The 57,061-nt window shown below is 45.4% G+C and carries 50 protein-coding genes, 21 tRNA genes, 3 rRNA genes and 2 riboswitches (1 of these 76 cut by a window edge); of the genes, 17 read left to right on the plus strand and 57 right to left on the minus strand.

Annotated elements, in window-relative coordinates:
• Positions 1-18 carry the 5' portion of a Dps family protein gene (locus QF06_RS13510; protein ID WP_003229083.1) on the minus strand. It extends 420 nt beyond the left edge of the window, so only the first 18 of its 438 coding nucleotides appear in the window; the start codon lies at positions 16-18; the stop codon falls past the left edge of the window.
• Positions 19-146: 128 nt separating this feature from the next.
• Here QF06_RS13510 and ytzI point away from each other — a divergent pair, with 128 nt between their 5' ends.
• A complete protein-coding gene (gene ytzI / locus QF06_RS21425; RefSeq protein ID WP_003229081.1) occupies positions 147-287 on the plus strand; it encodes a YtzI protein in 141 nt (46 codons plus the stop codon).
• Here ytzI and QF06_RS13520 read toward each other — a convergent pair.
• Positions 281-718 carry a FixH family protein gene (locus tag QF06_RS13520; protein WP_014477743.1) on the minus strand — a complete coding sequence of 146 codons (438 nt, stop codon included), beginning with the start codon at positions 716-718 and terminating at the stop codon, positions 281-283. The genes ytzI and QF06_RS13520 overlap by 7 nt on opposite strands.
• A gap of 119 nt (positions 719-837) precedes the next feature.
• Entirely contained in the window at positions 838-1,311 is a 474-nt protein-coding gene (locus QF06_RS13525) for an S-ribosylhomocysteine lyase (RefSeq protein ID WP_003219361.1), read from the minus strand.
• Between the two features lie 128 nt (positions 1,312-1,439).
• Between QF06_RS13525 and yidD the strand changes: the two genes are divergently transcribed.
• Positions 1,440-1,667: a membrane protein insertion efficiency factor YidD gene (gene yidD / locus QF06_RS13530; RefSeq protein WP_003229076.1), complete on the plus strand. Its 228-nt coding sequence runs from the start codon at positions 1,440-1,442 to the stop codon at positions 1,665-1,667.
• Here the strand turns inward: yidD and QF06_RS13535 are convergent.
• Together QF06_RS13535 and QF06_RS13540 are read right to left on the minus strand one after the other, a co-directional pair.
• A complete protein-coding gene (locus QF06_RS13535) occupies positions 1,664-2,227 on the minus strand; it encodes a beta-class carbonic anhydrase (protein ID WP_003229074.1) in 564 nt (187 codons plus the stop codon). The two genes, yidD and QF06_RS13535, sit on opposite strands and share 4 nt — an antisense overlap.
• 93 nt (positions 2,228-2,320) lie before the next feature.
• Entirely contained in the window at positions 2,321-2,569 is a 249-nt protein-coding gene (locus tag QF06_RS13540; protein ID WP_003219346.1) for a type B 50S ribosomal protein L31, read from the minus strand.
• Between the two features lie 205 nt (positions 2,570-2,774).
• Here QF06_RS13540 and QF06_RS13545 point away from each other — a divergent pair, with 205 nt between their 5' ends.
• Genes QF06_RS13545 through QF06_RS21430 form a run of 3 tightly spaced genes read left to right on the plus strand, consistent with a single transcriptional unit; the run spans position 2,775 to position 5,401 of the window.
• Complete coding sequence (locus QF06_RS13545) at positions 2,775-4,106, plus strand: cytochrome ubiquinol oxidase subunit I (protein WP_032726463.1); 1,332 nt, start codon at positions 2,775-2,777, stop codon at positions 4,104-4,106.
• 42 nt (positions 4,107-4,148) lie between these two features.
• Positions 4,149-5,189, plus strand: coding sequence for a cytochrome d ubiquinol oxidase subunit II (locus QF06_RS13550; protein WP_014477746.1), 1,041 nt, complete (start codon positions 4,149-4,151; stop codon positions 5,187-5,189).
• Positions 5,190-5,242: 53 nt separating this feature from the next.
• The gene (locus QF06_RS21430; protein WP_003229069.1) at positions 5,243-5,401 is read left to right on the plus strand and encodes a DUF1540 domain-containing protein; all 159 of its coding nucleotides are present in this window, start codon (positions 5,243-5,245) and stop codon (positions 5,399-5,401) included.
• 18 nt (positions 5,402-5,419) lie between these two features.
• Here the strand turns inward: QF06_RS21430 and mntD are convergent, their stop codons facing one another.
• From mntD to QF06_RS13600, 10 genes are all read right to left on the minus strand, one after another.
• Positions 5,420-6,307 (minus strand): manganese ABC transporter permease MntD, encoded by an 888-nt coding sequence (mntD, locus tag QF06_RS13555; RefSeq protein WP_041851129.1) that lies wholly within the window; start codon positions 6,305-6,307, stop codon positions 5,420-5,422.
• Positions 6,297-7,604, minus strand: a complete 1,308-nt coding sequence (gene mntC, locus QF06_RS13560) for a manganese ABC transporter permease MntC (protein WP_041851130.1) — start codon at positions 7,602-7,604, stop codon at positions 6,297-6,299. Before mntC ends, mntD begins: the two co-directional genes overlap by 11 nt.
• 5 nt (positions 7,605-7,609) lie before the next feature.
• Positions 7,610-8,362, minus strand: coding sequence for a manganese ABC transporter ATP-binding protein MntB (mntB, locus tag QF06_RS13565; protein ID WP_041851131.1), 753 nt, complete (start codon positions 8,360-8,362; stop codon positions 7,610-7,612).
• An 18-nt stretch (positions 8,363-8,380) separates the two neighbouring features.
• Complete coding sequence (gene mntA, locus QF06_RS13570; protein ID WP_041851132.1) at positions 8,381-9,301, minus strand: manganese ABC transporter substrate-binding protein/adhesin MntA; 921 nt, start codon at positions 9,299-9,301, stop codon at positions 8,381-8,383.
• A gap of 279 nt (positions 9,302-9,580) precedes the next feature.
• Positions 9,581-10,696, minus strand: coding sequence for an o-succinylbenzoate synthase (gene menC, locus QF06_RS13575; RefSeq protein ID WP_041851133.1), 1,116 nt, complete (start codon positions 10,694-10,696; stop codon positions 9,581-9,583).
• Positions 10,693-12,153: an o-succinylbenzoate--CoA ligase gene (locus QF06_RS13580; RefSeq protein WP_041851134.1), complete on the minus strand. Its 1,461-nt coding sequence runs from the start codon at positions 12,151-12,153 to the stop codon at positions 10,693-10,695. Before QF06_RS13580 ends, menC begins: the two co-directional genes overlap by 4 nt.
• 90 nt (positions 12,154-12,243) lie before the next feature.
• Positions 12,244-13,059, minus strand: coding sequence for a 1,4-dihydroxy-2-naphthoyl-CoA synthase (gene menB, locus QF06_RS13585; protein ID WP_003229054.1), 816 nt, complete (start codon positions 13,057-13,059; stop codon positions 12,244-12,246).
• A gap of 34 nt (positions 13,060-13,093) precedes the next feature.
• Positions 13,094-13,918 (minus strand): 2-succinyl-6-hydroxy-2,4-cyclohexadiene-1-carboxylate synthase, encoded by an 825-nt coding sequence (gene menH, locus QF06_RS13590; RefSeq protein ID WP_041851135.1) that lies wholly within the window; start codon positions 13,916-13,918, stop codon positions 13,094-13,096.
• On the minus strand, positions 13,906-15,648 hold the full coding sequence (menD, locus tag QF06_RS13595; RefSeq protein WP_041851136.1) for a 2-succinyl-5-enolpyruvyl-6-hydroxy-3-cyclohexene-1-carboxylic-acid synthase: 1,743 nt from the start codon (positions 15,646-15,648) through the stop codon (positions 13,906-13,908). The genes menH and menD overlap by 13 nt, the downstream gene beginning before the upstream one ends.
• Complete coding sequence (locus tag QF06_RS13600; RefSeq protein WP_015714577.1) at positions 15,645-17,060, minus strand: isochorismate synthase; 1,416 nt, start codon at positions 17,058-17,060, stop codon at positions 15,645-15,647. Before QF06_RS13600 ends, menD begins: the two co-directional genes overlap by 4 nt.
• Positions 17,061-17,349: 289 nt before the next feature.
• Here QF06_RS13600 and QF06_RS13605 point away from each other — a divergent pair, with 289 nt between their 5' ends.
• Positions 17,350-18,069, plus strand: coding sequence for a yteA family sporulation protein (locus QF06_RS13605; RefSeq protein WP_003229046.1), 720 nt, complete (start codon positions 17,350-17,352; stop codon positions 18,067-18,069).
• Between the two features lie 8 nt (positions 18,070-18,077).
• On the opposite strand, the gene QF06_RS13610 is transcribed toward QF06_RS13605, so the two are convergent.
• Positions 18,078-18,896, minus strand: a complete 819-nt coding sequence (locus QF06_RS13610) for a UTP--glucose-1-phosphate uridylyltransferase (RefSeq protein WP_021480369.1) — start codon at positions 18,894-18,896, stop codon at positions 18,078-18,080.
• Between the two features lie 171 nt (positions 18,897-19,067).
• Here QF06_RS13610 and QF06_RS13615 point away from each other — a divergent pair, with 171 nt between their 5' ends.
• The 3 genes from QF06_RS13615 to QF06_RS13625 are packed head-to-tail and all read left to right on the plus strand — an operon-like array spanning position 19,068 to position 22,527.
• Positions 19,068-20,354 carry a UDP-glucose dehydrogenase family protein gene (locus QF06_RS13615; RefSeq protein ID WP_038829930.1) on the plus strand — a complete coding sequence of 429 codons (1,287 nt, stop codon included), beginning with the start codon at positions 19,068-19,070 and terminating at the stop codon, positions 20,352-20,354.
• Positions 20,351-21,301 (plus strand): NAD-dependent epimerase/dehydratase family protein, encoded by a 951-nt coding sequence (locus tag QF06_RS13620; RefSeq protein WP_032726473.1) that lies wholly within the window; start codon positions 20,351-20,353, stop codon positions 21,299-21,301. The genes QF06_RS13615 and QF06_RS13620 overlap by 4 nt, the downstream gene beginning before the upstream one ends.
• A gap of 2 nt (positions 21,302-21,303) precedes the next feature.
• Positions 21,304-22,527, plus strand: a complete 1,224-nt coding sequence (locus tag QF06_RS13625) for a glycosyltransferase family 4 protein (protein WP_041851137.1) — start codon at positions 21,304-21,306, stop codon at positions 22,525-22,527.
• A gap of 73 nt (positions 22,528-22,600) precedes the next feature.
• Here QF06_RS13625 and QF06_RS13630 read toward each other — a convergent pair whose 3' ends face one another.
• Genes QF06_RS13630 through cotSA form a run of 3 tightly spaced genes read right to left on the minus strand, consistent with a single transcriptional unit; the run spans position 22,601 to position 25,240 of the window.
• Positions 22,601-23,035: a hypothetical protein gene (locus QF06_RS13630; RefSeq protein WP_043940180.1), complete on the minus strand. Its 435-nt coding sequence runs from the start codon at positions 23,033-23,035 to the stop codon at positions 22,601-22,603.
• A gap of 1 nt (position 23,036) precedes the next feature.
• Entirely contained in the window at positions 23,037-24,092 is a 1,056-nt protein-coding gene (gene cotS / locus QF06_RS13635) for a spore coat putative kinase CotS (RefSeq protein ID WP_003229031.1), read from the minus strand.
• 14 nt (positions 24,093-24,106) lie between these two features.
• Entirely contained in the window at positions 24,107-25,240 is a 1,134-nt protein-coding gene (cotSA, locus tag QF06_RS13640; protein ID WP_043940181.1) for a spore coat protein CotSA, read from the minus strand.
• A 189-nt stretch (positions 25,241-25,429) separates the two neighbouring features.
• Here cotSA and cotI point away from each other — a divergent pair, with 189 nt between their 5' ends.
• Complete coding sequence (cotI, locus tag QF06_RS13645) at positions 25,430-26,503, plus strand: spore coat kinase CotI (RefSeq protein WP_072175886.1); 1,074 nt, start codon at positions 25,430-25,432, stop codon at positions 26,501-26,503.
• A gap of 92 nt (positions 26,504-26,595) precedes the next feature.
• Positions 26,596-27,063, plus strand: a complete 468-nt coding sequence (locus tag QF06_RS13650) for a TspO/MBR family protein (RefSeq protein ID WP_041851138.1) — start codon at positions 26,596-26,598, stop codon at positions 27,061-27,063.
• A 30-nt stretch (positions 27,064-27,093) separates the two neighbouring features.
• On the opposite strand, the gene glgP is transcribed toward QF06_RS13650, so the two are convergent.
• The 29 genes from glgP to QF06_RS13795 all read right to left on the minus strand — a co-directional run bounded on the left by glgP (position 27,094) and on the right by QF06_RS13795 (position 41,997).
• Positions 27,094-29,490: a glycogen phosphorylase GlgP gene (gene glgP / locus QF06_RS13655; RefSeq protein ID WP_032722378.1), complete on the minus strand. Its 2,397-nt coding sequence runs from the start codon at positions 29,488-29,490 to the stop codon at positions 27,094-27,096.
• On the minus strand, positions 29,477-30,931 hold the full coding sequence (gene glgA / locus QF06_RS13660; RefSeq protein ID WP_041851139.1) for a glycogen synthase GlgA: 1,455 nt from the start codon (positions 30,929-30,931) through the stop codon (positions 29,477-29,479). Before glgA ends, glgP begins: the two co-directional genes overlap by 14 nt.
• On the minus strand, positions 30,928-31,959 hold the full coding sequence (gene glgD, locus QF06_RS13665; protein WP_077671471.1) for a glucose-1-phosphate adenylyltransferase subunit GlgD: 1,032 nt from the start codon (positions 31,957-31,959) through the stop codon (positions 30,928-30,930). Before glgD ends, glgA begins: the two co-directional genes overlap by 4 nt.
• Before the next feature lie 23 nt (positions 31,960-31,982).
• A complete protein-coding gene (locus QF06_RS13670; RefSeq protein WP_003229018.1) occupies positions 31,983-33,125 on the minus strand; it encodes a glucose-1-phosphate adenylyltransferase in 1,143 nt (380 codons plus the stop codon).
• Positions 33,122-35,005 carry a 1,4-alpha-glucan branching enzyme gene (glgB, locus tag QF06_RS13675; RefSeq protein ID WP_041851140.1) on the minus strand — a complete coding sequence of 628 codons (1,884 nt, stop codon included), beginning with the start codon at positions 35,003-35,005 and terminating at the stop codon, positions 33,122-33,124. The genes QF06_RS13670 and glgB overlap by 4 nt, the downstream gene beginning before the upstream one ends.
• A 231-nt stretch (positions 35,006-35,236) precedes the next feature.
• Positions 35,237-35,308 (minus strand) — tRNA-Glu (locus QF06_RS13680).
• Between the two features lie 25 nt (positions 35,309-35,333).
• Positions 35,334-35,424, minus strand: a tRNA-Ser gene (locus QF06_RS13685).
• A gap of 3 nt (positions 35,425-35,427) precedes the next feature.
• Positions 35,428-35,502: transfer RNA gene (locus QF06_RS13690), tRNA-Asn, on the minus strand.
• A gap of 10 nt (positions 35,503-35,512) precedes the next feature.
• Positions 35,513-35,589 (minus strand) — tRNA-Ile (locus QF06_RS13695).
• Positions 35,590-35,604: 15 nt separating this feature from the next.
• Positions 35,605-35,678 (minus strand) — tRNA-Gly (locus QF06_RS13700).
• 10 nt (positions 35,679-35,688) lie between these two features.
• A tRNA-His gene (locus QF06_RS13705) sits at positions 35,689-35,764 on the minus strand.
• A gap of 17 nt (positions 35,765-35,781) precedes the next feature.
• Positions 35,782-35,857 (minus strand) — tRNA-Phe (locus tag QF06_RS13710).
• 12 nt (positions 35,858-35,869) lie between these two features.
• Positions 35,870-35,946, minus strand: a tRNA-Asp gene (locus QF06_RS13715).
• 11 nt (positions 35,947-35,957) lie between these two features.
• Positions 35,958-36,034, minus strand: a tRNA-Met gene (locus tag QF06_RS13720).
• A 17-nt stretch (positions 36,035-36,051) separates the two neighbouring features.
• Positions 36,052-36,144, minus strand: a tRNA-Ser gene (locus QF06_RS13725).
• A 6-nt stretch (positions 36,145-36,150) separates the two neighbouring features.
• Positions 36,151-36,227, minus strand: a tRNA-Ile gene (locus QF06_RS13730).
• Positions 36,228-36,229: 2 nt separating this feature from the next.
• Positions 36,230-36,306 (minus strand) — tRNA-Met (locus QF06_RS13735).
• Between the two features lie 20 nt (positions 36,307-36,326).
• A tRNA-Ala gene (locus tag QF06_RS13740) sits at positions 36,327-36,399 on the minus strand.
• A 5-nt stretch (positions 36,400-36,404) separates the two neighbouring features.
• Positions 36,405-36,481, minus strand: a tRNA-Pro gene (locus QF06_RS13745).
• Between the two features lie 15 nt (positions 36,482-36,496).
• A tRNA-Arg gene (locus QF06_RS13750) sits at positions 36,497-36,573 on the minus strand.
• A gap of 9 nt (positions 36,574-36,582) precedes the next feature.
• A tRNA-Leu gene (locus QF06_RS13755) sits at positions 36,583-36,668 on the minus strand.
• Positions 36,669-36,682: 14 nt separating this feature from the next.
• Positions 36,683-36,757: transfer RNA gene (locus QF06_RS13760), tRNA-Gly, on the minus strand.
• A 5-nt stretch (positions 36,758-36,762) separates the two neighbouring features.
• A tRNA-Leu gene (locus QF06_RS13765) sits at positions 36,763-36,849 on the minus strand.
• Positions 36,850-36,859: 10 nt separating this feature from the next.
• A tRNA-Lys gene (locus tag QF06_RS13770) sits at positions 36,860-36,935 on the minus strand.
• Between the two features lie 37 nt (positions 36,936-36,972).
• Positions 36,973-37,048: transfer RNA gene (locus QF06_RS13775), tRNA-Thr, on the minus strand.
• A 32-nt stretch (positions 37,049-37,080) separates the two neighbouring features.
• A tRNA-Val gene (locus QF06_RS13780) sits at positions 37,081-37,156 on the minus strand.
• 22 nt (positions 37,157-37,178) lie between these two features.
• Positions 37,179-37,294 (minus strand): 5S ribosomal RNA (gene rrf, locus QF06_RS13785).
• Between the two features lie 55 nt (positions 37,295-37,349).
• Positions 37,350-40,277 (minus strand): 23S ribosomal RNA (locus tag QF06_RS13790).
• A 170-nt stretch (positions 40,278-40,447) separates the two neighbouring features.
• Positions 40,448-41,997: ribosomal RNA gene (locus tag QF06_RS13795) — 16S ribosomal RNA — on the minus strand.
• Together the 16S, 23S and 5S rRNA genes with 21 tRNA genes alongside form the textbook arrangement of a ribosomal RNA operon.
• A 464-nt stretch (positions 41,998-42,461) precedes the next feature.
• Positions 42,462-42,563: riboswitch (TPP riboswitch) on the plus strand.
• 99 nt (positions 42,564-42,662) lie between these two features.
• Here QF06_RS13795 and thiT point away from each other — a divergent pair.
• On the plus strand, positions 42,663-43,241 hold the full coding sequence (gene thiT / locus QF06_RS13800) for an energy-coupled thiamine transporter ThiT (RefSeq protein ID WP_003228966.1): 579 nt from the start codon (positions 42,663-42,665) through the stop codon (positions 43,239-43,241).
• A gap of 41 nt (positions 43,242-43,282) precedes the next feature.
• Here the strand turns inward: thiT and QF06_RS13805 are convergent, their stop codons facing one another.
• From QF06_RS13805 to QF06_RS13815, 3 genes are read right to left on the minus strand one after another with little or no spacing between them, the layout of a single operon-like run.
• Positions 43,283-43,804 carry a GNAT family N-acetyltransferase gene (locus QF06_RS13805; protein ID WP_041850603.1) on the minus strand — a complete coding sequence of 174 codons (522 nt, stop codon included), beginning with the start codon at positions 43,802-43,804 and terminating at the stop codon, positions 43,283-43,285.
• Between the two features lie 17 nt (positions 43,805-43,821).
• Entirely contained in the window at positions 43,822-45,351 is a 1,530-nt protein-coding gene (floT, locus tag QF06_RS13810; protein WP_015384468.1) for a flotillin lipid rafts scaffold protein FloT, read from the minus strand.
• Positions 45,352-45,371: 20 nt separating this feature from the next.
• Complete coding sequence (locus QF06_RS13815) at positions 45,372-45,896, minus strand: NfeD family membrane protein (RefSeq protein WP_026113746.1); 525 nt, start codon at positions 45,894-45,896, stop codon at positions 45,372-45,374.
• Positions 45,897-46,063: 167 nt separating this feature from the next.
• Between QF06_RS13815 and QF06_RS13820 the strand changes: the two genes are divergently transcribed.
• On the plus strand, positions 46,064-46,552 hold the full coding sequence (locus QF06_RS13820) for a DinB family protein (RefSeq protein WP_003242867.1): 489 nt from the start codon (positions 46,064-46,066) through the stop codon (positions 46,550-46,552).
• Between the two features lie 5 nt (positions 46,553-46,557).
• Here the strand turns inward: QF06_RS13820 and QF06_RS13825 are convergent, their stop codons facing one another.
• The 3 genes from QF06_RS13825 to betB form a co-directional block, all read right to left on the minus strand.
• On the minus strand, positions 46,558-47,136 hold the full coding sequence (locus tag QF06_RS13825; RefSeq protein WP_003228953.1) for an MOSC domain-containing protein: 579 nt from the start codon (positions 47,134-47,136) through the stop codon (positions 46,558-46,560).
• Between the two features lie 87 nt (positions 47,137-47,223).
• A complete protein-coding gene (gbsB, locus tag QF06_RS13830) occupies positions 47,224-48,432 on the minus strand; it encodes a choline dehydrogenase (RefSeq protein WP_003243227.1) in 1,209 nt (402 codons plus the stop codon).
• 16 nt (positions 48,433-48,448) lie between these two features.
• On the minus strand, positions 48,449-49,921 hold the full coding sequence (gene betB / locus QF06_RS13835; RefSeq protein ID WP_029318514.1) for a betaine-aldehyde dehydrogenase: 1,473 nt from the start codon (positions 49,919-49,921) through the stop codon (positions 48,449-48,451).
• Between the two features lie 198 nt (positions 49,922-50,119).
• Here betB and gbsR point away from each other — a divergent pair, with 198 nt between their 5' ends.
• The 4 genes from gbsR (at position 50,120) to ktrB (ending at position 53,783) form a co-directional block, all read left to right on the plus strand.
• Complete coding sequence (gene gbsR, locus QF06_RS13840) at positions 50,120-50,662, plus strand: transcriptional regulator GbsR (RefSeq protein ID WP_014480661.1); 543 nt, start codon at positions 50,120-50,122, stop codon at positions 50,660-50,662.
• A gap of 197 nt (positions 50,663-50,859) precedes the next feature.
• Positions 50,860-51,405 carry a biofilm surface layer hydrophobin BslA gene (bslA, locus tag QF06_RS13845; RefSeq protein WP_003243556.1) on the plus strand — a complete coding sequence of 182 codons (546 nt, stop codon included), beginning with the start codon at positions 50,860-50,862 and terminating at the stop codon, positions 51,403-51,405.
• A 144-nt stretch (positions 51,406-51,549) separates the two neighbouring features.
• Positions 51,550-51,698: riboswitch (cyclic di-AMP (ydaO/yuaA leader) on the plus strand.
• 72 nt (positions 51,699-51,770) lie between these two features.
• Positions 51,771-52,439, plus strand: coding sequence for a potassium uptake protein KtrA (ktrA, locus tag QF06_RS13850; protein ID WP_003228942.1), 669 nt, complete (start codon positions 51,771-51,773; stop codon positions 52,437-52,439).
• Positions 52,440-52,445: 6 nt separating this feature from the next.
• The gene (gene ktrB, locus QF06_RS13855; protein WP_041850602.1) at positions 52,446-53,783 is read left to right on the plus strand and encodes a Ktr system potassium transporter KtrB; all 1,338 of its coding nucleotides are present in this window, start codon (positions 52,446-52,448) and stop codon (positions 53,781-53,783) included.
• A gap of 35 nt (positions 53,784-53,818) precedes the next feature.
• Here the strand turns inward: ktrB and QF06_RS13860 are convergent, their stop codons facing one another.
• The 3 genes from QF06_RS13860 to QF06_RS13870 all read right to left on the minus strand — a co-directional run bounded on the left by QF06_RS13860 (position 53,819) and on the right by QF06_RS13870 (position 56,735).
• Positions 53,819-54,082 carry a YiaA/YiaB family inner membrane protein gene (locus QF06_RS13860; protein ID WP_003222348.1) on the minus strand — a complete coding sequence of 88 codons (264 nt, stop codon included), beginning with the start codon at positions 54,080-54,082 and terminating at the stop codon, positions 53,819-53,821.
• Between the two features lie 108 nt (positions 54,083-54,190).
• Positions 54,191-55,039 (minus strand): exo-glucosaminidase LytG, encoded by an 849-nt coding sequence (gene lytG, locus QF06_RS13865; RefSeq protein WP_031315317.1) that lies wholly within the window; start codon positions 55,037-55,039, stop codon positions 54,191-54,193.
• A gap of 160 nt (positions 55,040-55,199) precedes the next feature.
• Positions 55,200-56,735, minus strand: a complete 1,536-nt coding sequence (locus QF06_RS13870; protein ID WP_041850601.1) for an MFS transporter — start codon at positions 56,733-56,735, stop codon at positions 55,200-55,202.
• Positions 56,736-57,061 lie beyond the last annotated feature (326 nt).

Consider the following 57,061-nt stretch of genomic DNA (forward strand, 5'->3'; position numbering starts at 1 on the left):
AATCAATTGTTCTGACATGGTATCTCCTCCTTGTTATATGACTATGTATACCCTTAATATCGTACGCTAAAACCTCTTTTTTACCCTTATCTGTCACGATTTCTTCTATTATGCTACAATTGTTAAAAAACGGGAGGTGGAATGTCATGACGCTTCTCATTACGATAAGTATTTTGATTGTGCTGGCTGTTTTGCTTGTAACCATTTGGACGACTGTAAAAGCCTATAATGTAAAGCATACCATTGATCCACCACAAGAAAATCACTCTGATTCACACAATCAATGATGATGTGAATGCTCCTCTTCTGACTGATTGCTGGCAGCATCGGCGTCTCCGACTTGGACTTTTAAGGTCGGCATGCTATGCTGTTTTTTTGCTGTGACATGGGATTGGACAGTGTATACACCATCTTCCTTAAACGTCGTTTCCAATCGGTATACGCCTTTTTCTTGTTTCGCCTTAAACATTTGGCTTGCGTCTTTTTCCCCTTCTTTCCATACTTCAAACTCTACTTCATCGGCATCCGTCACAGCTTCATCACCATATGATACGGCTGCTTCATAAGCAGCGCTTTCTCCGGGATTTACTTTTTCAGGCCCGGTCAGCTTGACATCCAAAACCTCCGGCGTCTCAGCTGTATTTGCTTTGCTTTCACCAGATCCGCATCCATTAAGCAATAAAGCAGAAAAAAGCAGAACAACCAACATCTTTTTCATGCCATCACCCTTTCATCGTTTACCTAAATAGTAGCAAACGCTTACAGCAAATGGTACATAAAATATGAGACGTCACAAAAAAGACCTTTTTGCTTATGCGCAAAAAGGTCCTTTCTATTTTAGCCAAATACTTTTAGCAATTCTTCTTTATCCTGTGAAAGCCAGAAACGCATTAAACGTTTAGCGCCTTCCAGATCATGAAGCTTCGCTTGGCCGCACTGCTTTTCATTCGCAGCTGGTATTTCTGTAATCTCTACCGCTTCCTTCATTGTGTCTTCAAGCAGATCAACGATTTCCGCTGATGTCGGCTCTCCGCTCACAACTAGATAATAGCCTGTCTGGCAGCCCATTGGAGAAATATCAATGATATCAAAATGATCGTATTTCTCAGCATGAGAACGAATCGTAAACGCGAGCAAATGCTCGAGTGTGTGAATGGTGTCAGGCTTCATCGCCTGTTTATTTGGCTGGCAAAAACGAATGTCAAATTTATTTACAACGCCGTCTGTTCCTACTTTATGCACGCCGCAATGTCTTACATATGGAGCAACAACCGCATTATGATCAAGCTCAAAACTTTCTACTGAAGGCATAATGGCACTCTCCCCTTTTTTAAAAATGTAATTTCATTATAACATACTTTTCCGATAAGAATTATTGATTAACTTTTCAATCTGTGTTTTTTTTCTTATACTTGCATCAGAAAGGTTGCTGAAGAAACATGAAAACCCTATTCATCGCTCTGATCAGAGGATATCAAAAATTCATCTCGCCCCTGACACCGCCAACGTGCCGCTTTTATCCGACCTGTTCCCAATATGGAATCGAAGCGATTAAAACACATGGCGCTTTAAAAGGCGGATGGCTGACAATCAAACGGATTTTGAAATGCCACCCGTTCCATCCGGGAGGAGTCGATCCCGTTCCTGAAAAGAAACAAAAACATTAATTGTTATAACCGTTTACGATAAGATCCAGTTTTCCGGTTTTAGGATCAATGACTAAGCCATGGACCGGAACGTTTTCAGGGAACAGCGGGTGATGTTTAATAACATCTACGCTGTCTTTCACACTCGCTTCCACTGAATCAAAGCTTTTAAACCATTGATCAAAGTCTACACCGGAGTACTTTATTGTTTCGATGCGTTCTTCCGGAATCCCTCTTGCTTTGATTTTTTCAAGCATGCTTTTGCTGCTGATTTTGCTCATGCCGCAATCGTGATGCCCGATCACACACACCTCATCTGCATTCAGCTCGTACACTGCGACGAGTATACTTCTCATGATGCTTCCGAATGGGTGTGTCACAAGCGCACCGGCACTTTTAATGATTTTCACATCACCGTTTCGCAAATTCATCGCATGCGGCAGCAGTTCAACCAGACGAGTATCCATGCAAGAAAGAATCGCCATTTTTTTATCTGGAAATTTTGATGTTTGATACTTTTCATACTCTCTTTGTTCAGTAAATGTCTTGTTAAATTCGAGAATATCATTTAGAAGACTCATGTTCGTTGTCCCTTTCTATTCTTTTTACTCTTCAATATATCACAACCCTTGTTTATTCGTCATAATAAAAAAAGACAAACCCTCTGGTCTGCCTTATTTCCCCATGTTATAGCGTTTTTTGAACTGCTCAACTCGTCCGCCTTTTTCATTGAATTTCTGGCGGCCAGTATAAAACGGATGCGTGTCAGAGCTTACTTCTACTTTAATGACAGGATATGTGTTTCCGTCTTCCCACTCTGCTGTTTCATTAGATGTTTTCGTAGAGGTGCTGAGAAAACGGTAGCCGCTGTTGACATCCTGAAATATCACTTTGTGGTTCTTCGGATGAATTCCTTCTTTCATGTGAATCTCCTTTCAATAAATCGTAATAATTACGTTTTATTTTATAACCTTACAAACGTTTTGTCAATCTTCTTATATCCTTCCCTCTGTTTTCACATCGTAAACCTCATGGCATTTAAGAATAGGAAGAATAATCTAACCGAGGAAGCAAATAATAAACCTAAAATACATACAGAACGTCTTTTTAGAAAGGTGGTTTACGATTGTGGATGATTTAGTTTTGGCCAGAAGCCTCTTTGGCACGACAATGGGCTTTCATATCATTTTCGCAACGCTTGGAGTCGGTCTCCCGCTCATGATTTTAGTGGCGGAATTGATCTATCAAAAAACGAAAGATGACCATTATGCGATCATGGCGAAAAGATGGACGAAAGCACAAGCCGTTTTGCTGGGGGTCGCCATACCGACCGGAACGATCGCGGGCACTCAGCTCGCGCTTTTATGGCCGGGATTTATGGAAGTCATCGGCCGGGTGATGTCCCTGCCATTTCAAATTGAAATCTATGCTTTTTTTGTTGAAGCCCTATTCATGTCGATTTATGTATACGCTGCAGACCGTTTGTCACCTGCAATGAGGATTGTTGCTGTTTTCTTTGTGTTAGTCGGGGCAGCAGCATCAGCTGTTCTGATTACGAATGTTCACGCTTTTGAAGGTACACCCGCCGGTTTTAAAATTTTAAACGGAAAAATTACAGATGTTGACCCGTGGGCTGCGTTTTTTAATCCTAGCTTTTTTATCACTGCCGGCCATGTCGTGCTGTCCGCGTTTATGACCGGTGCGTTTATCGTGGCTTCTGTTGCGGCGTATAAAATGATCCGGACGAGGAAAAAGGAAAAGGTCTATCGCTTTCACCGGAAAGCCCTTTTGCTCGCACTGACGATCGGCGGTATTTTTTCATTGCTGACCGCTTTGAACGGACACGAATCTGCACAGATGCTGTACGAATACCAGCCCGAAAAATTAGCCGGTGCGGAAGGCCTGTTTGAAACAAGATCCCACGCCCCGCTCGCTATCGGCGGTTTTACCGACCCGAATGAAGAAAAAGTAAAATGGGCAATCGAGATTCCATGGGCTTTAAGCTTTTTGGCAGCGAACCGTTTTGACACTGTTGTAAAGGGATTAAATGCATTTCCGAGAGATGAATGGCCGCCGCTTTTCATTCACACGCTGTTTAATGCGATGGTCGGTGTAGGCATGCTGCTTATTCTTTATTCCATTATCGGAGTGATCTGGAGAAAGGTGCTCAAGAAAGACCGTTTCCCAACGTGGCTTTTGGTCATTTTCATGACAGCAGGCCCTTTTAGTCTCATCGGCATTGAATTCGGCTGGATTTTCGCATGTACGGGGAGGCAGCCTTGGGTCATCTATCATCTGCTGAAAACGTCAGATGTCGTAACAACGACTGGCTCGATCGGGGTGCTGTTCTTATTTTTCACATTTGTTTATGCCGTGTTAGGCGCAGCTGTTGTCTACGTGCTGCTGTATTATTTCCGCAAGCACCCGGTTGACGAAGATTTAAATACAGCGGAGTCGTAATGGCTTCGCAAACAGGAAACCAAATGGAAGGAAGATCGACAAATGGAGATTTCAACTGACGCTCTGATCGCCATCTCAATTATCTGGGGCTTTGTGTTTATTTACGCCGTCATGGCGACAATGGATTTTGGAGCGGGATTTTGGTCTATGATCTATTTAAATAAGGAGCATATGAAGGCCACCGATATTGCGAATCGCTTTTTGTCCCCGACTTGGGAGGTCACAAACGTCTTTATTGTGGCCATCGTCGTGGCGCTTTTCAGTTTTTTCCCCGGCGCGACATTTGTGCTCGGAACCGTTTTATTAATTCCCGGAAGCATGATTTTGCTGCTTTTAGCGATTCGAAGCGGATTTCTCGTTTTTTCAAATACAGCAAAGGAGCGGAAAACGCTAAGATATATTTCCGGCATCTCCGGCTTTATCATTCCTGCTATTTTAATTTTGGTGCTTCCTGTGACACACGGAGGGTTTATAGAAAAAACGGATGGAATCTATAACTTAAATATGTCTAAAATCTTTTCAAGCCCCAACGCCTATTCATTTATCGGGTTTGCGATTTTAAGCACCTTATTTTTGTCCTCGCTGCTGCTTGCAGATGTTTCAAATGTGGCAGAGGAACAGGATGCGTACCGAGCCTACAGAAAAAGCGCCCTGATTACCGGCCCGATTTCACTGTTGTTTGCTGTATGCATCATGGTAACAATGCGGAATGAAGCAAACTGGCTGTACAGCGGAATGCTGAATGATTTTACTTGGATTATTGCATCGTTCATTACATTTGTCATTGCTGGAATCGCCCTTTTTCTGCCTAATAAGAGCTTTGGGCAAAACATCGGAAAACCGCGGCTTGCACTTGTCGCGATTGGGATACAGTATTTTCTCGCAAGCTACGCGTACGGGCGGGCGCATCTTCCGTATATGATTTATCCTGATGTGACAGTCATGTCAGGCTTCACAGAGCCAGCAACGTTCAGGGCGCTGTTTGCGACTTATATCGTTGCATTTATCATTCTATTTCCGGGCTTTTATTTCTTCTGGAAAATGTTTATGCGAGATAAACGCTATATCCGCCAGGAGGAATAGAGGGCAAGCCAGCCGGCTATACTAATCCAGAACCTTTATAAGGAGGGGATGGCATGGAGCAGAAAATTCTATGTGAGGTCAACAACTGTTCTTATTGGGGCAAAGGTAACAAATGCACCGCTGATGCCATTTATGTTGTCAGCCATACTGGTGAAACGGCTGAAAACAGCCGGGAAACAGACTGCAAAACGTTTAAGCCGCATGATTTGTAATTAAAAGAAAGAGCTGCATCAGCCAGCTCTTTCTTTTTGCATGTTGAGTGTTCTCAGCTTTTTAGTTATGACCCCGTTTGCAGGTGAAAACAAAAAGGCGCTTGCATAACATACACCTGTCATGGCTGCCATCGCTCCTGAAATCGAAACATTAAGCCACGTTGCGAAGAAATAGCCCATGACCGCCGACAGCCCGCCAATCAACGCGCTGAGAATCAGCATATAAAGAAGCCGGTCTGTCAACAAATGTGCCGCAGCCGGCGGAACAATCAGCATGGCCACAACCAATACGGCACCAACCGAATCAAAGGAAGCAACAGTCGTCAGGGACAGCATGCCCATTTGCACGTAATGAATGAGCAAAACTGGTATTCCCAAGGCTAAAGCCATTTGAGGATCAAACGAAGCGATTTTAAACTCCTTATAGCACACACTGATCAACACTACGTTTAAAACCAGAACAGATGTCAGCATCCAAAACGCTTTCGGCCCAATATCAACCCCGAATACCGTCACCGTATTCCACGGCACAAAAGCGATTTCTCCCATTAACGAGTGCTCAATATCGAGATGGACATTCGCTCCATACACAGAAAGCAAAATAACCCCGATTGCAAATAAGGATGTAAACACAACTCCTATGGCAGCATCTGATTGAACCCCCTTGCTATGAAGAAGCTGAACCAAGAAAGCCGTTAACAGACCGGTTGCGGCTGCGCCAATAAACATAGAAATCCCATCGAGACTTCCCGTCACTAGAAAAGCGCCGACAATGCCAAGCAACACTGTATGACTGATTGCGTCGGCCAGCATCGCCATGCTTCTCAGCACAAGAAATGTGCCGATCAATCCGCAGCTTACACCGACTAATACACCGGTAGCTATAATCCATGCTTCAAAACTCATTTGCGATCTGTCCCTTCTCGGCATCATGAGACGCTTTTCGACGCTCTGGCATCCGTCCATACAGCTTTAAGAGTGAATAAAGCCGCTCTCTCGTTTCTCTCGGTAAACGGTCCGGATCAAAGCAGTCCTGATCGGATTCTATATTGGCAAGTTCCATTTCATGCATGAGATACACTTCATACATCCGCTGCTTCAAAGCTGTGTGATAGCCTTTTTCTATCCCTTTGCTTGTGATTTGCCAAATTCCATTTTCGATACGCTCAATGCACCTCTCTTGTTCCAAGTCATTTAATGCCTTAAGGCATAATGAAGGGGATAGGCGTCTTTTCTTTCTTACACTTTCAACAGTTACACAAAGATTATTCTTTTCATACTGTTCATAAATCTCCAAAAGCACTTGCTCCCTGCTTGTTCTGCGCCGCAGCCTCATCAGCCTTATGGCTTTAGCAGCCAATCCCCGCTTAGGCGCGCAAATCATTGAAAAAAGAAAGAGCAGCGTTGCAGATAAGATCATTAATGGCCCTGTCGCCATTCCCTTCATCGTGGTGCTAAGCAGGGTTCCGGCCACGCCGCTGACCCCGCCTGTCATCCCGGCAATGACGATCATCCCGGTTAATCGTTCGGTCCAATATCTCGCAGCTATGGCAGGTGTAATCAGCATAGCCGCCATTAATATCACACCAACAGTCTGAAGCCCAATGACGACAGCACAGACAATCAGACAAGCCAAAAGCCCATTTAAAAAACGCACCGGGATTCCTAATCCCTTTGCAAACGCGAGATCAAAAGTAATCAATGTAAATTCCTTAAAGAAAACAATACATAGGAGCAGTAGAGCAGCGGATATTCCTGCAATAAGGATGATATCCTGCCTGACCAATGAAGCAGCCTGGCCGAATAAAAAAGAATCAAGCCCGCTTTGGCTTCCCGCCCCCTGTTGCTGAATATATGTCAGCAGAATGATCCCGACGCCAAAAAACACAGAAAGAACAATCCCGATCGCCGAGTCCTCCTTTGTTTTTGAAAGCCGCGGAATCAGCTGAATACAAAACGTTCCGAGCAGCCCGACGAGCGCCGCACCCAGCAAAAAGAAAGGCAGTGATTTTTGCCCAGTGAACAGAAAAGCGAGACACACTCCCGGCAGAGCTGAATGGGCCATCGCATCGCCGATTAAACTTTGCTTTCTCAGCAGCACAAAGCTGCCCAAAACACCGCTTGCCATCCCGAGCAAAAGCGTACCGGCCAGCACCCACTGTGTATTCGGATGCTGGAGCTGCAGCCACAAACTTTCAAACATCGCGCTCACTCCTTATGTCCTTCTGCCAGCACTTTATCTTTTAAAAACGTAAGCCTTCCTCCATATGTTTTTTGCAGGTTTTCGATCGTAAAAACGTTTTCCGCCGGTCCGAAAGCGATTTTTCTTAAATGAAGCAGTAAGATCCAATCGAAATAATCCTCGGCGGTCTGCAGGTCATGATGGACGACAAGCACGGTTTTTCCTTTTTCTTTGAGTTCTGCCAACAGCGTCATAATCGCCCGCTCCGTCGCTGCATCGACACCTGCAAACGGTTCATCCATAAAATAAATGTCAGCGTTCTGGCAGAGTGCCCGGGCAAGAAACACCCGCTGCTGCTGGCCGCCTGACAGCTGGCTGATCTGCCTCTTCGCATAATCAAGCATCCCGACTTTTGCTAATGCGGCCTTCGCCATCTCCACATCCGCTTTCTTTGGCCTCTTTAATAAACCGATTCTCCCGTATCTTCCCATTAGGACGACATCGAGCGCGCTTGTGGGGAAATCCCAGTCAACCGTGCCGCGCTGCGGAACATATCCGATTCTGGTCCGCTGATCCTTATAGTCTTTGCCGTAAATAGAGATGTCTCCGGAAGCACGGGGCACAAGACCGAGAATCGTTTTGATCAAGGTTGATTTTCCCGCGCCGTTTGGGCCGATAATGCCAATAAGTTTTCCTTCCGGCACCTGCAGCGAAATGTCCTGCAGTACAGGCTTTTTATGATAAGCAACCGTCACATTATCAAGCTCAACAGGGAACATATCCTTCACCTCTTTTCTTTATTTAAGCGCTTTACTAATCGTGTTGATATTGTGGCGGAACATTCCTTCGTATGTGCCTTCTTTTGTGCCCTTTTCACCCATGGCATCCGAATAAAGCTGACCGCCGATTGTGACTGTATGGCCTTTTTCTTTAGCGCCTTCCACTACTGCATTGATTGATTTTTCAGATACACTGCTTTCTACGAACACAGCTTTTATTTGTTTTTCTGTCAGAAGATCAACCAGCTCCTGAACATCCCTTAATCCATAGTCCGAATCTGTGCTGAGTCCCTGCAGGCCTTTTACCTTAAATCCATACTCATTCCCAAAGTACGCAAACGCATCATGAGCAGTCACAAGCACACGGCTTTTCTCCGGAATATGTGCGATCTCTTTACGCGACCACTTGTCTAAATATTGCAAATCTTCTTTGTACTCTTTGGCATTTTTCCGAAAGGCATCTGCGTGCTGAGGCATTGCTTTGCTGAATTGCGCTTCAATTTCATCCACCGCATAGATCCATAACGGAATGCTGAACCAGACGTGGGGATCAAACGTCTTGCCTTCCCCCGCGGGAATAAGCTTATTTTTCGGAATGGCCTCAGCTACTGCCGCCGATTGTTTTTGTTCGCCGATTTTTTGGAGGACATCCTCCATTTTCCCTTCCAAATGCAACCCGCTGTACAGAACAACATCGGCAGACATTAATTTTTTCGTGTCACCTTGGGAAGCTTTGTAGAGGTGCGGATCAACCCCCGGTCCCATTAAAGAGGTGACTTTTACATGTTCACCTCCGATGTTTTCTGCTGCATCGGCAATTTGAGATGTTGTCGCTGTCACTTGTAATTGCTGATCAGCGCTTTTTCCGGCTGAATCCGTTCCGCATCCCGTTAAAACAAAGGTCGCAAAAAGCACTGCTGCCATCAGCCCTCGTCTCATATTTCTCCTCCTCTTTGCCATCAATGTCCGATTGTTTTATCTTATGTTGTCAGTTCTTAGACATGTGACATTAAATTAGCCAAAAGCATGTTTTATTTACACAGGACAAAAAGTTTCCTTTGTGCAAAATTATCGCGTTTGGCCATTTTTGTCAAGCTAATTTACATAAAAAAACCGGCTGGGTCAGCAGCCGGTCCAAACGAGAAGGGATGTATTCAACGAACACTTTTACTGTAACAGCACAGTGTCATTTATTCAAAATAGCAAAATGCTTTTTTCTTAACCATGCTGTGTGAAAACATCCATTTTGGTCACATATTTTCGCATAATGTCTTGGTTTACCTCAACCCCTAAACCAGGCTGTTTTGACACAGAAATAAATCCATTATCAATACGAATATCAGGAGTTACAATATCTTTATCCCAATAGCGTGAGGATGAAGATATATCGCCAGGTATTGTGAATTGAGGCAGTGAAGCAAGCGCCACGTTCTGCGCTCTTGATATGCCTGTTTCCAGCATTCCGCCGCACCAAACCTGCATATGATGCTCTTTGCATAAATCATGAATTTTTAAGGCTTCTGTTAAGCCGCCGACACGAGAAGGTTTTATATTAATAATTTTGCAGCTTCCTAGCTCAATTGCCCGTCTCGCATCATCAACTGAACAAATGCTCTCATCAAGGCAAATGGCCGTTTTCAAATGTTTCTGCAGGTGGCGGTGGTCAACGATATCGTCGGATTGAAGGGGCTGCTCAATCATCATTAAATGGTAGTCATCAAGCTCCTTTAAGCGGCTGATATCCTTCAGTTCGTAAGAGGAATTGGCATCGGCCATAAGCGGGATGTTTGGGAATCGGCTACGGATGGCCTTGACCAATTCCACATCCTGCCCAGGCTGAATTTTAATTTTTATTCTTTGATAACCTTCTTTTTGATAGCTCTCTATTTCCTTCAGCATATCGTCAAGAGGCGCCAGGCCGACTACCACCCCGGCAGGGACTTTATCTCTTGTTCCGCCCAATGCCTCAGCAAGGGATACGCCCTTCTTTTTGGCATAAATATCCCATACAGCCGATTCAAGTCCCGCTTTTGCCATCCGGTTTCCTTTATACCGCGCCAGGCTGTCCGGCACTTCTGAAGGATGATTGAATTCACGGCCGACGACATTTGGGATAAAAAAATCTTTTAGCATATGCAAACATGTTCCAATGGTTTCCTCGGTGTACCAAGGCGAAGAGAAAGCGGAAACTTCTCCCCAGCCTGTGACACCTGTTGTATCAATGGCTTCCACGATCAGAAATTTACGCTCTTGAAGCGTTTCGATACTGTTTTTAAACGGTTTCTTTAAGTTCATGCTCAAATGGTAAAGCGTGATTTTTTCTATTTCGATCATAGCAGTTCTCCTTTACGCGCATCCTTCAGCTGATTTCGCAAGAGCTTATTAGACGCATTGCGCGGCAGGCGGTCAAGCACATAGAATTTTGCCGGAATTTTATACTTCGCCAAGCGTTCTTTACAGTAGTCAGTCAATTCTTCTGCGCTCACAGGCGTGTGAAGGACAAGATAGGCGTGAGGCACTTTCCCCCATTTTTTGTCCTCAGCCCCTGAAACCCCGGCTTCGGCCACAGCGGGGTGTGAAAGCAGCACTGACTCCACTTCGGCCGGATAAATGTTTTCTCCGCCAGAAATGATCAGATCTGAACGTCTGTCTAATACATATAAAAAGCCTTCATTGTCCAAATAACCAAGATCACCTGTTTTCAGCCAGCCATTTTGAAAAGAGGCTTCGTTTGCGCTCTCCCGGTTAAAATAGCTTTTCATGACATTCGGGCCTTTGACCATAATTTCACCGTGTTCAAACGGTTCACATACCTGTCCGTCCCGCTCTATTTTGATTTCACACGAAAACAGCGGTTTCCCCGCAGATCCGAGCTTTTCCATACTGAATTCCGGCGACAGGGTAACAATTTGCGAGCATGTTTCTGTCATTCCATATGACTGAAAGACAGGGAATCCTTTCTCACGGCATTCCTCAAGCAATGGCAGCGGTGCAGGACCGCCGCCGAGAAGAATGCATCTGATGGATTCAGGGCAGCGGTTTGTTTCTTCCAAAAGACTGGCCAGCATAGTCTGCACCGCAGATATCATTGTCACTTCATGCCTGTTGATAGAATCCAGCACATCGCTTACGGAAAAACGCTGGTGAAGCACGACAGTCATTCCATAGATCACAGATTTAAATAATGCGGACAAGCCGCTGATGTGAAAGAGCGGCAATGCGATAAGCCAGCGGTCTTGTTCTGTTATACCCAAATTAAGAGCGGACGACACCGCACTGAAATAATGGTTTCCGAACGTTTGCTGAACTCCCTTGGGCTTTCCTGTCGTACCCGACGTATACATCAGCGTTGCCGTTGCATCCATTTGCATATAAGCCTGGATCTCAATTTCCTCTGCTGCTTCTTTCATCAGTTCATCCACATCAATCGTTTGAACGATGTGTTCATATTCTTTCTTCTCAAAGCTTGAATCTGTCAATAAAAAGCCGGATCCCGAATCCTCCAGCTGAAACAGCCTTTCATGTGTTGACAGCTTCGTATTCAAAAGCACCGCCTTAACACCAAGCAAAAAACAAGCGTGAACGGCGTATACCATTTCCGCACGGTTTTGGAGCAAAATAGCCGCAGTATCCCCTTTCCGAACCGAATGAGCGGCAAGCTGTGCCGCCATTCGTTTAGACGCAGCAAATAATTCTGCAAATGTCACGGTTTGGTCTCTATAAATGAGAGCGATTCTCTCAGGTGTCAGCTGTGCCCGCTGCATGAGCCAGTTGGGCTGTTCTGTCAGCATGTCATCATCTCCGAGGTAAAATGTCTGTATTGAAAAGAAAACAGCTTGGACCGCAAAGTCTCAAGCTGTTGGTTTACTAAGTATTGCTGATCACGGGAAACGAGGGAACTGTCCGAAATCTGGTTTGCGTTTTTCCTTAAAGGAATCACGGCCTTCTTTTGCTTCATCTGTTGTGTAGTAAAGAAGGGTAGCATCCCCTGCAAACTGCTGAATTCCAGCAAGTCCGTCTGTGTCCGCGTTAAACGCAGCTTTAAGAAAGCGCAGTGCGGTCGGGCTTTTTTCAAGCATTTCTTCACACCATTTAATCGTTTCTTCTTCAAGCTGTTCCAAAGGAACGACTGTGTTGACAAGACCCATGTCCAGTGCTTCCTGTGCGTTGTACTGACGGCATAGGTACCAGATTTCACGTGCTTTTTTATGTCCTACAATTCGAGCCAGGTAGCCAGAACCGTAACCTGCATCGAAGCTTCCCACTTTAGGGCCTGTTTGTCCGAAAATTGCGTTGTCCGCAGCAATTGTCAAGTCACATACGATGTGAAGCACATGGCCTCCGCCGATCGCATATCCGGACACCATCGCAACAACCGGTTTCGGGATGACGCGGATTAAACGCTGAAGATCCAATACGTTAAGACGCGGGATCTGGTCGTCTCCTACATATCCACCGTGGCCGCGCACTTTTTGGTCTCCGCCAGAACAAAATGCCTTGTCCCCTGCACCGGCAAGCACGATAACCCCAACGTTTTGGTCGTCTCTTGCGTCAGCAAACGCATCAATCATTTCAGCAACCGTTTTAGGGGTAAACGCATTATGTACCTCAGGTCGGTTGATTGTTATTTTTGCAATGCCATTATACGTTTCATACAATATCTCATCGTATGTCCGTTTTGTTTTCCATTCAGCCATATGATGACCTCCTTTTATTCTCTATGTGAATGAGTCAGATGCTTGTCAAAAACTCACTCACTATTTTACCAAACAATCGCGGCTGTTCCACATGGACCGTATGTCCTGCTTTTGGAACAATCTCTATTCTACTAGAAGGAAGCATCTTATGCACCTCTTGATTGATGGCGCAAAATTTTTCGTCCCACTCCCCGCAGATAAGAAGCACAGGAACATCTATTTCCTCTACACGGCTCCACAAGGAAGGCTGTGAACCGGTGCCCATGCCGGTTAAACTGTTCGCAAGCCCAATCTTATTGTTCCGCAGACGGCCCGATCGTATCCTGTGCCGAATATCTTCAGCCAGCCTCTGCTGAGATGAAAACAAAGGGATATTCTCCCAATACGCAACAAACGCTTTGAGCCCGTCTCGTAAAATAAAATCAGCAAGCTTCCGGTCCCGCATGATTCGTTCCCGCCGTTCCCCAAGTGTTTTGAGCCCCGGCGTCGTGCTTTCAAGCACAAGTGCCGATACCCGCTCGGGATATGTCATCGCAAAAGAGTAAGCAAGCCTTCCTCCCATAGAATACCCAATCAATTTCACTTTGTGAAGTTTTAATTGATCAAAAATCTCGGCAAGGTCAGAAACTTGCCGGCTTGTGCTGTATCTTTTCCCATTCAGCGGGGCATCGGTTTCCCCATGCCCTAAACAATCAATTTTGATCAAACGGGAATCAGGCAGCATTTCATCAAGAAAAGTCCATGATTGTTTGCTGCCGGTAAACCCGTGCAGACAGACGATGGCTTCGGAAGCATTCGGTCCCTCGTCTGCCACTGCATATCGGACACCATCTGATACCGTTATGTTTACAGTTCCCATTGTTTTTTCACTTCCCGCACAGCCTCATTCAGCATATCGCGATGAAGCTGGACTCTTGATTGGCGATCCGTTTTGATTTCAATCAAATGGAGTCCGGGCTTGTCTGCCTGCGGCGCGTAAGCTGTTTTGAATTCATCCCAAGAAGCCGGGCATGAATACGTTCCGCCGTAAAGTGCAGCCGCATGCTTGAAATCGAGCCCTGTCGGTGTGCCGAACAAATCTTCAAAGTGTGTCTTCTCAGAAGCCTGCGGCAAAAAGGAGAAAATCCCTCCTCCGTCATTATTGACAAGAATCACAGTAAGAGGAATACCCAGCTTTTTGGCCGCCAGCAGGCCGTTTAAATCGTGATAAAAAGATAAATCTCCAATCACAAGGGTAACAGGCGCTTTTGTTCCTTCACATACCCCCATGGCAGAGGAGACGACACCGTCTATCCCGTTTGCTCCCCGGTTTGAATAAATCCGGAAAGGGCGGTCCTGCTTTTCAAAAAACGTATCAACATCCCTGATCGGCATGCTGTTTCCCACAAACAGCGAGCTGTTTTCAGGCACAAGATGCTGAAGGATTCGATAGAGATTACCTTCAAACGAAACATCTTCACTGCTGATTGTTTGCAGATGCTCGCGGAACCGCCCATTGACAAACTGCCACTTTTCCAGCCACTCTGAGGATCTGGTGGCAGCAGTAAGGCCTGCCATGATCTCCTCAGCAAAAACAGACGCATTACAATGAATCATATGCGCGCTTGCCTGTGTCGGGTCTCTCCACCCTCCATCCCCGTCAATCACGATTTGCTGAATCGCCGGATCATCCTTAAGCCATAAGAAAACCGGTTTTGAAACAGGCATCGGCCCAAACCGAATGACAACATCAGGACGAAGTTTCCGCTTCAGCTCATCATCTTTTAAAAACGAATCATACGCATCAATAACAGTGCTTTTATCATGAACACCATTCCGCAGATTAGACAGCGGATCCGCTAAAATTGGATACTGAAGCGCTTTTGAAAGCGCAATAATGTTTTCCTTGTCCGCATCACTATGGAGCTCTCCGCAGACGATCATTCCTTTTTCAGCCTCTGCGAGCATCTCAGCCACATCAGACAGGGACTCGCGGTCAACAGACTGCGTACCCGTTTTCACAGACACATGACGCCCTGTTCTCATTCTTCCAAACGGCTCATCTGAAAGATCCGGCATCAGCGGTTCGCGCAGCGGCACATTCACATGGACAGGCCCCATTGGGCGCTTTTGTGCTTCTCCGGCAGCGCGGCTTGCCAGCGTTCGGATGTATCTCAACATTTGCGGAGACTCTTCAGGAAGAGCAGAGTCTGTGAAAAACTTAACAAAGTTACCGAATAAGAAGTGCTGATTAATAGCCTGCGGTGCGCCTACTTCGCGCAGCTCATGAGGCCGATCAGCAGTTAACACAATAATAGGCACCCTTGAATAATGGGCTTCAACCACAGCCGGATAAAAGTTGGCCGCGGCTGTTCCAGATGTACAGATCAATAGTACGGGACGCTGCTTCGCTTTTGCCAAACCTAAGGCAAAAAATCCGGCAGACCTTTCATCAATTTGGACATGGACGCTGATATCGGGATGCGCAGCACAAAGAACAGCCAGCGGTGTAGATCTTGAGCCCGGACAAACGACGGCGTCCGTAATTCCGGAAAGGGCGAATTCATCAATAAAACTTCCGATGTAATGAGTAATCGGGTTGACTGTCAACGCCTCTCACCTCCTAATGCAGAGATCATCGGCTTTAATTTAATCTGTGTTTCTTCATATTCCGAGATTGGTTCCGAGTCTTCCACAATACCGCACCCGGCAAACAGCCTTGCTGTGCTTCCTTCGATGAGCCCTGAACGAATGGCTACCGCGAATTCCCCGTTATCCTGGCTGTCAATCCAGCCGATAGGGGCCGCATACCAGCCGCGAGACATCGGTTCAATCTCTCTGATCACGTCAACAGCTTTTTCCTGAGGTGATCCCCCAAGTGCCGGAGTGGGGTGCAGCTTCTCAATTAAGTCAAAAATCGAAGCAGACTCGCGCAGCTGTCCAACAATCGGCGTAAACAGGTGCTGAACGCTTTTTGTTTTGTACAAAACAGGTCCATCAGGCTTTTCAACCTCTGAACAGCTTGATACAAAAGCATTATGAATCATACCTACCACAATATCATGCTCAAGCAGGTTTTTCTCATCGTTTAATAATTCAAGGCCTATCCGGCAGTCGTCTTCTTCATTCACGCCTCGTTTAATGGAGCCTGCCAGACAGGAAGACATGACAGTGCCGCCGTCTCTTTTGATCAGTCTTTCCGGAGACGCGCCGACAAAAGTTTTGCCTTCTTGTTCAATTGCAAAAACATAGCTTGTCTGCTGATCGTCCAGAAGGGTTTTAAGCACCGGTTCTATTTGGATTGGACCGTCAAACGTGAGCAGCAGCTCTCGGGCAAGAACAACCTTATCATATTGTTTCCCTTTAATTTGGCTTGTGGCTGTTTCGATTGCTTTCAGCCAATCATCCTTATCCAGCTCTTCGGCTGCTGCAATCACAGCCTGATCTTCTTGCTTGAAATCGGGAACCATAAATTCCGCCGCAAAAGCTTTTAAGCCTTCTAAAACAGCTTCTGCGTCTTCTCCTCCGCTTACCCATCTGTTAACTGTTAAGAACGGGCCTTCAGCAGTCATCGTCAGCATAAGCGCAGGCACAAAGAAATCCCCTTCCGAGAAATGGTCCCATTGTGAACCTCTTTCTTCGCAAGGGTCAAAAGAAAATCCTCCGAATAACACAGGTCCCACTGCAGAATGCTGCAGCTTTTCTTCTTCATAAATATGAAAAGCCGTCTTTTTAAAGCGCTCCCATTGTTCAAAAACCTCACGATACCGCTCGCTGTTTTTTTGATTTGTCTGGAAAACCGCTTCTTTGCCAAGACCGACTATTGTCAATTCACTTTCAGGATCTGACCAAAAAAATCGATTGCCTGTATATTTTTTTGCTCCGTAATTGAAAAATGATAGAGGGTCAAGAGACTCGATTTGTCTCGAATAGCTTATTAAGACAGCATGGTTGACTTCTTTGGCTTTATGTAATGCATGTAGAACTTCCTTTCGGAACGTACGCTGCACCGTTGTCACCATGAGACATTCCTCCATAATCCTTAAAATGCTTTTAATACCATACACCTGTGTCTCCTTTGTGTCAAACACAGATCATGCAGTCCAAATGGCCTGCCTTACCTATTATAAACCTAATTTCAGAAATGAAAAAGAAACAAAGCTTAAATTTCTTTCTCCACTGATAGCAAAGGTTGTATCCGCTTACCATAAAAGGAAAACCTCCTATATTCCTCCACCCGCCATTTATGAAAGTTCTCAGGCGATCTGTTCATACTAAAGGTATGCATCACAGAGAAACGAGGCGATCACATTGCTTACGAAAGAACAGCTTCAGCATTTAAAAAATGAACTGGAACAAACGAAAAAAGATATCTTAAACCGTTTCAAAGACAATGACCATTTTCAGCTTAACTCAGCCTTTCCTTATGATTCGTGGGGTGAGCTTTCGGCATACGACAACCATCCCGGCGATCAGGCGACAGAACTTTACGAGCGTGAGAAAGACATCGCTCTAGACTTGCATGAGCGAGAGCACCTTCGGGACATTGAGCATTCATTGAAGGCGATAGAAAACGGTACGTATGGCATTTGTGAAGTCAGCGGAAAGGAAATCCCTTTCGAACGACTTGAAGCGCTTCCGACTGCCACAACCCTCGCGGAGTATTCTTCACAGGACGTGGTTTCCAAAGACCGTCCGATTGAAGAAGAAACACCATTCGGGCAATTTGAATTTGATGATGATGAAGAAATCAGAGCGCCATATGACAGTGAGGATTCCTATCAGGATGTCGAAAAATATGGTAACTCACAAACGCCGCAGGATATGGAAAACCCTCCGCTCAGCTATGATGATATGACGATGAATGCCGAAGAGAATATCGGCAATACGGAGTCTTACGAAAATTTCATCGCTACAGATATCACTGGAAAAGAAATTACCGTTTATCAAAGCAGAGCCCATGAGCGCTATGAAGAAGAACTTGACGAAGAGGGAATCATGACCACATTCGGCGATCTCCACGCTGATTGAACCCCCGATTATTGGGGGTTCTTTTCCGTTTTCAGCATATCGTAAATCAGCTTCAGATAATCCTTTTGCAGGCCGATGTCATACCGCTCGCCCTCTAGCAATTTCCCGTATACGGTACATGCCCCGAGCGAAGCTTTTATCGCATCCGTTACCTGCACTTCTCCTCCGCTATCAGCTTCTAATGCCTCCAGCTCATTAAAAATATCCGGTGTGAAAATATAACGCCCTGCTGCGGCAAAATGAGACGGAGGGTTTTGTTTAGGTTTTTCCACAATATCCTGTATGCGATAAAGCCCTTTTTCAACAGACTCCCCTTTTATCACCCCGTAATGATGTAAATCCTCCGTTTTTGTTTCTTTTAAGCCGATCACACTGGACTGATATTTCGTATACACTTCAATCAGCTGCCCCAAAGCCGGCTGATTGGCGGAAAAAATCAGATCATCAGGCAAAACGACGGCAAAAGGCTCTCCGCCTGCAAATTGCTTTCCGAAAGAAATGGCGTCGCCAAGACCCTTTGCATAAGGCTGCCGCACATAGTGAATCCGTATATCCGGAATGGGATGTTCACTAAGCAAATGCAGTTTATTCTTAGAGGCCAAAAAAGCCTCAAGTGCCAAAGAGGAATCAAAATAGTCGACAATCAGATTTTTATGGCTCGATACAACCATCAAAATGTCCTCAATGCCTGACTCCTTTAATTCTTCAACAAGATAATGAATCACAGGCTTAGATCCTACCGGAAACATTTCTTTCGGAATCACCTTCGTCACCGGCAGATTTCTCGTGCCGAATCCGCCTGCAGGAATGATCGCTTTTTTTATCATGTTATATTCCCCTCAGCTCATGTTTATTACATGATATTCCAAGAGCGCATCCCGATGTTTGTACATCTGAAATTAGGCGGAAGCAACTGGGCAGAAAGCGGAATCACGAACCAGCCCTTTTTTAATAGGATATTGATATATGACCAGTAATCTTGTAAAGGAGCTCAGGTGATGAAAATTTGTGTGGTTGGCGCCGGGTATGTCGGTTTAACCCTATCAGCGGCACTGGCATCCATCGGACATGACATGATATGCACAGACAAAGACGTCAAAAAAATCGGGCAGCTGAAAAAAGGAGTCATTCCCTTTTACGAGCCTGGGCTTTCAGATGCAATACTTCGTTGCGGCAATCTCTCGTTTTCTTCTGAAGTGAAATCGAGCATGGAGGAATGTCCCGTTATTTTTATCGCAGTCGGAACCCCGCCGCGTTCGGACGGATCAGCTGATACGAAAGCCCTGCAGTCCGTCATCGGTGATTTAAGAGAGGCAATCCGATCGTATAAAACCATCATTACGAAAAGCACTGTTCCGCCCGGGACAAATGAAAACATAGCAAAACAGCTGATTGCCTCCGGAGTGTCTAAAAACCTCTTTAATATCGTATCCAATCCTGAGTTTCTGCGGGAAGGCAATGCCTTATATGACATGCTGCATCCTGACAAAACAGTCATCGGTGTTCAGGAAGAAGATCACGTATCGGCAGCCATCGTCAAATCCATTTACAAACACATTGATACCCCTTTTATCGTTACAAGCTTAGCGGGAGCGGAGCTGATCAAATATGCCAACAATTTCTTTTTAGCAGCCAAAATTTCGTTCATTAACGAAATGGCCCGCATATGTGAAGCCTATCAATCAGATATCTCAGATATTTCCCGCGCTATCGGTCTAGACCCAAGGATCGGGGAGCACTTTTTGCAGGCAGGCATCGGATACGGAGGCTCTTGTTTTCCAAAGGATCTGCAGGCGCTGCAATTTGCTGCCCAGAAAAAAAACACGGAGACCTTCCTGCTCCGGGCCGTGCAGCACATTAATGACACCCAGCTCGGCCTGTATATCAAAAAAATACAGTCATTCTTCGAAACACTTCAAGGCAAGAAAGCGGCTGTACTCGGCATTTCCTTCAAACCGAATACCGATGACATCAGGAATTCTCAGGCTGTCAGACTGATGGAAAGGCTGGCGGAGCTGGGATGTGATGTTCATGCATATGATCCTGAAGCTGTACTTCCAGAACATTTGCGGCAGCATGTAACTCAGCATTCTCAAGCTTTTGATGCGATCGAAGAAAGCGACTTTTTATTTTTGGCGACAGAATGGCCCGAGTTTTTAGCGTTTGATTGGAAAAAGGCTGCAGGCATCATGAAAGGGCGTCTTGTGATTGACGGACGCAACGTATTAAAAAAAGAACTGATCGAGGCTTGCGGCCTGATCTGTACGGGAGTTGGCCGTCCATGAAAATACTAGTCACAGGAGCAGCGGGCTTTATCGGCTCCCACCTCTGCGAAGAATTACTAAAAGATAAGAAACATAACGTTATCGGAATCGATGACTTTATCGGTCCTACTCCATTTTCCTTGAAATTAAAAAACCTTAAAAACCTGCTGCCGGAAAAGCGATTTACGTTCATAAAGGAAAATCTGCTGACAGCGGATCTTGCTCCCTTACTGGAAGGAGTGGACGTCATCTTTCATTTGGCGGCCATACCGGGTGTCCGCTCAAGCTGGGGCAGTCATTTTCACCCATATGCCGCACATAATATCCAAGCGCTCCAAAGGCTCCTCGAGGCGTGCCGGGAACATTCTATTCAAACGTTCGTCTTTGCATCCACCTCTTCCGTCTATGGTGAAAAACAAGGAAAAGTCAGCGAAAACACGTCGCTTTCTCCTTTATCTCCGTACGGGGTAACAAAGCTTACGGGAGAAAAGCTTTGCCATGTGTATCAACAAAGCTTTGACATTCCAATTGTGATTCTCCGTTTTTTTACCGTATACGGGCCAAGACAGCGGCCGGATATGGCTTTTCACCGGCTCATTAAGCAGCACCTTCAGCAAAAGCCGCTTACCATCTTCGGTGATGGGCAGCAGTCAAGAGATTTCACTTATATCAGCGACTGTGTCAAAGGCATCACCGCTGTTCTTGAGAAACCCCACCTTATTGGTGAAACAGTAAATATCGGCGGTGCTGAGCGTGCCTCAGTCTTAAAGGTTGTCTCCCTCATTGAGGATATTTCCGGTAGAAAAGCAACACTGCACTTTTCGGACAAAATAGCAGGGGAACCGCGCAACACGTGGGCGGATATTTCAAAAGCAAAGCAGCTCTTGCATTATGATCCCGCCACATCCTTAAAGGATGGCTTGACCAACGAAATCGCCTATTTATCGTCGCTGTATCAGGGGGAATAAAAATGAAGCTTGCCTTTATCTGTACAGAAAAGCTGCCGGCGCCCGCAGTACGCGGCGGCGCTATTCAAATGATGATTGACGGTGTCACGCCCTATTTCAGCAGCAGGTACGACCTGACTATTTTTTCAATAGAAGATCCAGGGCTTCCAAAAAGAGAAACAAAAGACGGCGTACATTATATCCATCTGCCAAAAGAACATTACCGCGAGGCGGTAGCCGAAGAGCTGCGAGCCTCTTCCTTTGACCTCATTCATGTGTTCAACAGGCCTTTAAATGTCTCTTTATATAAAAAAGCCTCACCAAACAGCAAGATCGTTCTGAGCCTGCATAACGAAATGTTTTCTGAAAAAAAAATGACCTTCGCGCAAGGAAAAGAAGTACTCGACAATGTCTCCATAATCACAACTGTGAGCGAATTTATTAAACAAACCGTCATTGAACGTTTCCCTGAAGCCGAGGACATCACAAAAGTTGTGTATTCCGGCGTTGATTTAAACTCTTATCCGCCCGTCTGGACGATGAAAGGCTCGGCTGTCAGAAAAACATACCGGAAAAAATACGGTATTGAAGATAAAAAAGTTATTTTATTCGCCGGCCGTTTAAGCCCGACAAAAGGACCTCACCTTCTCATTCACAGCATGAGACGGATTTTGCAGCAGCACCCTGATGCTGTACTGGTCATAGCAGGCGGGAAGTGGTTCAGCGATGACAGCGAAAACCAATATGTAACCTATCTGCGCACGCTGGCGCTGCCATACAGAGACCACATAATCTTTACAAAATTCATTCCCGCTGACGACATCCCAAACCTTTTTCTGATGGCAGATGTATTTGTGTGCAGCTCTCAGTGGAACGAACCCCTCGCCCGTGTGAATTATGAAGCAATGGCGGCCGGCACGCCCTTAATTACCACAAACCGGGGCGGAAACGGAGAAGTCGTAAAAGACGAAGTCACCGGCCTTGTCATCGACAGATACAACAAACCTTCTTCATTTGCAAAAGCAATTGACAGAGCCTTTACAGATCAAGAATTAATGAGCAAAATGACAAAAAACGCCCGACAGCATGTAGAAGCTTTATTTACCTTTACCCATGCGGCCAAAAGGCTCAATACTGTTTACCAATCCGTTCTCACTCCGAAAAACAAACAATTTCCGCCGCCTTTTCTGACGCAAAATTTTGATTTATCATCTATCAATCAGCTTTTTGTGAAAGCAAAAACATAAAACCTACAGCTCGTGTTGCAAAACGGGCTGTTTTTTTGCTGCAGAGAACATGAAAAAAGGCATAAATATGACTTTATGCCTTGCGCTTTACGGTTTGAGAAAACCATGGAGCTGGTTTAGATTCACTTGGAAGAATGATGATTTCCACTCTAGCTTCCTCCGCTAAGTCTGGTTCTTCATCTTCCTCCTCTTCTTCTACATATGGGGGCGCTGAGCGTTTCGAATCACGCTCCTCCTCAGGCTCCAGAGTGGTTTCGAATTTTGTTTCTTCTTCATCATCGACGATTTTGCGATCTGTTTCCTTTTCCTTCGTTTCTTTTTGATATTCTTTCGGTGCATTGATGTGAGGGAGCTCTCGAATGCTGCCCACATCTAAATGCTTCTCCTCTTCTTCCTTCTCAGCTGAGATTGAGTCATGAGCCTGCCATCCCATCGGTCCAGGCGGTGTAAATACGAATTGGTCGAGATCCAGTTTAGAAATAGAGGCTTTTTGTCTCGATGACCTCATGTCAATTCGCCTCCCGATACGCTTTTATCTTTTTATACAGTTCCGGCAGTTTATCCAAAAACGAATCTTTAGATTCTTCAACAGAAATCATGTTTTGCAGCGCCCAGTTATACTTCTCATCTGACCACGTTTTCTTTTGCTTCAAATAATATTTGTGCCCGATTGCACAGAACAAATGCGGAAACGCGAGATCAATCCAAAGTACCTCGTACTGTTTTTCTGTGAGCGGATACACTGCGTCGTAGGCCGCAAGCAGTGCAACCATGAAATCAGTATCCCATACAGAAAGCTTAACCATCACTTTATTCAGCAGAATACGAAGGTCTCTTGACGGCAAATCGTAGGTAATCGAGTGAAGCTCCTTTAAAAAAGGCTCCCCTTCGATCTCAGTCAAACGTGCCAATGTAAAATCCTGAAAACAGAATCCGCCATGCTCGAGTGTCTCTTTTGTCCAGGTTTCGTATTCTGAGTCATCAAGCGCTCTGAGAGCTTCTTTTCCTCTTGCCAGCATTTTATCAGCATGTTTTAAGAAAGTTTGCGAAAATACGTCATCAGGATAGGATGCTGCGATCTGCATATTCCCTTCAAGTTCCTGCAGCTTCCAACGGTACAATTTGTGCCATTTTCCCAGCCTGCTTCTCTTCTTGCTTTCATCTGTGCAAACATATCCTTTTGAGGCATGATGAAAATGGCCGGCAAATGACATGACTTTTTTCATTTGCTCTGCATCATAGTAAATCATTTCTTTTCCTGTCACTTTGTCATATAAACTGTAAGAAACCTGATCCGTGCCCAAGCAGCTACCGCCATTTTTTGTTTGATGAATCGGCGCTATCGGCAGCCCTTTCTCTTGTAAATGGGCGTGTGCCTGAGTGATAAAAAGCATCCGCTCCGGTTTCATTTGCGCTTCTTTTAGCAGCTTTGGGCCATGATCAGTTTCGACTTCCCAGATTTTGCGCCCGCTTTTGTTCGATTTCAGCGCCACATGGTCGATATGAAACGGATAATAACTGAGAATTTCGGACACAATCTGTTCTTCATGCTCTTTTTGGTACACTCTGTTCACCCCTTCTATCTGTTCTTTTCATAGACGCTGAGCAGATTTTCAGCCACCCTCTGCCAGCCAAAATTGCTTTCTGCCTCACGGCGGCTGTATTTCCCAAGCCGTTCCCGCTTTTCCGAGCTGCTCAGCAAATCATTGATACGTTCGGCATATTGTTTAGGATTTTCAAAGTCATGAATGATGTAGCCGTTTTTCCCTTCCTCTATGACCTCTGGATTGCCTCCCCGATTGCTTGTAATAATAGGAAGTCCCGCAGCCATCGCTTCATAATGCACCCTTGCTAAAGGCTCCTGCCATTGCGAAGAGCATACAAATACATCTGACATGGTATAAAGGCGCGGAATGTCCTTTGGCTTCACAAATTGAATAAATGTGACATGATCCTTTTGCATCGCACCAAGGGTATGAAGATGTTTGACATAGTTATTTAATTCATTATCTCCGAACCATTTTGACCCGATAAACACCATCATGACATCGGGGTGCTCCTCAATGATGTCCGGCAAAGCCTGCAATAATATGTGCGGGCCTTTGACTTTGCTAAGCCGGCCGACAAACAAGACGATTTTTTTGCCGTGAAGCCCCAGCTCGCTTCGCATCTCTTCGCGAGCTCGCTGCCCTTCATTCGTCCAGTGAGGGTGGTACGTTTTTAAATCCACACCGGAATACACCGTTTTTGTTTTTGATCGTGCTGACGGAAAACGGCTTGTGATCGTCTGTCCGATATAATCGCTGACCGTAACAATCTGCGCTACGGAGTCGATGCAAATCTCGCCTTCCGCCTGGCTGATTTTATCGTAAGCGAACATTTCATTGTGAACGCTTAAAATAAAAACAGCATCCGGCGCCTGTTTCTTCAATTTCGGAACCCAGCTTGGGCGATTACAAACATGCACAAGATCAAAACGGCTCTTTTTCAGCTCTGCTCCAACGGCTTCTTCATAACGGTCTTCATCCAAATGCACATAATGGACACCGTCTACCTTCTCTCTATCAGCGAGATTCGGATCTTTAATAGAAAACACAGTCACCTCATGTTTTTTTGCAATTAAAGGGGCAACCGCTTCGAGGTAGATTTGAATGGCGCCTCCTCGAACCGATGGGACAGGAAGCTTCTCTGTGGCGATCAGTGCTATTTTCATACATAGCCTCCATTCCTGCATGATTTTTAACTAGTTAGAATCATGATACGGCTGAACAAGCAACTTGTGCGGAATGGGACTGCCCTAAAAACAAAACGGGTAAACAACCAGATTCATCTATTAAATATAGTCAAATAACTCAATCATTTTTTCCTTTTGATTCATAAGGTAGGAGTAAAACAGGTAAGGATGTGTCCTTTAATGGCAGAAAACCATGAAGTCATTGAGGAGGGGAATTCATCAGAGCTTCCTTTATCAGCAGAAGATGCAAAAAAATTAACGGAGCTGGCTGAAAATGTGCTTCAAGGATGGGATGTGCAGGCTGAAAAAATAGACGTCATTCAGGGAAACCAGATGGCGCTTGTCTGGAAGGTCCACACAGACTCCGGCGCGGTTTGTCTAAAACGAATACACAGGCCAGAAAAGAAAGCGTTGTTTTCCATTTTCGCGCAGGACTATTTAGCAAAAAAAGGCATGAATGTTCCTGGCATACTCCCAAACAAAAAAGGTAGCCTATATTCTAAGCACGGCTCATTTCTATTTGTCGTATATGACTGGATCGAAGGAAGACCGTTTGAGCTGACTGTAAAGCAGGACTTGGAGTTTATCATGAAAGGCCTTGCTGATTTTCATACAGCTTCCGTCGGATATCAGCCGCCAAATGGCGTTCCCATATTTACCAAATTAGGTCGCTGGCCGAATCACTACACGAAACGATGCAAACAGATGGAAACGTGGAAGCTGATGGCGGAGGCGGAAAAAGAAGATCCTTTCTCACAGCTTTATCTTCAGGAGATAGATGGCTTTATTGAAGACGGGCTGCGCATCAAAGACCGGCTTTTGCAATCGACCTATGTTCCATGGACTGAACAGCTGAAAAAAAGCCCTAACCTTTGCCACCAGGATTACGGAACCGGGAATACACTCTTAGGAGAAAATGAACAGATTTGGGTCATCGACTTAGATACCGTATCATTTGATCTGCCTATTCGCGATTTGCGCAAAATGATTATTCCGCTTTTGGATACGACGGGTGTTTGGGATGACGAGACATTTCATGTCATGCTGAACGCATACGAATCCAGAGCCCCATTAACTGAAGAACAAAAACAAGTCATGTTTATAGATATGCTGTTTCCTTATGAGCTTTACGATGTCATTCGCGAAAAATACGTCCGCAAGTCTGCTTTACCGAAGGAAGAATTAGAATCAGCTTTTGAATATGAACGCATTAAATCAAACGCATTGCAGCAGCTGATTTAACCCCATCATTTCCCCCGCATATCGGGGGTTTGATCTTTATAAGCTAAAGGGTAAGTGTAAATGTAAAATAAATACATACGGAGGGTACAAACATGAAAAAGATTTTCGGCGCCATAGCGGTTTTTGTGATTACATATGCGCTGTTTTCAGCCGCGGGCTACCTGTTTCCTGTGGACCAAGAATGGTACAATTCATTGAAAAAACCGGACTGGACGCCAAGCGGAACTGCGATCGGCATCATTTGGGCCATCCTGTTTGCCCTGATTTCCCTTTCAGCAGCCATTGTATATGCTGCGTTTTCATTTAAAGGTGCGAAAAGCTTTTGGTTTACACTTTTGATAAATTACGTGCTCAATCAAGCCTTCAGCTATTTCCAGTTTACGCAAAAAAATCTGCTGGCTGCATCGCTTGACTGCCTGCTTGTCGCCATCACAGCAATCGTATTACTGATCATTGCCAAAAAATACAGCAGAACCGCAAGCTATCTTCTTTTGCCTTATTTTTTATGGAGTGCATTTGCGACGTTCTTATCCTTTACAATCAATTCAATGAATCTGTGAACAAAAAAAGCCGCTTATACAGCGGCTTTTTCACATCATCGGCTTGATGCCCCAAATGTCCTTCGCATATTCCCGGATCGTGCGGTCGCTGGAGAAATATCCTGAATGAGCAATGTTTACAATCGAACGCTCAGACCATTTCCTTCGCTCTCGATAATCAGCTTGAATTCGCTCCTGCGCATCTGCATATGAGCTGAAATCCTTCAGCACAAAATACTCATCATTATGCGGAAGCAGCGAGTCAAAGATCGATTCAAATTCATCTGCTTCTCCTTCAAAAAAACCATTGATCAGCTGATCCGCTACCTGCCTGATTCTTCTGTCATGCTGATAATATTCCCTCGATCTATAGCCGCCGTTTTCCTGATACGATAGAACCTCATCCGCCTTTAAGCCGAACGTGTAAATACAGTCAGGGCCCACCCGCTCAAGGATCTCGATATTTGCGCCGTCATGCGTGCCGATCGTCAAAGCCCCGTTCATCATAAACTTCATATTCCCTGTACCAGACGCTTCCTTGCTTGCGGTTGAAATTTGCTCACTTACGTCTGATGCCGGAAAAATTCGCTCAGCCATAGAAACTCTATAATTTTCTAAAAAAACAACTTTGATCAGCTGTTTGACCGCCGGATCATAATTGACTTTTTCTGCGACAGAATGGATCAGCTTAATGATTTTCTTGGCATAATAATAGCTTGGTGAAGCCTTTGCCCCGAAAATAAAGGTTTGCGGGTAGATTGAAAACCCCGAATCCTCCTTGAGGCGGTTATACAAATACATAATGTGAAGAACATTCAGCAGCTGCCGTTTATATGCATGAAGCCGTTTCACCTGTACGTCGAATATGCTCTCAGGGTTCACAACCACCCCGGCCGTGCAAAAAATCAAATCGGCAAGCTCTTGTTTTTTCTTGCTTTTGTTGTTTTGAAACTGTTCAATAAATGCAGGATCAGTGGCGTACGGTTCTAAACGGATCAGTGATTCCGGCTGTTTGACCCATTCATCGCCGATCGCCTCTGTAATGATGGCAGACAAGCCTGGATTCGCTTTTAACAGCCAGCGCCTGTGGGCAATTCCATTCGTCTTATTGTTAAAACGATTCGGAAACAGCAAGTGAAAGTCGCGCATCTCCCTTTCCTTTAATATATCGGAATGTATTTTTGCAACGCCATTTACACTGTAGCTGCCTACTATGGCCAGATGAGCCATTTTGACAACACCATGCGCTGTAATCGCCATGTTCTCTATCCTTTTCCAGTCTCCCGGATACTTTTCCCAAACTGCGCGGCAAAACCTCTCATTGATCTCTTCAATAATCATGTACATTCGCGGGAGCAGCGGCTTAAACAAATGAATCGGCCATTTCTCGAGCGCTTCTGACAATGTTGTATGATTTGTATAAGAAATCGTATGTACAGTGATATGCCAAGCTTCTTCCCAGCCCATGTTCTCTTCATCGAGCAAAATCCGCATCAGCTCAGGCACCGCAAGCGCAGGGTGAGTGTCATTAATATGAATGCTCACTTTTTTATGCAGGCCGGATAAAGATTTATGTGTTTTACGGTAATTGTTCACAATGCTTTTTAAGCTTGCGCATACTAAAAAATACTGCTGCTTCAGCCGTAAAATTTTCCCCTCATCATGGGTGTCATCGGGATATAAGAATTCAGAAACCGCTTCTGTTTCTCGCTTATAAGACAAAATATTACCGCCGTGATAATGCGCATAGGGCTCGGCGTTCCAAAGCCTTAACGTGTTGACAGTGCCCGTTTCATAGCCGATGATCGGTATATCATAAGGAACAGCGGTAACAATTGTCGCTTGTTCGTGGCGAAAATGCAGGCGCCCGCTTTTTTCTGTCATATGGACTTCGCCCCAAAACGGCACGTCCACTGCTTGATCCGCATTCCTTACTTCCCATACGTTCCCGTTTTTCAGCCATTGCTCAGGCAGCTCCACCTGATGCCCGTCTACAATTTTTTGCTCAAACAAACCATGCTTATAACGTATGCCCATGCCGTGCCCAGGCAGGTTCAACGAAGCAAGCGAATCTAAAAAGCAAGCGGCCAAGCGGCCAAGTCCGCCATTGCCGAGACCTGCATCGTTCTCTATCTGAAGGATCTCCTCTAAATTGATGCCGATTTCCTTTAAACCAGCTTCTACAACATCACGAACACCAAGATTCATTAAGTTTTGCTCAAGGAGCTGACCGAGCAGAAATTCGATTGATAAATAATATGTCTGCTTCCCGGAATTTGATCTGCTTTTTTCATTCGTTTCGATCCAATCAGCGCTGATATACTCTCTGACCATATTGCCCAACGTTTTATATTGATCCAGCTTGGCAGAATCTTTAAAGCTTTTTCCGCACGTCATTTCCAGACGCTTTAAAAATAAGTCTGCAAAGCGTTCTTTACTCGAGAACATCCCGTCCACTCCTTGTCACCTGCTCGAAAATACGCTGATACTCTTTAGCCGACTTCCCCCAGCTGTAATCTGCATTCATAGCGGTCTTCACGATGCTCTTCCATACATCCTGTTGGCGATAAAACGACAGCGCCCTTTCTATCGTAAATTTCAGATCATGCGCATTAAAGGCGGAAAACGTAAAGCCATTGCCCGTTCCCTCTTCCTCCTGATAGGCACGGACAGTGTCGTAAAGACCGCCCGTTTCCCTGACAATCGGAATGGCGCCATATTGAAGAGCAATGAGCTGCCCCAAACCGCACGGCTCAAATTTCGACGGCATCAAAAACATATCAGAGCCCGCATAAATTTGATGGGCTAGCGGCTCATCAAACCCGATATAAGCCCGGCACTTCTCATAAAAAGCAAATTCTGCATACCGGAAATAATCTTCAAATTCACGTTCTCCTGTGCCCAGCACAACCAGCTGTATGTCTTGCTCCTCAAGAAGTTCGTGCATAATTCTGCGGACAAGATCAAGCCCCTTTTGTTTAGTGAGCCTTGTCACCATACTGATCAGCGGAATATCGTTTTTCTCTGGAAGCCCCATCCGCTGCTGAAGCTTCGTTTTGTTTTCCAGCTTGCATGCAAGATCCCCTGAATCGTATTGCGCCTCTATATAAGGGTCGCTTTTCGGCTGATAGAACGTATCATCAATGCCATTTAATATGCCGGTTACATCATCTTCCCTATATTGCAAAACCTGTTCCAACTGCTCACCATAATACGGCGTCATGATTTCATTTCTGTAAGTGGGGCTCACAGTTGTCACATGATCAGCCGCAATGATGCCCGCCTTCATAAAATTAACAAATCCGTTGCATTCTAACCTTTCATAATGAAAATGATCCATCTCAAGACCCAGCAAGTCATGTGTGACATCAGGAGGGAATATGCCTTGAAACTGCAGGTTGTGGATCGTGAGCACGCTTTTCATACGTTCATAAAAAGGATGTTTTCTGTACTCCTCTTTCAGCAAATAATTGACCATCGCTGTATGCCAATCGTGAGTATGAACAATATCGGCTGGAACATTCACAACTTTGGCAGCCTCCAGCACAGCTCTTGAAAAAAAGGCAAACCGCTCACCGTCATCATAATGCCCGTACAACGAATCCCTGTTGAAATAGTACTCATTGTCGATGAAGTAATAATTCACATCATCTTCGTCCATATGTTCAATTCCGCAATATTGCTGCCGCCAGCCGACAGCTACGGTGCACTCAGCCTTTTTCTTCATACGCTTTTTCCACGGCTCAGGTATTTGGCTGTACTTCGGCAGCATCACATATACTTCATTGCCTAATCGCGCAAGCGCCTTCGGAAGAGCGCCTGCTACATCGGCAAGACCTCCTGATTTAACAAATGGGGTGCATTCAGACACAGCAAATAATATCTTCAAGAATTCATCAGCTCTCCTTGCACCAAACCTTTTCTTAATACAAGCGGCTGGTCAGCTGTTCCAGCAGCTTCCGTCGCCTTGCCGATTTTAACGTCCTTATCAGAAATGACCTGCTCAAGAAGGCAATCCTCGCCAATCTGCGTTTTTTGCATAATAATGCAGTTTTTCAGCTTCGTTCCCTTTCCGACATGGACCGCCCTGAACAAAATGCAGTTTTCAACCTCTCCTTCAAGCACACAGCCGTTTGCCACCAAAGAATTTTTGACAGTGCTGTGTTTTCCGTATTTCGTCGGCGGTTCATCCTTCACTTTTGTGTAGATAGGCTGCTGCGGCAAAAACACCTGCTGCCAAAAACGGGGCTGAATGAGTTCCATACTGTGGGTATAATATTTTTCCACCGAATCAATAACTGCGGCATAACCTGAATATTCATAAGGGCAAATGGTCAAGGCGGAAGATTCCTTTTCAACAGCCTCCTGAATGGTTTTATAGCCTTTTTCGCTATGTCCGTGGATCAGATCCTTTAAAAGCGTTGTTGACATGATATAGATTTGCAGCGACTGGCCGTCCTGAAATACCTCGGTGACGTCGCAGCCAACCTCCTGGTGGCGTTTCAGCACATATTGAAATTGAATGTTGCATACGGTATGGCTGTTGGAGATAACAGCATATTGCTGAGTGCTTCTGTGGAAGTAATCTAGATGGTCCGAAAACTGGCGAAAGGAACCGAATTCATCGTATTCGTGATGAAGATGGGGAGACGGGAAAAAAAAGAGGCCGTCCTTTTTCCGGTGCAAATCCCATTCCTTACCCGCCCCAAGGTGATCCATGAGCGAACGGTAACGATACTTCGGAAAAATTGCAACACTCCTAATATCCGCATTCACCATGTTGGAAAGCATAAAATCAATCAGTCGGTACCTGCCGGCAAAAGGGATCGCCCCGAGCGACCGCTGTGCTGTTAAATCCTGAAGAGAATGCTTATATGTGGTTTCATCTATAACACCTAACATTTGATTATTGAACACTGACTCTGCCCCCTCTTCAGTAATTAAATCAATTCTTTTTCTACAAATTCCTCTGAAACGAGCAGCACCTCTTCAATGTCTTTTTCGGAGCGAATCACTGCGCCATCCGGCAGCACCATCCCATTAGGAACAATGGCATTTTCAATGACTACATGCTCCCCAATCGTCACATCCGGCATTATGACGGATGATGTAACAGTCGTATGCTTACCGACAGTCACACCTTGAAAAAGAACGGAGTGAGACACATTTCCATATACAACACAACCTTCGTTCACAAGCGAATCTTGAACCTGCGCATCAGATGAAATAAATTGCGGAGGCTGATTTGGATTGACGGAGTAAATTTTCCATTTGCGTTCAAACAGCTTCAGCTCCGAGTCCTCTTTTAACAAATCCATATTGGCTTCCCACAAGCTCTGCACCGTTCCGACATCCTTCCAATATCCCTTGAACGGATAAGCAGAAAGCTTCTTTTTCTCCTCCAAAAGCAGAGGAATAATGTCTTTGCCGAAGTCGTGGCTAGAATAAGGGTTTTGATCGTCCATCTCAAGATACTGTTTCAAAAGCGGCCAATTGAATATATAAATTCCCATTGAGGCAAGATTGCTCTTAGGGAATTTGGGCTTTTCATCAAAATGTGTGATCGTCCCATCTGGATTGGCCTTCATGATGCCGAATCGGCTTGCTTCCTCCCAGCCCACTTCGATGACAGAGATGGTCACATCTGCTTTCTTTTCAATGTGATAATCAAGCATTTTGCCGTAGTCCATTTTGTATATGTGATCTCCTGATAAAATCAGTACATACTCAGGATCATACTGATTCAAATAATTGAGATTTTCATAAATGGCGCTTGCCGTCCCTTTATACCATTTGACTTCTGATGACTCGGCATAAGGGGGTAAAACCGTCACGCCGCCATTATATCTATCCAGGTCCCATGCACTGCCGATCCCAATATAGGAATTCAGCTCAAGCGGCTGATATTGCGTTAAAATCCCGACTGTGTCTATGCCTGAATTAGAACAGTTGCTTAGGGTAAAATCAATAATCCTGTATTTTCCCCCGAAAGATACAGCCGGTTTGGCCATATTTTTTGTTAATCCGCTGAGACGGCTGCCCTTCCCGCCGGCAAGGAGCATGGCTACACATTGTTTTTTCATCTTTTTATCTCTCCTCTTTTTTTAACCGCCCGTAAAATCGAGATGCCGTAAGGGGGGATGGTCATCGTGATATAACACGGTTTATGATGAAGTGCTCCCTTTTTGGCCGATAACGGCTTTTTGTTGATTTGCCCTGAGCCTCCATATGTTTCACTGTCACTGTTAAGCACTTCAATGTATTGAGTAAAAAAAGGAACTCCAACATCATATTGATGATAGACCACGGGTGTAAAATTACAAATGATGACAAGCGCCTCACCGTGCTTTTTGCCATAACGAATAAAAGAAAAGATTGATTGTTCGTCATTATGGACATCAATCCATTCAAACGATTGTGCACGATGGTCATGCTCATAAAGGATTTTGCTTTTTTGGTAAAAGCGGAGAAGATCTTGCGTAAAAACGCTGGCTTTCTGATGCATGGGGAAGGAGTCCAAAAACCAATCAAGCTGTTCTGTATCTTTCCATTCATCAAATTGGGCAAACTCTGATCCCATAAAGATCAATTTCTTTCCGGGATGCACTGTCATATAGCCCAGCAAAAGCCGATACTGGGCAAATTTCTGCCAGTAGTCGCCAGGCATTTTATTAAGAAGTGATTTTTTTCCGTATACGACTTCATCATGAGAAAACGGCAATACAAAATGTTCACTAAACGCATATAGTAATGAAAAAGAGATAAGCTGATGACAATGCCGCCTTTCTTCGGGCGGCGTCTCCATGTATTTCAGTACGTCATTCATCCATCCCATATTCCATTTATAATGAAAACCAAGCCCCCCTTCCTCAACGGCACCTGTCACTTGAGGCCATTCTGTAGAATCTTCCGCAATCATTATCACATGTGGATATGCCTCTCTCATGGTTTGATTGAGTTTTTTTAAAAAATCAACAGCATATGGATTCGTGTGGCGTTCATCCTGATTTGGCCAATACAGGATATTAGCCACTGCATCAACCCTAAATCCATCTATATGATAGAATTCCGCCCAGTACAACGCATTCGAAATTAAAAAACTATGAACTTCCGGTTTTCCCAGGTCAAAGTTTGCCGTGCCCCATAACCAGTTCTCCCGATCACGTTCTTCTTTGTATTCATAAAGCGGTTCTCCATCAAACATATAAAGGCCATGTGCATCTTTACAAAAATGTCCGGGGACCCAATCCAAAATGACTCCGATATTTTGTTGATGACATTCATCAACAAACTTCATCAGATCATGCGGCGTGCCAAACCTGCTTGTCGGGCTGTAATACCCCGTTCCTTGGTACCCCCATGAACGATCATATGGATGCTCATACACCGGAAGCAGTTCAATATGGGTAAACCCATGCTCCTTGATATAAGGGATAAGCGTCTGACTTAATTCTTTATAGGAATAATGCCTGCCATCAGAATGCTTCTTCCAAGACCCAAGATGCAGTTCATAAATGAAAACAGGTTTTTCATACAGCGTCTTAGCCTTCTGTTTCTTTTGCCATTTTTGATCTTGCCAGCTGTACCCTTCCAAATCGTAAGTAAGTGACGCTGTGTTTGGTCTGACTTCTGAATAAATAGCGTATGGATCTGCCTTCAGCCTGATCTCACCGTTATTCGTCACGATTTCATATTTATATCGTTCCTTTTCTCCTATACTTGGAATAAATAACGTCCAAATGCCATTATCATTCACTCTGTGCATCACATGCTCTTCTCCAGACCAGCTGTTAAAATCTCCAGCCACTCGTACTTCCGACGCATGAGGCGCCCACACACAGAATTCATATCCGCTTTTGCCATTCAGCTCGCGGTAATGCGAGCCAAACAGCTGATAGCTTTTAAACAGACTGCCTTCGTGAAAAAGATAAACATCATGTGCTGTCGGACTGGCAGCGGCCATGTAATCATCCTTTCTGACATCATAGTTTTCATTTATAGTATTTATTCGAAGAAATAAAAAAAAGCCCTTTCCTGAAAGCGCTTATACTTATAGACAATTAACTTCATTTTCTGAAGAAAAACGAAATATATGGAGATTTTTGTAGTCTGTTTTTAAAATAAAGAACAAAATCTAAGACATATCATGATTTAGAAAACAAAAAAACCTTGCAGGATATGCAAGGCTTCTGGATGACCCGTACGGGATTCGAACCCGTGTTACCGCCGTGAAAGGGCGGTGTCTTAACCGCTTGACCAACGGGCCGATAATTATGATATCTGTAATCATATGGCGGAGAAGGAGGGATTTGAACCCTCGCGCCGCTTACACGACCTACACCCTTAGCAGGGGCGCCTCTTCAGCCACTTGAGTACTTCTCCATTTGGCTCCACAGGCAGGATTCGAACCTGCGACCGATCGGTTAACAGCCGATAGCTCTACCACTGAGCTACTGTGGAACAAAAGTCATGGTGGGCCTGAATGGACTCGAACCATCGACCTCACGCTTATCAGGCGTGCGCTCTAACCAGCTGAGCTACAGGCCCATGACGATATAGAAATGGAGCGGGTGATGGGAATCGAACCCACGACATCAGCTTGGAAGGCTGAGGTTTTACCACTAAACTACACCCGCAATTTTTATTTGGGGCGATTGATGGGAATCGAACCCACGAATGCCAGAGCCACAATCTGGTGCGTTAACCACTTCGCCACAACCGCCAAAATATATTGATAAATGGTGGCTCGGGACGGAATCGAACCGCCGACACACGGATTTTCAGTCCGTTGCTCTACCAACTGAGCTACCGAGCCTAAGTATTTAAATGGCGGTCCGGACGGGACTCGAACCCGCGACCTCCTGCGTGACAGGCAGGCATTCTAACCAACTGAACTACCGGACCATTTTAAAATTTGGTTGCGGGGGCAGGATTTGAACCTGCGACCTTCGGGTTATGAGCCCGACGAGCTACCGAACTGCTCCACCCCGCGATGATTAGGAATATGTATGGCGGAGGAAGAGGGATTCGAACCCCCGCGGGCTTTGACACCCCTGTCGGTTTTCAAGACCGATCCCTTCAGCCAGACTTGGGTATTCCTCCGTATAGTGGTGGACCTTGTAGGACTCGAACCTACGACCGGACGGTTATGAGCCGTCTGCTCTAACCAACTGAGCTAAAGGTCCATTGGTAGCGGCGGAGGGGATCGAACCCCCGACCTCACGGGTATGAACCGTACGCTCTAGCCAGCTGAGCTACACCGCCAAATATTTTTTGAAACCAAGTGGAGCCTAGCGGGATCGAACCGCTGACCTCCTGCGTGCAAAGCAGGCGCTCTCCCAGCTGAGCTAAGGCCCCAAGAATGGTCGGGAAGACAGGATTCGAACCTGCGACCCCATGGTCCCAAACCATGTGCTCTACCAAGCTGAGCTACTTCCCGATTTCATATAGATCATGGCGCGCCCGAGAGGAGTCGAACCCCTAACCTTTTGATCCGTAGTCAAACGCTCTATCCAATTGAGCTACGGGCGCAACACTTAATGCCGAGGGCCGGACTTGAACCGGCACGGTAGTCACCTACCGCAGGATTTTAAGTCCTGTGTGTCTGCCAATTCCACCACCCCGGCGTGGATGGTATAGTTGGAGCGGAAGACGGGATTCGAACCCGCGACCCCCACCTTGGCAAGGTGGTGTTCTACCACTGAACTACTTCCGCAGAAATGGTGCGGATGAAGGGACTTGAACCCCCACGTCTGTAAAGACACTAGAGCCTGATTCTAGCGCGTCTGCCAATTCCGCCACATCCGCAACATGTAAATGGTGAGCCATGAAGGACTCGAACCTTCGACCCTCTGATTAAAAGTCAGATGCTCTACCAACTGAGCTAATGGCTCTTCTTACAAGAGACTTGAATATTATATCATATAAAAGTGGTGCCGGCAAGAGGACTTGAACCCCCAACCTACTGATTACAAGTCAGTTGCTCTACCAATTGAGCTACACCGGCATATATGTAAAACCGATATGTATAATGAAAAATGGTGGAGGATGACGGGCTCGAACCGCCGACCCTCTGCTTGTAAGGCAGATGCTCTCCCAGCTGAGCTAATCCTCCATACTTGCACTAACGTGCAATTGCTTGGCGGCGTCCTACTCTCACAGGGGGAAACCCCCGACTACCATCGGCGCTGAAGAGCTTAACTTCCGTGTTCGGTATGGGAACGGGTGTGACCTCTTCGCTATCGCCACCAAACAAATTGAGAGTGTTCTCTCAAAACTAGATAACAGGTGTGACATCATTCAAAAATATGGTTAAGTCCTCGATCGATTAGTATCTGTCAGCTCCATGTGTCGCCACACTTCCACCTCAGACCTATCAACCTGATCATCTTTCAGGGATCTTACTTCCTTGCGGAATGGGAAATCTCATCTTGAGGGGGGCTTCATGCTTAGATGCTTTCAGCACTTATCCCGTCCGCACATAGCTACCCAGCGATGCCCTTGGCAGAACAACTGGTACACCAGCGGTGCGTCCATCCCGGTCCTCTCGTACTAAGGACAGCTCCTCTCAAATTTCCTGCGCCCGCGACGGATAGGGACCGAACTGTCTCACGACGTTCTGAACCCAGCTCGCGTACCGCTTTAATGGGCGAACAGCCCAACCCTTGGGACCGACTACAGCCCCAGGATGCGATGAGCCGACATCGAGGTGCCAAACCTCCCCGTCGATGTGGACTCTTGGGGGAGATAAGCCTGTTATCCCCGGGGTAGCTTTTATCCGTTGAGCGATGGCCCTTCCATGCGGAACCACCGGATCACTAAGCCCGACTTTCGTCCCTGCTCGACTTGTAGGTCTCGCAGTCAAGCTCCCTTGTGCCTTTACACTCTGCGAATGATTTCCAACCATTCTGAGGGAACCTTTGGGCGCCTCCGTTACCTTTTAGGAGGCGACCGCCCCAGTCAAACTGCCCACCTGACACTGTCTCCCCGCCCGATAAGGGCGGCGGGTTAGAAGGTCAATACAGCCAGGGTAGTATCCCACCGATGCCTCCACCGAAGCTGGCGCTCCGGTTTCCAAGGCTCCTACCTATCCTGTACAAGCTGTACCAACATTCAATATCAGGCTGCAGTAAAGCTCCACGGGGTCTTTCCGTCCTGTCGCGGGTAACCTGCATCTTCACAGGTACTATAATTTCACCGAGTCTCTCGTTGAGACAGTGCCCAGATCGTTGCGCCTTTCGTGCGGGTCGGAACTTACCCGACAAGGAATTTCGCTACCTTAGGACCGTTATAGTTACGGCCGCCGTTTACTGGGGCTTCAATTCGCACCTTCGCTTACGCTAAGCGCTCCTCTTAACCTTCCAGCACCGGGCAGGCGTCAGCCCCTATACTTCGCCTTACGGCTTCGCAGAGACCTGTGTTTTTGCTAAACAGTCGCCTGGGCCTATTCACTGCGGCTCTCTCGGGCTTGCACCCTAACAGAGCACCCCTTCTCCCGAAGTTACGGGGTCATTTTGCCGAGTTCCTTAACGAGAGTTCTCTCGATCACCTTAGGATTCTCTCCTCGCCTACCTGTGTCGGTTTGCGGTACGGGCACCTCTCACCTCGCTAGAGGCTTTTCTTGGCAGTGTGGAATCAGGAACTTCGCTACTATATTTCGCTCGCCATCACAGCTCAGCCTTATGGAAAACGGATTTGCCTATTTCCCAGCCTAACTGCTTGGACGCGGATATCCAATACCGCGCTTACCCTATCCTCCTGCGTCCCCCCATTGCTCAAATGGTGAGGAGGTGGTACAGGAATATCAACCTGTTGTCCATCGCCTACGCCTTTCGGCCTCGGCTTAGGTCCCGACTAACCCTGAGCGGACGAGCCTTCCTCAGGAAACCTTAGGCATTCGGTGGAGGGGATTCTCACCCCTCTTTCGCTACTCATACCGGCATTCTCACTTCTAAGCGCTCCACCAGTCCTTCCGGTCTGGCTTCACAGCCCTTAGAACGCTCTCCTACCACTGTTCGAAGAACAGTCCGCAGCTTCGGTGATACGTTTAGCCCCGGTACATTTTCGGCGCAGAGTCACTCGACCAGTGAGCTATTACGCACTCTTTAAATGGTGGCTGCTTCTAAGCCAACATCCTGGTTGTCTAAGCAACTCCACATCCTTTTCCACTTAACGTATACTTTGGGACCTTAGCTGGCGGTCTGGGCTGTTTCCCTTTCGACTACGGATCTTATCACTCGCAGTCTGACTCCCAAGGATAAGTCATTGGCATTCGGAGTTTGACTGAATTCGGTAACCCGGTAGGGGCCCCTAGTCCAATCAGTGCTCTACCTCCAAGACTCTTACCTTGAGGCTAGCCCTAAAGCTATTTCGGAGAGAACCAGCTATCTCCAGGTTCGATTGGCATTTCACCCCTACCCACACCTCATCCCCGCACTTTTCAACGTGCGTGGGTTCGGGCCTCCATTCAGTGTTACCTGAACTTCACCCTGGACATGGGTAGATCACCTGGTTTCGGGTCTACGACCACGTACTCATGCGCCCTATTCAGACTCGCTTTCGCTGCGGCTCCGCATCTTCTGCTTAACCTTGCACGGGATCGTAACTCGCCGGTTCATTCTACAAAAGGCACGCCATCACCCGTTAACGGGCTCTGACTACTTGTAGGCACACGGTTTCAGGATCTCTTTCACTCCCCTTCCGGGGTGCTTTTCACCTTTCCCTCACGGTACTGGTTCACTATCGGTCACTAGGGAGTATTTAGCCTTGGGAGATGGTCCTCCCGGATTCCGACGGAATTTCACGTGTTCCGCCGTACTCAGGATCCACTCAGGAGAGAACGAAGTTTTGACTACAGGGCTGTTACCTCCTATGGCGGGCCTTTCCAGACCTCTTCATCTACCTCGTTCTTTTGTAACTCCGTACAGAGTGTCCTACAACCCCAAGAGGCAAGCCTCTTGGTTTGGGCTAATCCCGTTTCGCTCGCCGCTACTCAGGGAATCGCATTTGCTTTCTCTTCCTCCGGGTACTTAGATGTTTCAGTTCCCCGGGTCTGCCTTCTCATATCCTATGAATTCAGATATGGATACCACTCCATTACGAGTGGTGGGTTTCCCCATTCGGAAATCTCCGGATCAAAGCTTGCTTACAGCTCCCCGAAGCATATCGGTGTTCGTCCCGTCCTTCATCGGCTCCTAGTGCCAAGGCATCCACCGTGCGCCCTTTCTAACTTAACCGTTAAAAAGAATCACTATGTGATATCTTGTATTACTAATTGAATGTGATGTCTACTGTTATCTAGTTTTCAAAGAACACGTTTCGAAGGAATGATCCTTCAAAACTAAACAAGACAGGGAACGTTCTGTTTATAAGACCCAAGGTCTTATATTCCGTATAATATCCTTAGAAAGGAGGTGATCCAGCCGCACCTTCCGATACGGCTACCTTGTTACGACTTCACCCCAATCATCTGTCCCACCTTCGGCGGCTGGCTCCTAAAAGGTTACCTCACCGACTTCGGGTGTTACAAACTCTCGTGGTGTGACGGGCGGTGTGTACAAGGCCCGGGAACGTATTCACCGCGGCATGCTGATCCGCGATTACTAGCGATTCCAGCTTCACGCAGTCGAGTTGCAGACTGCGATCCGAACTGAGAACAGATTTGTGGGATTGGCTTAACCTCGCGGTTTCGCTGCCCTTTGTTCTGTCCATTGTAGCACGTGTGTAGCCCAGGTCATAAGGGGCATGATGATTTGACGTCATCCCCACCTTCCTCCGGTTTGTCACCGGCAGTCACCTTAGAGTGCCCAACTGAATGCTGGCAACTAAGATCAAGGGTTGCGCTCGTTGCGGGACTTAACCCAACATCTCACGACACGAGCTGACGACAACCATGCACCACCTGTCACTCTGCCCCCGAAGGGGACGTCCTATCTCTAGGATTGTCAGAGGATGTCAAGACCTGGTAAGGTTCTTCGCGTTGCTTCGAATTAAACCACATGCTCCACCGCTTGTGCGGGCCCCCGTCAATTCCTTTGAGTTTCAGTCTTGCGACCGTACTCCCCAGGCGGAGTGCTTAATGCGTTAGCTGCAGCACTAAGGGGCGGAAACCCCCTAACACTTAGCACTCATCGTTTACGGCGTGGACTACCAGGGTATCTAATCCTGTTCGCTCCCCACGCTTTCGCTCCTCAGCGTCAGTTACAGACCAGAGAGTCGCCTTCGCCACTGGTGTTCCTCCACATCTCTACGCATTTCACCGCTACACGTGGAATTCCACTCTCCTCTTCTGCACTCAAGTTCCCCAGTTTCCAATGACCCTCCCCGGTTGAGCCGGGGGCTTTCACATCAGACTTAAGAAACCGCCTGCGAGCCCTTTACGCCCAATAATTCCGGACAACGCTTGCCACCTACGTATTACCGCGGCTGCTGGCACGTAGTTAGCCGTGGCTTTCTGGTTAGGTACCGTCAAGGTACCGCCCTATTCGAACGGTACTTGTTCTTCCCTAACAACAGAGCTTTACGATCCGAAAACCTTCATCACTCACGCGGCGTTGCTCCGTCAGACTTTCGTCCATTGCGGAAGATTCCCTACTGCTGCCTCCCGTAGGAGTCTGGGCCGTGTCTCAGTCCCAGTGTGGCCGATCACCCTCTCAGGTCGGCTACGCATCGTTGCCTTGGTGAGCCGTTACCTCACCAACTAGCTAATGCGCCGCGGGTCCATCTGTAAGTGGTAGCCGAAGCCACCTTTTATGTTTGAACCATGCGGTTCAAACAACCATCCGGTATTAGCCCCGGTTTCCCGGAGTTATCCCAGTCTTACAGGCAGGTTACCCACGTGTTACTCACCCGTCCGCCGCTAACATCAGGGAGCAAGCTCCCATCTGTCCGCTCGACTTGCATGTATTAGGCACGCCGCCAGCGTTCGTCCTGAGCCAGGATCAAACTCTCCGATAAATGGATCACAGGTTAAGTTCACCGCATCCTGCGGCGACACCTGTGTGACCTGCGTCGTGCAGGCCCTAGTTTGACTGACTACGCACATCGCTGTGCGATTTATAAAAATGAATTAACAGGTACGTTTTGTCTTGTTTAGTTTTCAAAGATCATTTCGTCACTTCTCAATGAAGCAGCTTTACTAATATAACATTCAGCTTCTTTTTTGTCAACAACTTTTTTCAAGTTGTTTTGAAGCATCTAGTTTGTGTCCGCTGTGCATCAGCGACGTTTAATAATATAACACCTCTATTTATTTATTGCAATAGTTTTTTTAAAAAATCTATAAAACAAATAAACTATAATCCTCGCCATGATTTCTAAAGCGTGTGTATCATATAACTTTCTTAAAAGAACATATACATCAGTCATGTGATCTTGTTGTTTTTTTCGTTTTCTTGTATAGTAGAAACGAACTAAATACTGATGACCACAAGGGGAGCATTAAAGCTGAGAGTGAGCGGTTTCGTTCTGACCCTTTGAACCTGTTAGTTAACGCTGGCGTAGGGATGTGGCAAAGTCAAATGAATTGCAGATCGTAAAGCAGTGCGTGGAACTTTTCTCATCCTTCCGCGTGCTGCTTTTTTGTTGTCCTTTTGGTTGTCTGTCAATGGAAGGAGATAGATATGAATCAATCTAAGCAACTGGTTCGCCTTATTGAAATTGCCATTATGACAGCGGCAGCCGTTATTTTAGACATTGTCTCAGGAATGTTTCTTAGCATGCCTCAAGGAGGCTCGGTCTCCATCATGATGATTCCGATCTTTTTAATTTCGTTTCGCTGGGGTGTCAAAGCAGGTCTTACTACAGGTTTGTTGACAGGTCTAGTACAAATAGCAATCGGAAACTTGTTTGCTCAACATCCTGTACAGCTATTGTTAGATTACATTGTCGCTTTCGCGGCAATCGGCATAAGCGGCTGTTTCGCTTCTTCAGTCCGTAAAGCCGCTGTATCAAAAACAAAAGGGAAATTGATTGTTTCAGTGGTCAGCGCAGTTTTTATCGGCAGTTTGCTGCGCTATGCCGCGCATGTCATTTCAGGAGCTGTGTTTTTCGGCAGCTTTGCTCCAAAAGGAACACCGGTATGGATTTATTCTTTAACTTATAATGCGACTTACATGGTACCTTCATTCATTATTTGTGCAATTGTCCTATGTTTATTATTTATGACAGCACCCCGTTTGCTTAAAAGTGACAAAGCGTAAAAGTAACAATCCCCCAGCGAATTCCGCTGGGGGATTGTTCGTTATCTGTTAAGAAGTGTTTTTAAAGCTGAAAGATCCAGCCAGCCAAGACCTACTTCTTTCAGCCTTACTCCGGCAATTTCAAAGTTGTCCTCCGCTACTCTTTCAGGTGAATAGGCCTGATAAAATATAATCGAGGGATTCTGCTCAATAACCCAAACAAACATACTTGAAAAACCATGTTGATGCAAAAACTCCGCTCCTTTTGCTAAGAGCGCCCTGCCTGCACCTTGCCGCTGGCGCTCTTCCAGAAGATAAATAGCGTATAACTCGCCGTCATAGCCTTCTTGTTCAGAGCGAATAGGTCCAAATGAAGCAAAGCCGAATACTGAACCCTTTTCGTCCTGAGCAACAAATACTCCTTTTAACGAGCGACTTTTCCATTTGTCTTCAAATTCCTTATAGTTCAGGCTGTTTAAATAATCAATCGGGATAATTTCGTGGTATGTTGTCCTCCAGCTGTCTACATGCACTTTTGCAATGTCCTTTATATCCTCTAACTTCGCTTCACGTACAGTTACCATACGGTTCTGCCCTTTCCTTACTCTGATTTTTGGATCGTTTTGGCTTCTTTGATTTCATTTGTTAATTCATTAATGCTTTGTTTTACGTTTCCTTTTCCTGAAAAGTTCTCAAGCATTTCTTTTACATCAATTCCCGAGGATGCTTTTAAACTTTCTTGCAGACTTGACATTAAGTTCGTCGCATAGCTGGTTACTTTGTTTGCTCCGCTTGATTCACCGCTTCCTCCTGTATCGACAACGGTGATTTTATCAATATTTGAAAGAGGTGCGGCTGCTTGTTTCGCGTATTCCGGAAGCATTTTGACAATCATATCGAAAATCGCCGCCTGCCCGTACTGTTCAAAGGCAGCCGCAATTTTCTCTTTTGCTTCCGCTTCTGCAAGACCTTTCAGGCGGATAACCTCTGCTTCTGTCTCTCCTTTCGCTTTTTCCGCTTCTGCTTTTGCTAGCCCGTCAATTCTTACTTTTTCCGCCTCAGCCTTTGCCATTGCTTCTATACTGTACTTCTTGGCATCGGCTTCCGCGAGCTGTTTGGCTTTCTCAGCTGCTGCGGACTGCTCAACAGAATAACGGTCTGCATCGGCTTTTTTCTTTACCTCTGAGTCGTATTGACGTTCACGGCGAAGAATTTCTTTTTCTTCTAGTTCTATTTGTTTTTGGCGTTCGATAATTTTAACCTGCATTTCCTGCTCTGTGACTTGCTGGCGCGCTCGGGCAGTCTCTAAATCATATGCTTGGTCGGCATTCGCTTTTGCCGTATCTTGTTCTCTGCGGAATTCAGCCATTTTGAGCTGATTGAGTTTTTCAGCTTCAGCGATTTCCGTCGCCCGTTCAAGTTCTGATTTTTTTGCGTCTTTATCGGCTTCTGCCCGCTTAATTCGGGTTTCTTTATCAGCCTCTGCTGTTGCGATATCAGCATCGCGTTTTACTTGGGCAATTCTCGGTTTCCCTAATGATTCAAGATAACCGTTTTTATCACGAACATCTTTAATGGTAAACGAGACGATTACAAGCCCCATTTTCGCGAGATCCTGTGAAGCGACACGCTGCACCTCTTGAGAGAATTTTTCTCTGTTTTTATAGATTTCTTCTACTGTCATTGAGCCGAGAATGGAACGAAGGTGGCCTTCTAAAACCTCCCGCGCTTCCTGCTCACGGTCGTCTTTTGATTTCCCTAAAAATTGTTCGGCCGCTGTAGCGATTTCTCCTATAGAACCGCCGATTTTAATAATCGCAGTTCCATCGGCCATTACTGGCACTCCTTGTTCTGTATAGACTTCAGGTGTCGAAACATCGAGTTTGCTTGATAATAAGCTTAGCGGCTCTGCCTGCTGGAAGACGGGAAGGACAAAGGTTCCTCCGCCGCGGACGATTTTAATACGGTTGCCGCCTTCATCGACATGAACATTTTTATTGCCCAGATAGCTCCCTGTTACAATTAACGCTTCATCAGGCCCTGCTGTACGATACTTCGTAATAAACACAGCTATTAGTGCAATTAATAAAAAGAATACAACTCCGATGATCATTATAATCGGCATTGTCATATCAAATTCCTCCTTGTATGTTAAATGGGTTCATGCGGAGTAACCGAAAGAACTCCGTTGTTAATATCTACGACTAACACCGTTGTCCCGTAACTGATCTGCTGATTATCAAAACTGACCGCTGACTTTGAAATGGTCCCGCCTATCCCTTCTATGACCACTTCACCAAACCCGTCAACCGGCACAGCTGTAATCACTTTACCGAGTCTTCCTCTGAGATCATCTTCTCTATATGCCAATGATTCTTCTGCAGATGATAATGGTACCAGTACAAAGATGTGAAGCAATACCACCAGCATGATTGAAAGGATGCAAGATAAAAGCGCAATCAGCAAGCTCGACAGAGGCAATACGAGTTCACCTATATATCCGCCCGCTGAAAAACATGTGAAAAATGAGAGCACTAATGTCGGATTAAGAAACGGAATGCCTTCTGGCAGCCCTGCAAATACATCTCCGAAAAACAGGAATAACAGCGTAAGGCTGCCCGCAATAATAAGCGTATAAAGATACATTGTTTGTATAGGTACTCCAAATAACTCCAATTTCCTCATCCTTTCTTCATCAATGCATTGATGAACGGCTGCCGTTACCATTTATACGGGACTCCCCGGGAAAAGTTTCAAAATTTTAAGACAAATAACCCGTTTGAAGTGCTTTATAAATGATAATTGCTTATATATATGGTAATGTCATTTTAGGAGGAGATATGATGAGTATCTTTAATGAAGCCAGATTAGAAACGTGGAACGAATTGAAAGGACTTTCTGACGAAAAGCTGAACCAAAAGCCTTCTGCTGAAGAATGGAGCATACGGGAAGTTCTTGACCATTTGAAAAAAATCGATATGACCGCACAAAAAATGTTGAAGGAACGTGTAAAGGACGCTCCGATTAAAGAAATTGAAGAAAAACCGCTTGAGGTAGCACAGGACAGAAATAATAAACGGAAAGCCCCGAGTCATCTTGAGCCTGCGCATGATTTTATTTCAGGCAGCCAAATGAAACGTGAGCTTGATGTGGTAAGAGAGCAGCTGACTGCTGCGATTGCCTCTCTGAAAGAAGAAGATTTTGAAAGAGTGCTTCCGCATCCCGTGTTTCAAGAGCTGACTGTCAGACAGTGGATCGATTTTATCGGCCATCATGAAAAACGGCACCTCAGCCAAATGAAAGAAATTAAAGAAAAGATAGAAAGGGCCTGATTTAATCAGACCCTTTCTGCTTTTCGTTTGACTTTTCGCTGATAGGAATGAACTTCTATTTCATCACCTGTGTAAACAGCACCAGGTCTCTCCACAATACAGACAATCCCTCTAATGCCCAGTGCGTGGCGGACGAAAGCCGGCGCCAGCTTCGGTTGGTCCGGATAATAAGACTGAATGACTTCTCCCGGCTGGATACACGGATCATTTTCGCCCTCACACAGCAGAGCCGCTCCGCTCGGAAAAATAATCCGGCTTCCTTCTTTTAATGAAGTAAGATCTGGCATACCGCTGACTGCCACATTCGCCCCGAGCCATTCCGGCAAAATTCTCGGCACTCCCATTTTTAAAGCGATTTCGTTGCATTCCTCTATTGAAACAATTGAAATTTGTCTGCGGTTGAAAATTTCAGTCCCTCTTGAAAACATTGGTTCTCTGGCTCCCGCTTTTTTGGTCAGGCCAAAATGCAAGTCGCCGGGGATGCCGCCATAATCAAAATCAAGCTTGTCCATTTGCTTTGTTACGAAGCTTTTTGTATCTGCGATATATAAGCCTTCCGCTTTTGCAGTCATACGCTTCCACATCAGCTGGCACCTTCTTTCTTATCTAAAATTTCCACCTATGCTTCATTATCCCAAAAAATCCCGCTCTGTAAAGGAGCGGGATTTTGATTATACCGTTTTAGGCGTAAGGTTAAAGCAGCGCTTGTAGATCCAGTTGTATGCTTTTTCATTTAAATCTCTAGGGTTTCCGAAGGTTTGCGGATCTTTCATTGCTTCTTTAGACAAGCGTTCGATCATATCAGGTGATACTCCCTGCTCTTCTAAAGTCGGCACTTCTAAATCTTCGACCAGATCATACATCCAATTGACAGATGCTTTCGCAGCTTCTTCTGTTGTCATCTTGCTTGTATCAATACCGAACGCTTTCGCAATACGCGCAAACTTCTCAGGATAGCCCTTCCAGTTGTATTCCATGACAGGGCCCATCATCGCCGCTACACATTGGCCGTGAGCGACTGGGATAATACCGCCAAGCGTTTGGCTCATCGCATGAGCCGCGCCCGCTGATTCACTTCCGTAAGAAAGACCGGCAAGCATCGCTGCCTGCGCCATTCCGTACCTCGCTTCCAGATCCTCTCCGTCAGCAAATGCCCTCTTAATGTAATGAGCGGCATACTCAATCGCCATTAGGGCAACCGCATCCGTGATTGGCTGTGCAAATTTCATTGTATAGCACTCAATGGCATGGGCGAGCGCATCAATTCCCGTCATAGCTGTTACATGCGGAGGCATTGAAACATGAAGCTCAGGATCAATGATGGTCAAGTGCGCTGCAATCAGCGGACCGCCCGTGTTGAATTTGAATTCTCTTTCTTCATCTGTGATAACCGCCCATTGGGTTACTTCTGATCCTGTTCCAGCTGTAGTGGGAATTGTCGTCAGCGGAGGAATGCGGTTTTCCAGCGGTTTTTTCCCATCTGCCGCTTCATAATCAAGCACGCTTCCTTCGTGAGTCGCTTCTACTCCGATTGCTTTTGCTGTATCCATGGAGCTTCCGCCTCCGACTGCCACCAAACCATTACAGTTCTCTTTTTTGTAAAGCTCAGATCCTTCATTCACCAGACGGACAGGCGGGTTTGGCTCAACTTTATTAAAGAGCACCACTTCAATGCCTGCTTCTTTAAGTGATTCGATTACAGGATCAGCAACACCGGCTTTATAAATCCCTGGGTCTGTGACAAGGAGCGCTTTTGATACGCCCAGTGCAGCTACTTCCTCACCCGTATGCTTGATGGCTCCGATTCCATGCTTAATCACAGTCGGAATTTCAAATGTGTGGAATTTCTGCATGCTTTCTACCTTCATATTTAATGTCATCATCAATCTCCCCCTCTTATGAATTAAACCAGTTAACCGCTGCCGGTTTTGTATTGCGGTATACATGTTTGACTTCTGTGTATTCTTCAAGGCCTATCTTTCCAAGCTCGCGTCCGAACCCGGATTGCTTATATCCGCCCCATGGCGCTTGTGCAAAGTACGGATGAAAATCGTTGATCCAAACGGTTCCCATTCTCAAGCGGGCTGCTACCCGTTCGCACTTTTCAATGTCTTTTGACCATACCGCTCCAGCCAAGCCATAGATGGTATCATTCGCAAGCTCGATTACCTCTTCTTCAGAGCTGAAGGTTTCGACTGTCAATACAGGACCGAAAACCTCTTCCTGAACGATTCTCATGTCAGAATTACAGTTTGAGAAAATAGTAGGTTCATAGAAAAAGCCGTTTTGAAGCTCAGGATCTTCCGGGCGTTTGCCTCCTGTCTCCAGCTTCGCGCCTTCCTCTATTCCGATCTCAACATATTTTTCTACCTTTGCCCTGTGCTCCGCCGAAATAAGCGGACCGCTTTCTGTCTCAGCATGAAAACCGTTTCCGAGTTTTATGCGTTTTGCCCGTTTGACCAGCTCCGCCAAAAATTGATCATGAATGGCATCCTCAACAAGCAAGCGGGAACCTGCAGAGCATACTTGGCCGGCGTGGAAAAATACAGCGTTTAAGGCCTGATCAACCGCAACTTCTAAATCCGCGTCCTTGAAAACAATATTTGGGTTTTTCCCGCCAAGTTCAAGGGCGATTTTTTTGACGTTTCCGCTTGCCGCCCGCATGATTTTTTTGCCTGTTTCAATTCCGCCCGTAAACGAAATCAAATCGACGTCTTTGTTTACGGCAAGCTCGTCGCCCACTGTGGCTCCCGGTCCAAGGACAAGATTTGCGACACCTTTTGGTACACCGGCTTCTTCCATCAGCTTAAAGACTTTGATTGTCGTCAGCGGCGTAATCTCACTCGGCTTCATGACGATTGTGTTTCCTGCAGCCAGTGCAGGGGCGATTTTCCAGCTCGCTTGAAGGAGCGGATAATTCCATGGAGTGATCTGGCCGCAAACCCCGATTGGCTCTCTAATAATTTTGCTTTCTGAATCAGGAATCGGAGATGAAATGATCTCTCCGCCATCTTTGTCTGCCAAGCCGGCGTAATATTGAAAAACATTGGCGATATCGTCCATATCGGCCTTGCTTTCTTCGAGTGTTTTTCCTGTATCAAGAGATTCAAGCTCAGCCAGCTCCTCAAGATCGCGTCTGATTAATTCCGCAATTTTCAGAACAATTTTCCCGCGTTCAAGCCCGGATAGCGCAGACCATTCTCCTTTGTCAAATGCTCTGCGTGCGGCTGCGATTGCTTTGATGGCGTCCTCTCGCCCTCCCTCGCTTACAGTTGCAATTTCTTCTTGATTAAATGGGTTGATAATACTGCGGATCTGTTCTTTTTCGGCACTGATCCATTCTCCGTCAATGAATAATGTTTGACTCATATAAGCCTCCTTGACGTAAATAAAGTTTGTTAAATAAAAATTTAATGTTTTTAACAACCTTAATCTAACACATGGTTTTTAAACTGTCAAAGTCCCATTTCGATTTTTCTTTTTGACTTTTCCTCATGTTTGGTTAAGATAAAGAACATAAAGAAATAACTTAACGAATTTAATTTTCTAAAGGAAAAGAGGGTCAGTATGGATGAAAATCCAGAATTTGCAGCTATAGAACAGGCTCGGGATCTTGTTATTGACTCCATTGCTGAAACGATGGATCTTTACGGAATTACCCGCAGTGTCGGGATTTTATATGGGACGATGTATATGAGGGATGAGATGACGCTTGACGAAATGCGTGAGGAGCTGCAAATGAGCAAACCAAGCATGAGCACAGGCGTCAAAAAGCTTCAAGACTTAAATGTAGTGAAAAAAACATTTCACCGGGGCATCCGTAAGCATACATTTGTGGCTGAGAAGGATTTCTTTAAATTTTTCACAAATTTCTTTCCGCCTAAATGGGAGCGGGAGGTTCAAGTGAATGTAGCAGCGATCGAGGAAGCTCAAGCTGATTTACAAAAGGTTTTATGCAAGGAAGATCTCGATGAGGATATCAAAAATGAAGCACTGCAGTTATATGATCAGCTGGAAAGCTCTAAAGCTTACTATGACTGGCTGAAACGGCTTGCTGAATCGGTGCAGACCGGAGAAATTTTTAAATTTATACCGATCGAAACAAAGTAAAGCAGAAAACGCCTGGGAAACCAGGCGTTTTTTTGATGTAACTACTACAAATTTGAAAAATACGGGAAAAACACCCCATTTACTTCCAAAATATTTGATGGTAATTTTATGTAGGTAAAATTTGTATTTGGCCTTTCAGAGGAGGTGAAAAGCGGGCAGGCCTGTTTAATTTATCATTTTTTAGGGGGAATTTTGTTATGAAACGCAAATTATTATCTTCTTTGGCAATTAGTGCATTAAGTCTCGGGTTACTCGTTTCTGCACCTACAGCTTCTTTCGCGGCTGAATCTACATCAACTAAAGCTCATACTGAATCTACTATGAGAACACAGTCTACAGCTTCATTGTTCGCAACAATCACTGGCGCCAGCAAAACGGAATGGTCTTTCTCAGATATCGAATTGACTTACCGTCCAAACACGCTTCTCAGCCTTGGCGTTATGGAGTTTACATTGCCAAGCGGATTTACTGCAAACACGAAAGACACATTGAACGGAAATGCCTTGCGTACAACACAGATCCTCAATAACGGGAAAACAGTAAGAGTTCCTTTGGCACTTGATTTGTTAGGAGCTGGCGAATTTAAATTAAAACTGAATAACAAAACACTTCCTGCCGCAGGTACATATACTTTCCGTGCAGAGAATAAATCATTAAGCATCGGAAATAAATTTTACGCAGAAGCCAGCATTGACGTGGCTAAGCGCAGCACTCCTCCGACTCAGCCTTGCGGTTGCAACTAATGTAAAAGACCGGTTAACGCCGGTCTTTTTTGCGTTTTACCCTCCCCTTTTTCTCTAATTCCCGTTATCTTTTTTCTGGTTTAAAATTTAAATTGACAAACACTAGAAACAGGAGTAAATTCTTGAGTGTTCAATTTCATACAGTCTCTTTTACCGCTTAATCAAACACGAACGGGGGAACCAACGATTGGCTGTTTTATTAACAGCCTTGGGGTGAATCTTACTAAGTAAGAGGGGGTACTCTGAATCCCTAATCCGACAGCTAACCTCGTAGGCGTATACAGAGAGGAGGTCTATTATCGGCCATTCTTTGCAATGGTCTTTTTTGCTTCAAAAACGTTAATTCACTAAGGGAGATATGAACATTGGGAAGAATTAAAAATAAGCAATTTGCCGTGATCGGTCTGGGCCGGTTTGGCGGCAGCATTTGTAAAGAACTTCATAGAATGGGGCATGAGGTCCTTGCGGTTGATATCAACGAAGAAAAGGTCAATGCATATGCTTCTTACGCCACTCATGCGGTAATTGCCAACGCCACCGAAGAAAACGAATTGCTTTCATTAGGAATACGCAATTTTGAATATGTGATTGTTGCCATCGGAGCAAATATTCAAGCGAGTACGCTGACCACCCTATTATTAAAGGAGCTTGATATTCCAAATATTTGGGTGAAGGCTCAAAACTATTATCATCACAAGGTGCTTGAAAAAATCGGCGCTGACCGCATTATTCATCCTGAAAAAGATATGGGGGTTAAAATCGCACAAAGCCTTTCAGACGAGAATGTTTTGAATTACATTGATCTATCTGATGAATACAGTATTGTCGAGCTGCTGGCTACGCGCAAGCTTGATTCAAAATCGATTATTGACCTGAATGTAAGAGCAAAGTACGGCTGCACGATCCTGGCCATCAAACATCATGGAGATATCTGTCTTTCCCCCGCGCCTGAAGACATCATTCACGAGCAAGATTGCCTGGTGATCATGGGCCACAAAAAGGATATTAAACGTTTTGAAAACGAAGGGATGTAGACAAAGGTGACACTTCAAAAGGATAAAGTGATCAAATGGGTTCGGTTTACACCGCCTCAAGTGCTTGCCATTGGTTTTTTCCTTACCATTATCATCGGGGCTGTCCTATTAATGCTTCCGATTTCCACTACGAAGCCATTGTCATGGATAGATGCCCTTTTTACTGCGGCTTCCGCTACAACTGTTACAGGGCTTGCTGTTGTCGATACCGGCACTCAATTTACGGTATTCGGGCAAACAGTTATTATGGGGCTGATTCAGATTGGCGGGCTTGGATTTATGACATTTGCGGTCTTGATCGTCATGATATTAGGAAAAAAAATCGGCTTAAAAGAACGAATGCTCGTCCAGGAAGCCTTAAACCAGCCGACAATCGGCGGTGTCATTGGCCTTGTCAAAGTCTTGTTTCTGTTTTCGATCAGTATTGAATTGATAGCAGCACTCATTTTATCCATCCGGCTTGTACCTCAGTACGGCTGGTCATCCGGCTTGTTTGCAAGTTTGTTTCACGCAATATCTGCTTTTAACAATGCCGGGTTTTCGTTGTGGCCTGATAATTTGATGAGCTACATTGGCGACCCTACAGTAAACCTCGTGATTACTTTCTTATTTATTACAGGAGGGATCGGATTTACGGTTCTGTTTGATATTATGAAAAATCGGCGTTTTAAAGCTTTTTCTTTACATACAAAGCTCATGCTTACAGGAACGCTGATGTTGAATGCGATCGCTATGCTTACGGTCTTTATTTTAGAATACAGCAACCCCGGCACGCTCGGCCACCTGCATATAGTGGATAAACTGTGGGCCTCCTATTTTCAGGCAGTGACGCCGAGAACCGCAGGGTTCAATTCTCTAGATTTTGGAAGCATGAGAGAAGGAACAATTGTATTTACTTTATTATTGATGTTTATCGGAGCAGGAAGCGCATCAACGGCGAGCGGCATTAAGCTGACTACGTTCATCGTGATTTTAACATCTGTTATTGCTTACTTGAGAGGTAAAAAAGAAACGGTTATTTTCCGCCGTTCCATCAAATATCCGATTATCATTAAAGCTTTAGCTGTGAGCGTCACCAGTTTGTTCATCGTGTTTTTAGGGATTTTCGCCCTGACGATCACAGAACAAGCGCCATTTCTTCAAATTGTGTTTGAAACCTTTTCCGCATTCGGAACTGTCGGCCTTACGATGGGGCTTACTCCTGAACTGACAACAGCTGGCAAGTGTATCATCATTGTCATCATGTTTATCGGAAGAATTGGTCCTTTAACGTTCGTGTTTTCATTCGCAAAAACAGAGCAATCAAATATCCGTTATCCTGATGGCGAAGTGTTTACAGGGTGATATCAAAAAAATCCGGCGTGCAGTCGCCGGATTTTTTATGATTCGATATGAGATTGATTTTGTCTTTTTTCCTGTTCCGCGATGATTTCATTATCCTCCGCGTTATCACGGGTTACTTTTTGTGTAAGAATCGCACCAACTGCTACAAGTATCATAACAGCGATGTAATAACCTTTTTCATTGAGTTCCAGGTTATCAGCATTATAGAGTCCGATACTAAACAAAAATACTCCCGCAAAAAAAGTAAAATAAGCTAATACTGTAAAGGCAACCGTGTTTCTGCGTCTATATTTCTGCACCTTTGTTCCCTCCCGAAAGCATAGTTAAAAAGTGATAACTTCCGTGGAATATTATACCTCAAATTCCCCGTAATGGAACAAAGAATTAAAAATACCAGTAAAAAGGGCTTAGGTTGCCTCCTTTATTTCAACAGCTGAATCATCAATCCAGCCGATAAGTTTATCATTGATTTGGAATTGGTACCATACAGACTGGCCTTTCTGTTTTCTAGACACAACCTTTATGTCTTTGCCGACGTAAGATTGGGCAGAGGTAAGCCTTATGGACCGATCATCAGTAGAGGGCTTGGACCATACGTCTTGAACGGCACTGTCTTTAATAGAGGCGTTTAAATCCACAGATTTGAGGGATGGATTTACCTCATCGTACTCATCTAAATCGTATTTTTCCACAATAGCGCTGATTTTGTCAGCATAGTCAGGATCTGTAGCATATCCTGATGTTTGCAGGGCGGTTGCCGCTTCCTTATAATTCCCTGCCTCAAGCACCGGTTTATACTTCTTTTTATTCCACGATGTGCCACGAACGAACAATTGGGCGTGATCATCCATAGATTCAAAAAACGTGCTGTATTTTCGAAACTTCGCGCGAATGGTTTTTCTTTTCCCTTTTTCAACTTCGTCCGTTTCCATCGTGACATGATGGCCTTTATAATTCCCTTTTACGCCAAAAAGGTTGTTGGCCTTAGCAGCCAGTTCACTGTTCCCCCAGTCCGATTCGAGAATGGCCTGAGCAATTGTGATGCTGGGGAGAACATGGTATTTTTCATACAAAATTTGGGCATGTCCGGACAGACTGTCTATAAATACTTGCTGTTCATCGATTTCTTCAGTTTCTTTGGATGTTTCAATCGGTTTTGATAAAGTTGTCGCTAAAACAAACAGAGCTAGCGGAATCGATACAATGAAAAATAGTGAAATCAAGAGTTTACGTTTTTTAAGTTTTTTACGGGCCATGAAAACCTTCCTTCGAATTAAAAGATTACGAATGTAAAAGAATCTACCTTTTAGAATTTTACTTGCACTTCTAATATTTTTCAATTCTTTAGGGATAAAGTTGGGAAAAGATTGCAAAATAAAAACCTTTTCGCTCAATGAAAAGGTTTTTACCATGTTTCTATTTTTGTAAATTTCTGAGTGCATTACGATATTCCGTATCATTTATTACTTTATATGATTTGACAGTTGCCTTCGACAAACCTTCTGCTGAAACGGCCGGTTTTTCCGGAGCTGCTTTCGCTTTATCATGTGGTTTATGTGCCAGCTTGTGCCCCATTCCAGTGGCATTCATACAAAATGACAGGCAGACGAGCAGCACGCTAAGGATAAAAGAAATGAAGAAGAGATCATGATAAGCAGTCATCATAGAATCCTGTACCGAACCGCTTTGTCTGGCAGCATCTTTTTTCGTGAAAAAGCCGATGAGAATAGGAACTCCCATATAGACAAACAATCTTAAAAACTGAACAGCTGTCATTCTCTTGACCAAATCAGGCAGCGGGCCTCCCATGGCAGCTCCCATCAGCCCTGCGGCGACTGTCAGGCCTGTTCCCGCTGCAAGCATGATAAACAGTGCCGCGAACATATAAAGAGATGATCGATCCTGCATATGCAGCCATTGAAAATTCACAAAGACGAGAATGAGTCCGCCGATAATACCGAGCATCCCTGGTCCGACTTTATCGTATAACAGAGCGCTTAAAATGGCCGCGATCGCCACTCCGATTAAAAGAGTCAAGTTTAAAAAAATGAGATGCTCCTGAGAAATATCATACATTTGACGGAGCAAGCCTTGAAAAGCAGACAGGCTGACAGCTACCGTTATCGTCCCTGCAGCTATGATCAATAAGCCAAGCACCGGTTTTGGCAGCAGCATCAGTTTAATAGATATGAAGGGGTTTTTCACTTTATATTCCACAATCAATAGACCAATGAGCAAACATAACGTCACCCCGAAACCAATCCATACATAACCCGATGACAGCCCCCATTTTTGCAGAAAAATGAATGAAACCGCTGAGGCTGCGGCAAGGAAAACAGATAAAAGAATTCCCGCATGATCAAGCGGCTGTTCTTGATCCGACGCCCCGTGATGCTCGTCATGAAGAAAGAAATAGCTCACCGCGACACCGATCAGGGACAAGGTGCCAAAGATGAAAAACAGCCATCTCCAATGCCCGCAGCTTGTTGCAATGGTTCCGAGGATTGTGCCGATGATAACAGAACCATAGAATCCCCCGATCAGCACAAGCAGTGCATAATTCCTGCGTTCAATCGGGAATGACAGTACAAGCATTGGAATCATAATCATCAGCATGACACCTGTTGCCGCTCCCTGTAAAAAGCGTCCTGCCGCCATCCATGCAACATCGCTTGAACATGCGATGAGCAGTGAACCTAGTATAAAGACAGGTAATGAAGCCAGATAGACGGGACGAGCACCGAATTTTTTCCTCAGCAGCGGTCCTACCGGAACTAACAAGGCAAAGGCCATATTGCCGATCAATATCGGATTTACTGATGTAAAGACACTTGTTCCAACCGCTTTCTGAACAAGGCCTTGAACTGACGACAATGCCGTGTTAGACATCAATCCCGGCCCGACCGCTAAGACGGCGAGCAAAGAAATCACCCAATAGTGTTTTGTCTTCATGTTGTCATCCCTTCCTATATGAATACATGCGAAACACATCATTTTTTGAAAACAAAAGAAGCTAATAGATTTTGCATACCATTAGCTTTCATTCTAATATTCTCCCTTTCAGGGGAAATGATATTATTTTATTATAATTATGTGAATGAATGAGCATATAATCAAATATTATTTCAAATCGATTGTGTTTTGTCAATGGAGTAAATTTCAAGCACAACATAGCAATCTTGAAAGCTTTTCCCCGATATTGTGTCTAGAACTGCACTTATGAATCCCTGCTCGTTCCCTCAAGCGAATTAAAGCAGACCGTTTTAACCCTTTCAACC

It is taken from the genome of Bacillus sp. YP1 (assembly GCF_000877815.1).
Taxonomy (GTDB): Bacteria; Bacillota; Bacilli; order Bacillales; family Bacillaceae; genus Bacillus; species Bacillus subtilis.

Excerpts from the sequence above, each read along its gene's own strand:
- ytzI (WP_003229081.1), top strand. The coding sequence starts at position 147 with ATGACGCTTCTCATTACGATAAGTATTTTGATTGTGCTGGCTGTTTTG.
- QF06_RS13520 (WP_014477743.1), bottom strand. The coding sequence starts at position 718 with ATGAAAAAGATGTTGGTTGTTCTGCTTTTTTCTGCTTTATTGCTTAAT.
- QF06_RS13525 (WP_003219361.1), bottom strand. The coding sequence starts at position 1,311 with ATGCCTTCAGTAGAAAGTTTTGAGCTTGATCATAATGCGGTTGTTGCT.
- yidD (WP_003229076.1), top strand. The coding sequence starts at position 1,440 with ATGAAAACCCTATTCATCGCTCTGATCAGAGGATATCAAAAATTCATC.
- QF06_RS13535 (WP_003229074.1), bottom strand. The coding sequence starts at position 2,227 with ATGAGTCTTCTAAATGATATTCTCGAATTTAACAAGACATTTACTGAA.
- QF06_RS13540 (WP_003219346.1), bottom strand. The coding sequence starts at position 2,569 with ATGAAAGAAGGAATTCATCCGAAGAACCACAAAGTGATATTTCAGGAT.
- QF06_RS13550 (WP_014477746.1), top strand. The coding sequence starts at position 4,149 with ATGGAGATTTCAACTGACGCTCTGATCGCCATCTCAATTATCTGGGGC.
- QF06_RS21430 (WP_003229069.1), top strand. The coding sequence starts at position 5,243 with ATGGAGCAGAAAATTCTATGTGAGGTCAACAACTGTTCTTATTGGGGC.
- mntD (WP_041851129.1), bottom strand. The coding sequence starts at position 6,307 with ATGAGTTTTGAAGCATGGATTATAGCTACCGGTGTATTAGTCGGTGTA.
- mntC (WP_041851130.1), bottom strand. The coding sequence starts at position 7,604 with ATGTTTGAAAGTTTGTGGCTGCAGCTCCAGCATCCGAATACACAGTGG.
- mntB (WP_041851131.1), bottom strand. The coding sequence starts at position 8,362 with ATGTTCCCTGTTGAGCTTGATAATGTGACGGTTGCTTATCATAAAAAG.
- mntA (WP_041851132.1), bottom strand. The coding sequence starts at position 9,301 with ATGAGACGAGGGCTGATGGCAGCAGTGCTTTTTGCGACCTTTGTTTTA.
- menC (WP_041851133.1), bottom strand. The coding sequence starts at position 10,696 with ATGATCGAAATAGAAAAAATCACGCTTTACCATTTGAGCATGAACTTA.
- QF06_RS13580 (WP_041851134.1), bottom strand. The coding sequence starts at position 12,153 with ATGCTGACAGAACAGCCCAACTGGCTCATGCAGCGGGCACAGCTGACA.
- menB (WP_003229054.1), bottom strand. The coding sequence starts at position 13,059 with ATGGCTGAATGGAAAACAAAACGGACATACGATGAGATATTGTATGAA.
- menH (WP_041851135.1), bottom strand. The coding sequence starts at position 13,918 with ATGGGAACTGTAAACATAACGGTATCAGATGGTGTCCGATATGCAGTG.
- QF06_RS13600 (WP_015714577.1), bottom strand. The coding sequence starts at position 17,060 with ATGGTGACAACGGTGCAGCGTACGTTCCGAAAGGAAGTTCTACATGCA.
- QF06_RS13610 (WP_021480369.1), bottom strand. The coding sequence starts at position 18,896 with ATGATAAAAAAAGCGATCATTCCTGCAGGCGGATTCGGCACGAGAAAT.
- QF06_RS13615 (WP_038829930.1), top strand. The coding sequence starts at position 19,068 with ATGAAAATTTGTGTGGTTGGCGCCGGGTATGTCGGTTTAACCCTATCA.
- QF06_RS13620 (WP_032726473.1), top strand. The coding sequence starts at position 20,351 with ATGAAAATACTAGTCACAGGAGCAGCGGGCTTTATCGGCTCCCACCTC.
- QF06_RS13625 (WP_041851137.1), top strand. The coding sequence starts at position 21,304 with ATGAAGCTTGCCTTTATCTGTACAGAAAAGCTGCCGGCGCCCGCAGTA.
- QF06_RS13630 (WP_043940180.1), bottom strand. The coding sequence starts at position 23,035 with ATGAGGTCATCGAGACAAAAAGCCTCTATTTCTAAACTGGATCTCGAC.
- cotSA (WP_043940181.1), bottom strand. The coding sequence starts at position 25,240 with ATGAAAATAGCACTGATCGCCACAGAGAAGCTTCCTGTCCCATCGGTT.
- cotI (WP_072175886.1), top strand. The coding sequence starts at position 25,430 with ATGTGTCCTTTAATGGCAGAAAACCATGAAGTCATTGAGGAGGGGAAT.
- QF06_RS13650 (WP_041851138.1), top strand. The coding sequence starts at position 26,596 with ATGAAAAAGATTTTCGGCGCCATAGCGGTTTTTGTGATTACATATGCG.
- glgP (WP_032722378.1), bottom strand. The coding sequence starts at position 29,490 with ATGTTCTCGAGTAAAGAACGCTTTGCAGACTTATTTTTAAAGCGTCTG.
- QF06_RS13670 (WP_003229018.1), bottom strand. The coding sequence starts at position 33,125 with ATGAAAAAACAATGTGTAGCCATGCTCCTTGCCGGCGGGAAGGGCAGC.
- glgB (WP_041851140.1), bottom strand. The coding sequence starts at position 35,005 with ATGGCCGCTGCCAGTCCGACAGCACATGATGTTTATCTTTTTCACGAA.
- thiT (WP_003228966.1), top strand. The coding sequence starts at position 42,663 with ATGAATCAATCTAAGCAACTGGTTCGCCTTATTGAAATTGCCATTATG.
- QF06_RS13805 (WP_041850603.1), bottom strand. The coding sequence starts at position 43,804 with ATGGTAACTGTACGTGAAGCGAAGTTAGAGGATATAAAGGACATTGCA.
- floT (WP_015384468.1), bottom strand. The coding sequence starts at position 45,351 with ATGACAATGCCGATTATAATGATCATCGGAGTTGTATTCTTTTTATTA.
- QF06_RS13820 (WP_003242867.1), top strand. The coding sequence starts at position 46,064 with ATGAGTATCTTTAATGAAGCCAGATTAGAAACGTGGAACGAATTGAAA.
- QF06_RS13825 (WP_003228953.1), bottom strand. The coding sequence starts at position 47,136 with ATGTGGAAGCGTATGACTGCAAAAGCGGAAGGCTTATATATCGCAGAT.
- gbsB (WP_003243227.1), bottom strand. The coding sequence starts at position 48,432 with ATGACATTAAATATGAAGGTAGAAAGCATGCAGAAATTCCACACATTT.
- betB (WP_029318514.1), bottom strand. The coding sequence starts at position 49,921 with ATGAGTCAAACATTATTCATTGACGGAGAATGGATCAGTGCCGAAAAA.
- gbsR (WP_014480661.1), top strand. The coding sequence starts at position 50,120 with ATGGATGAAAATCCAGAATTTGCAGCTATAGAACAGGCTCGGGATCTT.
- bslA (WP_003243556.1), top strand. The coding sequence starts at position 50,860 with ATGAAACGCAAATTATTATCTTCTTTGGCAATTAGTGCATTAAGTCTC.
- lytG (WP_031315317.1), bottom strand. The coding sequence starts at position 55,039 with ATGGCCCGTAAAAAACTTAAAAAACGTAAACTCTTGATTTCACTATTT.
- QF06_RS13870 (WP_041850601.1), bottom strand. The coding sequence starts at position 56,735 with ATGAAGACAAAACACTATTGGGTGATTTCTTTGCTCGCCGTCTTAGCG.